Origin of the sequence: Halomonas sp. ND22Bw (assembly GCF_003011945.1) — a bacterium.
Classification (GTDB): Bacteria; Pseudomonadota; Gammaproteobacteria; order Pseudomonadales; family Halomonadaceae; genus Halomonas; species Halomonas halophila.
This window is the reverse complement of sequence record NZ_PXWD01000003.1, coordinates 337977-392432: the sequence shown is the minus strand read 5'-3', so window position 1 is coordinate 392432 and position 54456 is coordinate 337977. Positions and strand designations below refer to the sequence as shown.

56 protein-coding genes and 1 pseudogene (2 of these 57 running past the window's edge) are annotated in these 54456 nt (G+C 69.2%); 34 read left to right on the top strand and 23 right to left on the bottom strand.

The window, feature by feature from the left end:
• From CVH10_RS06905 to dtd, 3 genes are all read left to right on the top strand, one after another.
• On the top strand, positions 1 to 198 hold the final stretch of the coding sequence (locus CVH10_RS06905; RefSeq protein WP_046078798.1) for a universal stress protein. Its footprint begins 648 nt before the window's first position; the window shows 198 of its 846 coding nt (coding positions 649–846); the start codon falls outside the window, past its left edge; the stop codon is at positions 196 to 198.
• An 88-nt stretch (positions 199 to 286) separates the two neighbouring features.
• Entirely contained in the window at positions 287 to 865 is a 579-nt protein-coding gene (locus CVH10_RS06900) for a chalcone isomerase family protein (protein WP_106488187.1), read from the top strand.
• Between the two features lie 65 nt (positions 866 to 930).
• On the top strand, positions 931 to 1368 hold the full coding sequence (gene dtd / locus CVH10_RS06895; protein WP_106488186.1) for a D-aminoacyl-tRNA deacylase: 438 nt from the start codon (positions 931 to 933) through the stop codon (positions 1366 to 1368).
• A 9-nt stretch (positions 1369 to 1377) separates the two neighbouring features.
• Here dtd and CVH10_RS06890 read toward each other — a convergent pair whose 3' ends face one another.
• Positions 1378 to 3324, bottom strand: coding sequence for an ABC-F family ATP-binding cassette domain-containing protein (locus CVH10_RS06890; RefSeq protein WP_106488185.1), 1947 nt, complete (start codon positions 3322 to 3324; stop codon positions 1378 to 1380).
• A 50-nt stretch (positions 3325 to 3374) separates the two neighbouring features.
• Here CVH10_RS06890 and CVH10_RS06885 point away from each other — a divergent pair, with 50 nt between their 5' ends.
• The 7 genes from CVH10_RS06885 (at position 3375) to CVH10_RS06855 (ending at position 9438) form a co-directional block, all read left to right on the top strand.
• Positions 3375 to 3890, top strand: coding sequence for a TIGR02444 family protein (locus CVH10_RS06885; protein WP_052052428.1), 516 nt, complete (start codon positions 3375 to 3377; stop codon positions 3888 to 3890).
• Between the two features lie 113 nt (positions 3891 to 4003).
• Positions 4004 to 5026: a TRAP transporter substrate-binding protein DctP gene (gene dctP, locus CVH10_RS06880; protein ID WP_106488184.1), complete on the top strand. Its 1023-nt coding sequence runs from the start codon at positions 4004 to 4006 to the stop codon at positions 5024 to 5026.
• A gap of 182 nt (positions 5027 to 5208) precedes the next feature.
• The gene (locus tag CVH10_RS06875; RefSeq protein WP_035595042.1) at positions 5209 to 5787 is read left to right on the top strand and encodes a TRAP transporter small permease; all 579 of its coding nucleotides are present in this window, start codon (positions 5209 to 5211) and stop codon (positions 5785 to 5787) included.
• 28 nt (positions 5788 to 5815) lie between these two features.
• The gene (locus tag CVH10_RS06870; RefSeq protein ID WP_035595039.1) at positions 5816 to 7102 is read left to right on the top strand and encodes a TRAP transporter large permease; all 1287 of its coding nucleotides are present in this window, start codon (positions 5816 to 5818) and stop codon (positions 7100 to 7102) included.
• Between the two features lie 24 nt (positions 7103 to 7126).
• A complete protein-coding gene (locus CVH10_RS06865) occupies positions 7127 to 7570 on the top strand; it encodes a universal stress protein (RefSeq protein WP_035595181.1) in 444 nt (147 codons plus the stop codon).
• 132 nt (positions 7571 to 7702) lie between these two features.
• Complete coding sequence (locus CVH10_RS06860) at positions 7703 to 8401, top strand: FKBP-type peptidyl-prolyl cis-trans isomerase (protein ID WP_035595033.1); 699 nt, start codon at positions 7703 to 7705, stop codon at positions 8399 to 8401.
• 122 nt (positions 8402 to 8523) lie between these two features.
• Complete coding sequence (locus tag CVH10_RS06855; protein WP_106488183.1) at positions 8524 to 9438, top strand: AEC family transporter; 915 nt, start codon at positions 8524 to 8526, stop codon at positions 9436 to 9438.
• A gap of 258 nt (positions 9439 to 9696) precedes the next feature.
• On the opposite strand, the gene CVH10_RS06850 is transcribed toward CVH10_RS06855, so the two are convergent.
• The gene (locus CVH10_RS06850; protein ID WP_046078806.1) at positions 9697 to 10581 is read right to left on the bottom strand and encodes a LysR substrate-binding domain-containing protein; all 885 of its coding nucleotides are present in this window, start codon (positions 10579 to 10581) and stop codon (positions 9697 to 9699) included.
• 88 nt (positions 10582 to 10669) lie between these two features.
• Here CVH10_RS06850 and CVH10_RS06845 point away from each other — a divergent pair, with 88 nt between their 5' ends.
• On the top strand, positions 10670 to 11698 hold the full coding sequence (locus tag CVH10_RS06845) for a DMT family transporter (RefSeq protein WP_081945811.1): 1029 nt from the start codon (positions 10670 to 10672) through the stop codon (positions 11696 to 11698).
• Positions 11699 to 11713: 15 nt separating this feature from the next.
• Here CVH10_RS06845 and trmB read toward each other — a convergent pair whose 3' ends face one another.
• Genes trmB through thiS form a run of 3 tightly spaced genes read right to left on the bottom strand, consistent with a single transcriptional unit; the run spans position 11714 to position 13533 of the window.
• Positions 11714 to 12460, bottom strand: a complete 747-nt coding sequence (gene trmB / locus CVH10_RS06840; protein ID WP_035595020.1) for a tRNA (guanosine(46)-N7)-methyltransferase TrmB — start codon at positions 12458 to 12460, stop codon at positions 11714 to 11716.
• A 37-nt stretch (positions 12461 to 12497) separates the two neighbouring features.
• Positions 12498 to 13295: a thiazole synthase gene (locus tag CVH10_RS06835; RefSeq protein WP_035595017.1), complete on the bottom strand. Its 798-nt coding sequence runs from the start codon at positions 13293 to 13295 to the stop codon at positions 12498 to 12500.
• 37 nt (positions 13296 to 13332) lie between these two features.
• Complete coding sequence (gene thiS / locus CVH10_RS06830; protein WP_016855894.1) at positions 13333 to 13533, bottom strand: sulfur carrier protein ThiS; 201 nt, start codon at positions 13531 to 13533, stop codon at positions 13333 to 13335.
• 234 nt (positions 13534 to 13767) lie between these two features.
• Between thiS and CVH10_RS06825 the strand changes: the two genes are divergently transcribed.
• On the top strand, positions 13768 to 14163 hold the full coding sequence (locus tag CVH10_RS06825; protein ID WP_035595014.1) for a DUF423 domain-containing protein: 396 nt from the start codon (positions 13768 to 13770) through the stop codon (positions 14161 to 14163).
• 164 nt (positions 14164 to 14327) lie between these two features.
• Here the strand turns inward: CVH10_RS06825 and CVH10_RS06820 are convergent, their stop codons facing one another.
• Together CVH10_RS06820 and CVH10_RS06815 are read right to left on the bottom strand one after the other, a co-directional pair.
• Complete coding sequence (locus CVH10_RS06820; RefSeq protein WP_035595012.1) at positions 14328 to 14741, bottom strand: PaaI family thioesterase; 414 nt, start codon at positions 14739 to 14741, stop codon at positions 14328 to 14330.
• Between the two features lie 159 nt (positions 14742 to 14900).
• Positions 14901 to 17075, bottom strand: coding sequence for a malate synthase G (locus CVH10_RS06815; protein WP_106488182.1), 2175 nt, complete (start codon positions 17073 to 17075; stop codon positions 14901 to 14903).
• Positions 17076 to 17304: 229 nt separating this feature from the next.
• Here CVH10_RS06815 and CVH10_RS06810 point away from each other — a divergent pair, with 229 nt between their 5' ends.
• Both CVH10_RS06810 and CVH10_RS06805 read left to right on the top strand, forming a co-directional pair.
• Positions 17305 to 18288, top strand: coding sequence for an alpha/beta hydrolase (locus CVH10_RS06810; protein WP_035595179.1), 984 nt, complete (start codon positions 17305 to 17307; stop codon positions 18286 to 18288).
• On the top strand, positions 18285 to 18785 hold the full coding sequence (locus CVH10_RS06805) for a hypothetical protein (protein ID WP_035595006.1): 501 nt from the start codon (positions 18285 to 18287) through the stop codon (positions 18783 to 18785). The genes CVH10_RS06810 and CVH10_RS06805 overlap by 4 nt, the downstream gene beginning before the upstream one ends.
• A gap of 19 nt (positions 18786 to 18804) precedes the next feature.
• Here CVH10_RS06805 and CVH10_RS06800 read toward each other — a convergent pair whose 3' ends face one another.
• Positions 18805 to 20310, bottom strand: a complete 1506-nt coding sequence (locus tag CVH10_RS06800) for a YifB family Mg chelatase-like AAA ATPase (RefSeq protein WP_035595003.1) — start codon at positions 20308 to 20310, stop codon at positions 18805 to 18807.
• Positions 20311 to 20395: 85 nt separating this feature from the next.
• Positions 20396 to 20755 carry an accessory factor UbiK family protein gene (locus CVH10_RS06795; protein WP_106488181.1) on the bottom strand — a complete coding sequence of 120 codons (360 nt, stop codon included), beginning with the start codon at positions 20753 to 20755 and terminating at the stop codon, positions 20396 to 20398.
• A 316-nt stretch (positions 20756 to 21071) separates the two neighbouring features.
• Between CVH10_RS06795 and CVH10_RS06790 the strand changes: the two genes are divergently transcribed.
• The 4 genes and pseudogenes from CVH10_RS06790 to CVH10_RS27230 form a co-directional block, all read left to right on the top strand.
• Positions 21072 to 21410, top strand: coding sequence for a P-II family nitrogen regulator (locus CVH10_RS06790; protein WP_016855902.1), 339 nt, complete (start codon positions 21072 to 21074; stop codon positions 21408 to 21410).
• Between the two features lie 39 nt (positions 21411 to 21449).
• Complete coding sequence (locus tag CVH10_RS06785) at positions 21450 to 22772, top strand: ammonium transporter (protein ID WP_035594997.1); 1323 nt, start codon at positions 21450 to 21452, stop codon at positions 22770 to 22772.
• A 146-nt stretch (positions 22773 to 22918) separates the two neighbouring features.
• A complete protein-coding gene (glnK, locus tag CVH10_RS06780; RefSeq protein ID WP_035594994.1) occupies positions 22919 to 23257 on the top strand; it encodes a P-II family nitrogen regulator in 339 nt (112 codons plus the stop codon).
• Between the two features lie 28 nt (positions 23258 to 23285).
• Positions 23286 to 23387, top strand: a pseudogene (locus CVH10_RS27230) (P-II family nitrogen regulator); the annotation flags it as partial.
• Between the two features lie 138 nt (positions 23388 to 23525).
• On the opposite strand, the gene CVH10_RS06775 reads toward CVH10_RS27230, so the two are convergent.
• Positions 23526 to 24302, bottom strand: coding sequence for a ferredoxin--NADP reductase (locus CVH10_RS06775; protein WP_016855905.1), 777 nt, complete (start codon positions 24300 to 24302; stop codon positions 23526 to 23528).
• A gap of 160 nt (positions 24303 to 24462) precedes the next feature.
• On the opposite strand from CVH10_RS06775, the gene CVH10_RS06770 reads away from it, so the two are divergent.
• Positions 24463 to 25389: a LysR family transcriptional regulator gene (locus CVH10_RS06770; RefSeq protein WP_035594992.1), complete on the top strand. Its 927-nt coding sequence runs from the start codon at positions 24463 to 24465 to the stop codon at positions 25387 to 25389.
• 22 nt (positions 25390 to 25411) lie between these two features.
• On the opposite strand, the gene CVH10_RS06765 is transcribed toward CVH10_RS06770, so the two are convergent.
• Positions 25412 to 27265, bottom strand: coding sequence for a methyl-accepting chemotaxis protein (locus tag CVH10_RS06765; protein ID WP_106488180.1), 1854 nt, complete (start codon positions 27263 to 27265; stop codon positions 25412 to 25414).
• A 226-nt stretch (positions 27266 to 27491) separates the two neighbouring features.
• Between CVH10_RS06765 and ftsZ the strand changes: the two genes are divergently transcribed.
• A complete protein-coding gene (ftsZ, locus tag CVH10_RS06760; protein ID WP_106488179.1) occupies positions 27492 to 28610 on the top strand; it encodes a cell division protein FtsZ in 1119 nt (372 codons plus the stop codon).
• 37 nt (positions 28611 to 28647) lie between these two features.
• On the opposite strand, the gene CVH10_RS06755 is transcribed toward ftsZ, so the two are convergent.
• The 3 genes from CVH10_RS06755 to CVH10_RS06745 are packed head-to-tail and all read right to left on the bottom strand — an operon-like array spanning position 28648 to position 34647.
• The gene (locus CVH10_RS06755) at positions 28648 to 31170 is read right to left on the bottom strand and encodes an EAL domain-containing protein (protein WP_106488178.1); all 2523 of its coding nucleotides are present in this window, start codon (positions 31168 to 31170) and stop codon (positions 28648 to 28650) included.
• Positions 31171 to 31202: 32 nt separating this feature from the next.
• Positions 31203 to 33017 carry a bifunctional diguanylate cyclase/phosphodiesterase gene (locus CVH10_RS06750; RefSeq protein WP_106488177.1) on the bottom strand — a complete coding sequence of 605 codons (1815 nt, stop codon included), beginning with the start codon at positions 33015 to 33017 and terminating at the stop codon, positions 31203 to 31205.
• Between the two features lie 10 nt (positions 33018 to 33027).
• A complete protein-coding gene (locus CVH10_RS06745) occupies positions 33028 to 34647 on the bottom strand; it encodes a methyl-accepting chemotaxis protein (protein WP_181244363.1) in 1620 nt (539 codons plus the stop codon).
• 255 nt (positions 34648 to 34902) lie between these two features.
• Between CVH10_RS06745 and CVH10_RS06740 the strand changes: the two genes are divergently transcribed.
• Positions 34903 to 35256: a flagellar protein FlaG gene (locus CVH10_RS06740; RefSeq protein WP_035599640.1), complete on the top strand. Its 354-nt coding sequence runs from the start codon at positions 34903 to 34905 to the stop codon at positions 35254 to 35256.
• Positions 35257 to 35266: 10 nt separating this feature from the next.
• Here the strand turns inward: CVH10_RS06740 and fliE are convergent, their stop codons facing one another.
• Positions 35267 to 35596, bottom strand: a complete 330-nt coding sequence (gene fliE / locus CVH10_RS06735) for a flagellar hook-basal body complex protein FliE (RefSeq protein WP_035599638.1) — start codon at positions 35594 to 35596, stop codon at positions 35267 to 35269.
• Between the two features lie 247 nt (positions 35597 to 35843).
• Between fliE and fliF the strand changes: the two genes are divergently transcribed.
• The 13 genes from fliF to fliR all read left to right on the top strand — a co-directional run bounded on the left by fliF (position 35844) and on the right by fliR (position 46973).
• On the top strand, positions 35844 to 37586 hold the full coding sequence (gene fliF, locus CVH10_RS06730) for a flagellar basal-body MS-ring/collar protein FliF (RefSeq protein ID WP_106488175.1): 1743 nt from the start codon (positions 35844 to 35846) through the stop codon (positions 37584 to 37586).
• On the top strand, positions 37576 to 38577 hold the full coding sequence (gene fliG / locus CVH10_RS06725; RefSeq protein WP_035599633.1) for a flagellar motor switch protein FliG: 1002 nt from the start codon (positions 37576 to 37578) through the stop codon (positions 38575 to 38577). The genes fliF and fliG overlap by 11 nt, the downstream gene beginning before the upstream one ends.
• On the top strand, positions 38570 to 39304 hold the full coding sequence (gene fliH, locus CVH10_RS06720) for a flagellar assembly protein FliH (protein ID WP_035599631.1): 735 nt from the start codon (positions 38570 to 38572) through the stop codon (positions 39302 to 39304). Before fliG ends, fliH begins: the two co-directional genes overlap by 8 nt.
• Before the next feature lie 10 nt (positions 39305 to 39314).
• Positions 39315 to 40709, top strand: coding sequence for a flagellar protein export ATPase FliI (fliI, locus tag CVH10_RS06715; protein WP_106488174.1), 1395 nt, complete (start codon positions 39315 to 39317; stop codon positions 40707 to 40709).
• Positions 40706 to 41161 carry a flagellar export protein FliJ gene (gene fliJ / locus CVH10_RS06710; RefSeq protein ID WP_035599626.1) on the top strand — a complete coding sequence of 152 codons (456 nt, stop codon included), beginning with the start codon at positions 40706 to 40708 and terminating at the stop codon, positions 41159 to 41161. The genes fliI and fliJ overlap by 4 nt, the downstream gene beginning before the upstream one ends.
• A gap of 21 nt (positions 41162 to 41182) precedes the next feature.
• Positions 41183 to 42547: a flagellar hook-length control protein FliK gene (locus CVH10_RS06705; RefSeq protein WP_106488173.1), complete on the top strand. Its 1365-nt coding sequence runs from the start codon at positions 41183 to 41185 to the stop codon at positions 42545 to 42547.
• A 120-nt stretch (positions 42548 to 42667) separates the two neighbouring features.
• Positions 42668 to 43147, top strand: a complete 480-nt coding sequence (gene fliL / locus CVH10_RS06700; RefSeq protein WP_106488172.1) for a flagellar basal body-associated protein FliL — start codon at positions 42668 to 42670, stop codon at positions 43145 to 43147.
• Between the two features lie 19 nt (positions 43148 to 43166).
• Positions 43167 to 44210 (top strand): flagellar motor switch protein FliM, encoded by a 1044-nt coding sequence (gene fliM / locus CVH10_RS06695; protein ID WP_106488171.1) that lies wholly within the window; start codon positions 43167 to 43169, stop codon positions 44208 to 44210.
• Positions 44203 to 44712, top strand: a complete 510-nt coding sequence (fliN, locus tag CVH10_RS06690; RefSeq protein ID WP_106488170.1) for a flagellar motor switch protein FliN — start codon at positions 44203 to 44205, stop codon at positions 44710 to 44712. Before fliM ends, fliN begins: the two co-directional genes overlap by 8 nt.
• Positions 44709 to 45137 carry a flagellar biosynthetic protein FliO gene (gene fliO, locus CVH10_RS06685; protein ID WP_035594298.1) on the top strand — a complete coding sequence of 143 codons (429 nt, stop codon included), beginning with the start codon at positions 44709 to 44711 and terminating at the stop codon, positions 45135 to 45137. The genes fliN and fliO overlap by 4 nt, the downstream gene beginning before the upstream one ends.
• Complete coding sequence (gene fliP / locus CVH10_RS06680) at positions 45134 to 45886, top strand: flagellar type III secretion system pore protein FliP (protein ID WP_035594300.1); 753 nt, start codon at positions 45134 to 45136, stop codon at positions 45884 to 45886. Before fliO ends, fliP begins: the two co-directional genes overlap by 4 nt.
• A gap of 16 nt (positions 45887 to 45902) precedes the next feature.
• Positions 45903 to 46172 (top strand): flagellar biosynthesis protein FliQ, encoded by a 270-nt coding sequence (gene fliQ / locus CVH10_RS06675; protein WP_035594301.1) that lies wholly within the window; start codon positions 45903 to 45905, stop codon positions 46170 to 46172.
• A gap of 6 nt (positions 46173 to 46178) precedes the next feature.
• Positions 46179 to 46973: a flagellar biosynthetic protein FliR gene (fliR, locus tag CVH10_RS06670; RefSeq protein WP_106488169.1), complete on the top strand. Its 795-nt coding sequence runs from the start codon at positions 46179 to 46181 to the stop codon at positions 46971 to 46973.
• A gap of 80 nt (positions 46974 to 47053) precedes the next feature.
• On the opposite strand, the gene flgL is transcribed toward fliR, so the two are convergent.
• The 8 genes from flgL to flgE form a co-directional block, all read right to left on the bottom strand.
• A complete protein-coding gene (flgL, locus tag CVH10_RS06665) occupies positions 47054 to 47944 on the bottom strand; it encodes a flagellar hook-associated protein FlgL (RefSeq protein ID WP_106488168.1) in 891 nt (296 codons plus the stop codon).
• 18 nt (positions 47945 to 47962) lie between these two features.
• The gene (gene flgK, locus CVH10_RS06660; RefSeq protein WP_106488167.1) at positions 47963 to 49606 is read right to left on the bottom strand and encodes a flagellar hook-associated protein FlgK; all 1644 of its coding nucleotides are present in this window, start codon (positions 49604 to 49606) and stop codon (positions 47963 to 47965) included.
• Positions 49607 to 49712: 106 nt separating this feature from the next.
• Positions 49713 to 50729 carry a flagellar assembly peptidoglycan hydrolase FlgJ gene (gene flgJ / locus CVH10_RS06655; RefSeq protein WP_106488166.1) on the bottom strand — a complete coding sequence of 339 codons (1017 nt, stop codon included), beginning with the start codon at positions 50727 to 50729 and terminating at the stop codon, positions 49713 to 49715.
• Positions 50729 to 51796, bottom strand: a complete 1068-nt coding sequence (locus CVH10_RS06650; RefSeq protein WP_106488212.1) for a flagellar basal body P-ring protein FlgI — start codon at positions 51794 to 51796, stop codon at positions 50729 to 50731. Before CVH10_RS06650 ends, flgJ begins: the two co-directional genes overlap by 1 nt.
• Positions 51797 to 51874: 78 nt before the next feature.
• Positions 51875 to 52549 carry a flagellar basal body L-ring protein FlgH gene (locus CVH10_RS06645; protein WP_181244367.1) on the bottom strand — a complete coding sequence of 225 codons (675 nt, stop codon included), beginning with the start codon at positions 52547 to 52549 and terminating at the stop codon, positions 51875 to 51877.
• Positions 52550 to 52586: 37 nt separating this feature from the next.
• On the bottom strand, positions 52587 to 53369 hold the full coding sequence (gene flgG / locus CVH10_RS06640) for a flagellar basal-body rod protein FlgG (RefSeq protein WP_035594307.1): 783 nt from the start codon (positions 53367 to 53369) through the stop codon (positions 52587 to 52589).
• A gap of 25 nt (positions 53370 to 53394) precedes the next feature.
• Positions 53395 to 54147 carry a flagellar basal body rod protein FlgF gene (locus CVH10_RS06635; protein ID WP_035594310.1) on the bottom strand — a complete coding sequence of 251 codons (753 nt, stop codon included), beginning with the start codon at positions 54145 to 54147 and terminating at the stop codon, positions 53395 to 53397.
• Positions 54148 to 54164: 17 nt separating this feature from the next.
• On the bottom strand, positions 54165 to 54456 hold the 3' end of the coding sequence (gene flgE, locus CVH10_RS06630; RefSeq protein ID WP_106488164.1) for a flagellar hook protein FlgE. The gene runs 980 nt beyond the window's last position; only the last 292 of its 1272 coding nucleotides appear in the window; its start codon lies beyond the right edge, outside the window; the stop codon is at positions 54165 to 54167.

Below are 54456 nucleotides of genomic sequence, written 5' to 3'. Positions count from 1 at the left end.
GAGTTGGAGCGCGTGCCCGAGGTGGAGCTGGAGCTCGAACAGGGCGACCCGCTGGACGTGCTGCTGACTCGCCTGCGCCGCCAGCCGCCCCAGCTGCTGGCGCTGGGCAGCCGCGGCCAGCTCGGCCGCCAGAGCCAGATCACCGAGCGACTCCTGGCCGAGCCGCACTGTGACGTCATGCTGTGCCGCAGCTGGTAACGGCCTCACGCGAAGGGCCATAGTTATACAGAACCATTACAGAAAAGCGGTGTCGGTATGAGATATAGCCACTCTGGAGGATGTCTTCATGCCGATGCTGCGCCTGCCCTTCGCCGCCCTCATGTTTGCCCTGGCGCTGGCCACGGGCCTCGCCGCCATGCCCGCCGGCGCGGAGGTGGTGGTCAAGAACGCCCGCTTCGCCGCCGTCCAGCAGGTCGACGGGCGCCCCTTCCGGATGATCGGCCACGGGCTGTTCCGCTACATGATCTGGGACGCCTACGCCGGCGCCTACTACCAGGCCGAGGGCTTTCCACGGCCCGCGCCCCAGTCGGGCAACGTGCCGCGGCGCCTGGAACTCGAGTACTTCCACGCCATCGAGGCCGGTGACTTCGCCGAGGTCACCCGCGATACCCTCCGCGACCAGCTCGGCGCGGCCGACTTCCGCTCGCTCGAGCCGGCGCTGTCGGCCTTCAACGCCCGCTACCGCGACGTCTCGCCGGGCGACCGCTACGCCCTGACCTGGGACGGCGAGACCCTGAGCCTGGCCCTGAACGGCGAGTCGCTCTATGCGCGGCCCGAGCCGGCGCTGGCCGATGCCCTGTTCGGCATCTGGCTCGGCGGGGCACCGCTGGGCGACGGCTTCCGGGACGACCTGCTGGGGCGCTGACCGCGGGCGTGCTAGGCTGCCGGCTTTTGCCAGCCGCCGAGGGCGGGAAGAAGAAGGAAGGCACCATGAAAGCCCTGATCCAGCGCGTCCGCCACGCCAGCGTCAGCGTCGACGACCGCGAGACCGGCGCCATCGACCACGGCCTGCTGGCGCTGATCGGCGTCGAGAAGGAAGACGACGAGCAGAGCGTCGAGCGGCTGCTGCACAAGCTGCTGCACTACCGGGTGTTCGCCGACCAGGACGGCAAGATGAACCTCAACCTGCAGCAGGCCGAGGGCGGCCTGCTGCTGGTGTCGCAGTTCACCCTGGCCGCCGACACCCGCAAGGGGCTGCGCCCCAGCTTCTCCAGCGCCGCGCCGCCCGCCGAGGGCCAGCGGCTGTTCGATGCCCTGGTCGAGCGCGCCCGCGCCGCCTGGCCGCGGGTCGCCACCGGCGAATTCGGCGCCGACATGCAGGTGGCGCTGGTCAACGACGGCCCGGTGACCTTCCTGCTCGAGGGCTGAGCCGGCGCCTCAGGTCGCCTCGCGCAGTTCCGCTTCCATCGCCTCCAGCGATTCCTCCGCGGCCAGCCAGTCCTGCTCCAGCTCGCCGAGCCGCGACGCCAGCTCGACCTGCTCGGCCAGCCGCTGGGAGAGTTCGTCCTTGCGCGCCTCGTCGGTGTAGAGCTCGGCGTCGCCCAGGGCGTCCTCCACCTTGCCGAGCGAGGCCTGCACCTTCTCCATCTCGCGCTCGGCGCGATCGCGCTCGCGCTTGAGCGGGCGCAGCTTCTCGCGCAGCTCGGCGGCGGCGCGACGCGCGGCCTTGCGATCCTCCTTCGGCGCCTCGGCGGCCTCCTGACGCTCGACCTTCTGGGCCCGGGCCTCGCGGCGCTCGTTCTCGAGCCGCGTCTTGAGCCAGGCGCGATAGTCGTCGAGGTCGCCGTCGAAGGGCGTGACCCGGTGGTCGGCGACGCGCCAGAACTCGTCCACGGTGGCGCGCAGCAGGTGGCGATCGTGGGAGACCACGATCACCGTGCCCTCGAAGCTGGCCAGCGCCTCGGTGAGCGCCTCGCGCATCTCCAGGTCCAGGTGGTTGGTCGGCTCGTCGAGCAGCAGCAGGTTGGGCTTCTGCCAGGCCACCAGCGCCAGCGCCAGCCGCGCCTTCTCGCCGCCGGAGAAGCGCCCCACCTCGGCGAAGGCGTCGTCGCCCTTGAAGCCGAAGCCGCCCAGGAAGTTGCGGATGTCCAGATCCGCGGCCCGCGGCGATAGCCGCTGCACGTGGATGAAGGGCGTGGCCTTAAGGTCGAGCCCCTCGAGCTGATGCTGGGCGAAGTAGCCGATGGCCAGGTGCTCGCCGGGCACCCGACGCCCGCCGAGCAGCGGCAGCTCGCCGGTCAGCGACTTGATCAGCGTCGACTTGCCGGCGCCGTTGGGGCCGAGCAGGCCGATGCGCTGCCCCGGCTGCAGGGTCATGTCGACGCCCTCGAGCTGGACGGTCTCGCCGTCCTCGCCGCGATAGCCGAGCCGCGCCTCGTCCAGCACCAGCAGCGGGTGCGAGGTGCGGTCGGCGGACGGCAGCGTGAAGTGGAAGGGCGAATCGACGTGGGCCACGGCGATCTCGCCCATGCGCTCGAGCATCTTCAGCCGGCTCTGGGCCTGGCGGGCCTTGGTGGCCTTGTAGCGGAAGCGCGCCACGAAGCGCTCGATCTCTTCCTTGCGCGCCTGCTGCTTGGCCGCCTCGGCCTGCTGCAGGGCCAGTTTCTCGGCCCGGGTGCGCTCGAAGGTGGAGTAGTTGCCGCGGTACAGCACCAGCGAACGGCGATCGAAGTGCACGATGTGATCGCACACGGCGTCCAGGAAGTCGCGGTCGTGGGAGATCAGCAGCAGGGTGCCCGGATAGCGGGTCAGCCACTGCTCGAGCCACAGCAGGGCATCGAGATCCAGGTGGTTGGTGGGCTCGTCGAGCAGCAGCAGGTCGGAGGGCATGAACAGGGTGCGCGCCAGATTGACGCGCATCCGCCAGCCGCCGGAGAAGTCCGACAGCGGGCGCGCGAGGTCGCCCTGGTCGAAGCCGAGCCCGACCAGCAGCTGGGCGGCCCGGGCCGGGGCGCTGTAGCCGTCCAGCGCCTCGATGGTGCCGTGCAGCTCCGCTTCGCGGTGGGCGTCGCCCTTGTGCTGGGCCCTGGCCAGCGCGGCCTCCGCCTCGCGCAGGGCCCGATCACCGTCGAGCACGTAGTCCTGGATGCTGCGCTCCAGCGCCTCGACCTCCTGGGCCATGTGGGCGATGCGCTGGCCGCCGCTCATCTCGAGCTCGCCGCGATCGGGGGCGAACTCGCCGCGCAGCAGGCCGAACAGGCTCGACTTGCCGGCGCCGTTGGGCCCGACGATGCCCGCCTTGTGGCCGGCGTGCAGGGTCAGGTCGGCGTCCTCGAGCAGCGCTTGGGTGCCGCGTTGCAGGGAAACTTGGCGCAGTGCAATCATGAAGGCTCCACAGGAAGGCATAGGGCCGCCGCCGTGACGACAGCCGAATCATGACGCCCGATTCTACCGAATTGCCGCCCGCTCTGCGGGCCCGGCTCGCCGCCGATCCGCTATGGGACTTCGCCCTGGCACTCTACGCCCGCCCCGGCGCGGAAGCCGCCTGCCTGCACCTGCAGGACGACGCCGGCGTCGAGGTGATCGAGCTGCTGTGGCGGCTGTGGCTGTTCCATCACGGCCTGGCCGCCGGTCCGGTGCCCGAGTCGGTGGCCCGCTGGCAGGCCGAGGTGACCGCCCCGCTGCGCCGCCTGCGGCGCTCGCTCAAGGCCGAGGCCGCCGAGCGCGAGAGCGTCGCTGCGCTGCGCCAGCGGCTCAAGACCGCCGAACTCGACGCCGAGCGCGAGGCCCTGAGTCGTCTCGAGGCCCACAGCCGCCATGGCGATGCCACGCATCGTTCTCTCTCGAGCGCCGATGAGATAAAGGATGTACTACCCTTCCATTCCAGGCTGACAAAACCGTCTCATCTCGCGGCTCTGCAAAGGTTGAATGACCAACTTGACCCTCAATGATCGCCCCACTAGCCTGAATAAACACTGAAAAAACAAAATGTTCTTTTCGTTAGCGAATTCATCGCGATGCTGCCGATGATATCGCTGACAGAATCTGCAGAGGAAGCGCATCCATGAAGTCACAAAAGCTGCTGGCCACCGCAGGTATCGGCGCCCTGATGCTCGGCATGGCGACGGCCGCCTACTCAGACAACTGGCGCTACGCCCACGAGGAATACGAAGGCGACGTACAGGACGTCTTCGCCCAGGAATTCAAGCGCTACGTGGAGGAGAATTCCGACCACAACGTGCAGGTCTATCGCTTCGGTGAGCTCGGCGAGTCCGACGACATCATGGAGCAGACCCAGAACGGTATCCTGCAGTTCGTCGACCAGTCCCCCGGCTTCACCGGCGCCCTGATTCCGGCGGCCCAGATCTTCTTCATTCCGTATCTGATGCCGACCGACATGGACACCGTGCTCGAGTTCTTCGACGAGAGCAAGGCCATCAACGAGATGTTCCCCGAGCTCTACGCCGAGCACGGCCTGAAGCTGCTGCAGATGTTCCCCGAGGGGGAAATGGTGGTCACCGCCGACGAGCCGATCACCGAACCGGCGGACTTCGACAACAAGAAGATCCGGGTGATGACCAACCCGCTGCTCGCCGAGACCTACAGCGCCTTCGGCGCCACCCCGACCCCGCTGCCCTGGGGCGAGGTCTACGGCGGCCTGCAGACCGGCATCATCGACGGCCAGGAGAACCCGATCTTCTGGATCGAGTCCGGCGGCCTCTACGAGGTGTCCCCGAACCTGACCTTCACCGGCCACGGCTGGTTCACCACCGCGGTGATGGCCAACCAGGACTTCTACGAAGGCCTGCCCGACGAGGACAAGCAGCTGGTGCAGAACGCCACCGACGCGGCCTATGACCACACCATCGAGCACATCAAGGGCCTCGCCGAAGAGTCGCTCGACAAGATCATGGAAGCCTGCGACGAGTGCACCGTGACGCGCCTGAACGACGAGCAGATCGCCACCTTCAAGGAGCGCGCGCCCCAGGTCGAGGAAGCCTTCCTCGAAATGACCGGTGACGACGGCGCCGCCCTGCTCGAGCAGTTCAAGGCCGACCTCGAGGCCGTGCAGCAAGCCGAGGAGTGATCGCGATCACCCGACCGGCACGATGGGGGCAGCCTGGCTGCCCCCGTTTTGTTTCCGCCCGGGCAACGTTCAACCAACGTTGATCCGCGGGGCCTACGGCATGGCCTCCAGCCGTTACGCTGCTCGACAGGGGTGTCGCATTCGCGTCATGCCGTTCGCCACGATTCCAGGGAATTACCCCCATGACCGACGAAGATTCCGAAAAGCACTATCGTTCCGGACTGCCGGGCTTTCTCGGCGTCATCGACACCTTCATCAGCAAGGTCGAGGCGGTGATCCTCGCCCTCGGCGTGCTGCTGATGGCCACCAACACCATCGCCAACGTCATCGGCCGCTTCGTCTTCGGCGAGAGCATCTTCTTCTCCGGCGAGATCAACCGCATCCTGATCATCATGATCACCTTCGCCGGCATCGGCTATGCGGCGCGCCACGGCCGGCACATCCGCATGTCGGCGATCTACGATGCCCTGCCGGTGGGCGGGCGCCGCGCGCTGATGATCGCGATCTCGCTGTTCACCTCCCTGGTGATGTTCTTCCTGCTCTATTTCTCGGTGCTCTACATCCTCGACCTGCACGACAAGGGCCGCATCCTGCCGGCGCTCGGCTTCCCTATCTGGATCATCTACGTCTGGGTGCCGCTGGGCTTTCTGATCACCGGCATTCAGTACCTGCTCACCGCCATCAAGAACATGACGTCCCGCGACGTCTACCTGTCGACCTCGGTACTCGACGGGTACAAGGATACGGAAACGGAAGTCTGATGATGGGCACGACCCGGGGGAACGCACGATGACGACAATAATGGTGGTGACCATGATCGCCCTGCTGCTGCTGGGCTTTCCGATGATGATCCCGCTGATCACCGCGGCGGTGATCGGCTTCTTCATGATGTTCAACGGCCTGGGCCAGATGGAGACGCTGATCCAGCAGATGATGGCCGGCATCCGGCCGGCCTCGCTGATCGCGGTGCCGATGTTCATCCTCGCCGCCGACATCATGACCCGCGGCCAGTCGGCGGAACGCCTGATCAACATGGTGATGTCCTTCATCGGCCACGTGAAGGGCGGCCTGGCGGTCAGCACCGCCGCTTCCTGCACCCTGTTCGGCGCCGTCTCCGGCTCCACCCAGGCCACCGTGGTGGCGGTGGGCTCGCCCCTGCGCCCGCGGATGCTCAAGGCCGGCTACTCGGACTCCTTCACCCTGGCGCTGATCATCAACGCCAGCGACATCGCCTTCCTGATTCCGCCCAGCATCGGCATGATCATCTACGGGGTGATCTCCGGCACCTCCATCGGCGAACTGTTCATCGCCGGCATCGGGCCCGGCCTGCTGATTCTCGCCATGTTCTCCGCCTACTGCGTGGCCTACGCCGTGATCCGCAAGGTGCCCACCGAGCCCAAGGCCGGCTGGGGCGAACGCCTGGGCGCGGTACGCATGGCGCTGTGGCCGCTGGGCTTCCCGGTGATCATCGTCGGCGGCATCTACGGCGGCATCTTCAGCCCCACCGAGGCCGCCGCGGCCTGCGTGCTGTATGCCATCCTGCTCGAGTTCGTGGTGTTCCGCTCGCTCAAGGTCAACGACATCTACGCCATCGCCAAGTCCACCGGCCTGATCACCGCCGTGGTGTTCATCCTGGTCGCCGTGGGCAACGGCTTCTCCTGGATCATCTCCTTCGCCCAGATTCCCCAGGCGATCCTCGAGGCGGTGGGCATCAACGAGGCCGGCCCCACCGGGGTATTGATCGCGATCTGCATCGCCTTCTTCGTGGCCTGCATGTTCGTCGACCCCATCGTGGTAATCCTGGTGCTGACGCCGATCTTCGCCCCCGCCATCGAGGCCACCGGCCTGGACCCGGTGCTGGTCGGCATCCTGATCACCCTGCAGGTGGCCATCGGCTCGGCGACGCCGCCCTTCGGCTGCGACATCTTCACCGCCATCGCGATCTTCAAGCGGCCCTACCTGGACGTCATCAAGGGCACGCCACCGTTCGTGTTCCTGCTGATCCTCGCCGCCGCCCTGCTGATCATGTTCCCTCAGATCGCCCTGTTCCTGCGCGACCTGGCCTTCAGCGGCTGACCGGGACCCATAGGAGAGCTCATGATGTTCAAGCGGATCATGGTACCGGTGGATGGCTCCAAGGGCGCCATCAAGGCGCTGGACAAGGCGGTCGCGCTGCAGCGGCTCACCGGCGCCGAACTCTATCTTCTGTGCGTGTTCAAGCATCACAGCCTGCTCGAGGCCTCGCTGTCCATGATCAGGCCCGAGAAGCTCGACATCCCCGACGATGCGCTCAAGGAGTACGCCACCGAGATCGCCGTGCAGGCCAAGGCGCATGCCGCCGAGCTCGGCGTGCCCGCCGACAGGGTGCGTGCCTTCGTCAAGGGGGGCCGCCCCTCGCGCACCATCGTGCGCTTCGCCCGCAAGCGCGACTGCGACCTGATCGTGATCGGCGCCCAGGGCACCAACGGCGACAAGGGCCTGCTGCTGGGCAGCGTGTCGCAGCGGGTGGCGGGCTCGGCCCACTGCCCGACCCTCGTGGTCTAGGGCCGCCGGCGCGCCTCCTGCCGGGCCGGTTTCCGCGCCGTCGAGACGGGTGCGGAACCGATCCGGCCCTGTTAGAGTCCCAAGAACCTCATTCACCGATGGCGCCAAGGCGCCGGAGTACAAGGCATTTTCATGAAGCGACTGCTGACCACCGCATCCCTGACGGCGCTGCTGACCGCTGCCCCGCTGGCACTGGCCGCCCCCGAGACCGACGGCGAGAAGCTCGGCTACAGCCTCGGCGTGACCCTGGGCAAGAGCATCCAGCAGGACGTCTCCGATCTCGATGTCGACGCCTTCACCCAGGCCGTCCGCGATGTCTTCGACGACAACGAGCTGGAGATGACCGAGGACGAGATGAACGCCACCATGCAGGCCTTCCAGCAGCAGGCCATGCAGCAGCGCGCCGCCGAGGCCCAGCAGCTGGCCGAGGAGAACCAGGCCGCCGGCGAGGCCTATCAGGCCGAAAACGCCGAGAAGGACGACGTGACCGTCACCGCCTCCGGCCTGCAGTATCGCGAGATCGAATCCGGCGACGGCGCCTCGCCCAGCGACGGCGACACGGTCAAGGTCAACTACGAAGGCCAGCTGATCGACGGCACCGTCTTCGACAGCTCCTACGAGCGCGGCGAGCCGGTCAGCTTCCAGGTCGGCCAGGTCATCGAAGGCTGGCAGGAAGCCCTGAAGCTGATGAGCGTCGGCGACACCTGGGAAGTCGTGATCCCGGCCGAACTCGGCTATGGCACCCGCGGCCAGGGCCCGATCGGCCCCAACGAGACCCTGGTGTTCAAGGTCGAGCTGCTCGATGTGAACCCGGACAACGCCGAAGGCTGATCGCCCCACGGCGAGCGCGCCTCGATGGCGCGACCGGCGGCCGGCCTCCCTCGGGGCCGGCCGCCTTGCGTTGGGCGGCCTGACACGCCGCGCTCACCTCTCGACCAGGGAATGGCATCGTCATGGAAAGCATCATCGGCGCCCTCGGGCCCCTGTTCCTGCTGATCCTGCTCGGCGCCCTGCTGGGCCGTGGTCCCTGGCCCGGCGGCGACTTCTGGTCGCGCCTCGAGGGCCTGATCTACTACCTGCTGTTCCCGGCGATGCTGGTGGCCACCCTGGCCGAGGCCGACATCCGCGCGGTGCCGGTCGCCCGCCTCGCCCTGGTGCTGCTCGGTGGCCTGCTGCTGCTGGCCGTCGGCCTGTGGACGCTGCGGCCGCGGCTGGGGCTCGGCATGCCGGCCTTCACCTCGGTCTTCCAGGGCGCGCTGCGCTTCAACACCTACGTGGGCGTGGCCGGCGCCGCAGCCCTGCACGGCCCGGCCGGCGCCACCGTGGCGGCGGTCGCCGTGGCGCTGATGGTGCCGCTGGTCAACGTACTGTGCGTGCTGACCTTCCTGGCTGCCGGCACCCTCGGCAGGGGCGGCGTGGGGGCCAGCCTCCGGGCCCTGGCCCGCAACCCGCTGATCCTGGCCTGTCTGGCCGGGGCGGGGCTCAACCTCTCGGGGATCGGCCTGCCCGGCTGGAGCCACGACGCGGTGACCCTGCTCGGCCGGGCGGCGCTGCCGCTGGGCCTGGTGGCGGTGGGCGTGGCGCTCCGCCCCCAGGCGGTGCTGCGCCGGGACGGCGGCCTCTGGACCGCCACCCTGATCAAGCTGGCGCTGCTGCCGGCCCTGGTGCTGGGGCTGGCCACCCTGCTCGGCCTGGACGCGGTGAGCCGCGACGTGGCGCTGCTCTTCGCCGCCCTGCCCACCGCCACCTCGGCCTATATCCTGTCGCGACAGCTGGGCGGCGACGCCGAATTGATGGCCGCGTTGATCACCGTCCAGACCCTGCTGGCCATGCTGAGCCTGCCGCTGTGGCTGCGCCTGGTCGCCTAGCCGGCGACATCAAATAAAAAATATTCTCGTTACGCTTGACGCATCAAATGAGAATGATTTACCTTTCATTCATGGCATCGCCGAGGTGCGTGTCAGACCCGCGGGGCCCTGCCAGTCCTCCGCGGGGGGATTCTCCTCCTCATTGCTAGTCACGGTCTTTCGCCGCCCCGCCCAGGGCGGCTTTCTTTTGCGCGCGACCTTTCCGCACTGGCTCCGAGCGTCCGCGGCACCATGACGCGCCCTCGTCGCACGCGTGCGTCAGCTCCGCTGGCCCAGGCGCGCCTTGATCATCTCTCCCAGCGCCTCCACCGCCGGCCAGGAAGCCGCATTGACGCCTCGCCCGTAATGCAGCTCGGCCTGGCAGTCCGCCAGCCGCGGCAAGCCCTCGGCCTCACCCAGCTCGCGCATGGCCGGCGTCAGGCGATCGCGCTCCAGGATGCTCACCGCCAGCCCCGCCTCCACGGCGGTCTCCAGCGCATGGATGCTGGTACTGGTGAAGACCGCATGCCAGGGGCGCCCGCCGGCCTCCAGGGCCTCGATGCCGAGCTGGCGGTAGGGACAGTCCACCGGGTGCAGCGCCAGCGGCAGCGGGGCCTCCGGCGCCAGCGCCAGGTCCCGGGCGCCGGCCCATACCGGCGAGGTACGCCACAGCGGCTCACCGCCGCTGAGTCGATGAGGACGGTCCAGCGCCACGACCAGCGACAGCTGGCCCCGCTCCAGGCGGCGGGCCAGCTCGCCGCTGGTCGCGGTCACGGCCTCCAGCACCACGTCGGGATGCCGGGCCAGGAAATCCGGCAGCAGGCGCCCGACCAGGCGGCTGGCGTAGTCCTCGGGCATACCGAAGCTGACCCGGCCGGACAGGCCGCGGCCGCTGATCCGGGCCACCAGGCCGTCGTGATGGCGCAGCAGCTCCCGGGCCTCGCCGAGCAGCGCCTCGCCGCTGGCGGTGAGCGTCATGCCCCGGGCACCGCGCACCAGCAGCCGGGCCTCCAGGCGCGTCTCGAGGCGCTTGATCTGCATGCTCAGGGCACTGACGGTGCGGTGGCGCTGCTCGGCCGCCGCGGCCAGCGAGCCCAGCCGCGCCACCGCCACGAAGCTGCGCAGCGCCTCCAGGTCCAGGGTCTGGGAAGAGACTTCAACCATACTGAACACTCACTGAAAAAAGTTGCGATTCACTGAAGACATTAGCCGGCGCAGACTCGCCCCTGCAAGTTCGCGGGAGGAGACCGACATGCTGGCGAGACAATGGATTCAGTGGGCACCGCCCCAGCCGCAGCAGCTGGGGAGCCTGGCGATCGCTGTGGGCTTCGTGATCTGCTGGAGCAGCGGCTTCGTGGGCAGCCGTCTGGCCGTGGCCGCCGAGTCGCCGGCGCTCTCGCTCTACGCCTGGCGCTTCGCCCTGGCCACCCTGCTGGCCGGCCTGTGGACGCTGATCGCGACCCGCGCGCAACGCACTCGAGCACCGGGCGCCCTGGCCCATGAGGCCCTGGTCGGCAGCCTCACGGTGGGCGGCTATCTGCTGGCCATGCTGCTGGCGGTGGAAAGCGGCGTCAGTGCCGGCGTGGCGGCCCTGATCGGCGCCCTGCAGCCCCTGGCCGCGACGCTGATGGCCGGCCGCCTGCTGGGCGAGCGTCCGCGGATGGCCCAATGGCTGGGACTGGGCGTGGCGACCCTGGGGGCGGGGCTGAGCGTGATGGACGATCTCGGCGGCGTCGGCGGGGCACCGCTCTGGGCCTACGGACTGCCGCTGCTGGCGGTGATCGCGGTGAGCCTCGGCAGCGTGCTGAGCGCCGGGCGGCCGGCGACCCTGCCCATGGCGACGCGCCTGACCGCCCAGCTGGCGGCGGCCACCCTGGTGTTCGCCCTCGCCGCCTGGCTGAGCGGCGAAGGACTGCCCGCCCCGGCGCTGGAGGCGGAAACCCTGGCGGCCCTGGCCTGGCTGATCCTGCTGGCGACCTTCGGCGGCTACGGTTTCTTCAACGCCAGCCTGCAGCGCTTCGGGGTCAGCCAGAGCGCCGCGCTGGTGGCCCTGACACCGGCCGCCACCCTGGCCGCCACGGCGCTGATGTTCGGCGAATGGCCGGGCATGCTGGGCGCCGCCGGCATGGCCCTCGGGCTGCTCGGCGCCGTGAGCGCCCTGGCGAGCGGTCGGCGCCGCGGGCGAGGCGCCGGCGGCCATGTCGCCACGGCCCGCCCGGTCACGGAGCGGGAAGCGCGTCGACGGGTCCGACCGAACGCCCCGACCACGCGGCGAGGCTGAGCGCGCGGGAAGGAATCAGTCGGCGCGACGGAAGATCAGGTCCCAGACGCCGTGGCCGAGCTTCTCGCCGCGCTGCTCGAACTTGGTCAGCGGGCGGAACTCGGGGCGCGGCACGTAGGGCGCCGTCTCCTCGGTGGCGGTGTTCTGGTAGCCCGGCGCCTCGGCCATCACCTCGGCCATCCACTCGGCGTAGGCCTCCCAGTCGGTGGCCATGTGCAGGGTGCCGCCGGGCTTGAGGCGCGTGCGCACCAGCTCGACGAAGGCCGGCTGGACGATGCGCCGCTTGTGATGCTTCTTCTTGGTCCAGGGGTCGGGGAAGAACAGCTGCAGGGTGTCGAGGCTGCCCTCGGGCAGGCACTGCTCGAGCACCAGCAGCGCGTCCTCGCGATAGACCCGGAGGTTGGTCAGGCCGCGCTTGTCGGCCTCGTCGAGCAGCTTGCCGACGCCGGGCGCATGCACCTCGATGCCGATGAAGTCGGTGTCGGGATGGGTCTCGGCCTGCTCGATCAGCGAGCCGCCCATGCCGAAGCCGATCTCCAGCACCACCGGAGCGCGACGCCCGAACAGCGTCTCGAGGTCCTGGCGGCCGTCCTCGAGGGTCAGCCCCAGACGCGGCCACACCTCCTCGAGGCCGCGGGTCTGGGCGGCGGTCATGCGCCCGGCGCGCAGCACGTAGCTCTTGATCCCGCGGCGATGCAGCGGGGCGTCGGGGCTCTCGGGACCGTCGGTCGAGGGCGTGTCGGGGCGTTGTTCGTCGTTCATGCGCGGCGTCGAAACTCGTGAAGGTCGAAAGACAGGATCAGGCGTTGATGCGCCCGGCCAGCGGCGAGGACGGCTCGGCGCCCTGGCGGCGCGGCATGCGTCCGGCGAGGAAGGCCTCGCGGCCGGCCAGCACGGCCCGCTTCATGGCGCCGGCCATCAGCACCGGCTGGCGGGCGTGGGCGATGGCGGAGTTCATCAGCACCCCGTCGCAGCCCAGTTCCATGGCCTGAGCGGCCTCGGAGGCGGTGCCGATGCCGGCATCCACCAGCACCGGCACGCTGGCCTGCTCGATGATCAGGCGGATGTTGTGCGGATTCTGGATGCCATGGCCGGAGCCGATCAGCGAGCCCAGCGGCATCACGGCGCAACAGCCGAGGCGCTCCAGCTCGCGGGCGACGATGGGATCGTCGCTGGTGTAGACCATGACGTCGAAGCCGTCGTTGACCAGGGTCTCGGCGGCGGCCAGGGTCTCCACCACGTTGGGATACAGGGTGGTGTCGTCGCCCAGCACCTCGAGCTTGACCAGATTGTGGCCGTCGAGCAGCTCGCGGGCCAGCCGGCAGGTGCGCACCGCATCCTGGGCGGTGTAGCAGCCGGCGGTGTTGGGCAGCAGGGTATAGCGCTCCGGGGATACCACGTCGAGCAGATTGGGCGCCGAGGCATCCTGCCCCAGATTGGTGCGACGCACGGCGAAGGTCACCACCTCGGCCCCGCTGGCGGCGATGGCCTCGCCGGTCTCGTCGACATCGCGGTACTTGCCGGTGCCCACCAGCAGGCGCGAGGCGAATTCACGGCCGGCGACGCGCAGCGGCGCGTCCTGGAAGAAGTCGGTCATCTTGTCATGGCTCCTGTGCAGGGATCTCGGGGCGGGCTCAGCCGCCACCGATGGCATGGACAATCTCCACCCGGTCGCCGTCGGCCAGGCGCGTCTCGCCGTGGGCGCTTCGGGGGACGATCTCCTCGTTGACCTCCACGGCGATGCGCCGTCCGGCCAGGCCGAGGGTCTCGACCAGCTGGGCCACGGAGGCCTCGGCCTCCAGGGTGCGCGCCTCGCCGTTGAGCTGGATCTGCATGGCATCCTCCGGGGCTGCGATTTCGCGGGCCCATATTGTAGCGCCTCGGGGCGCCCCCGGGTACGGTAGGGCGCAGACTTGGCGGGGCCGATCTGGCAACAGGCCGCCGCGGGGCGCTGTGACCCCATCCCTGGGCGCTACCTTTTGCCGTCCCTGGCAAAAACCCCGCTCTGGCCTGTCCACAGCCCCCAGCTCAGACATCACGGGAACACCCCTCAACGGGAGAAAGACAGCATGCGGGATCGCGGCTGGTGGATGGCAGTGGCGCTGTGCGGCGCCCTGACGGTGATGGCCGGGGCCTTCGGCGCCCATGCCCTGAACGGCACGCTGGCGCCGAGGCTGATGACGGTGTTCGAGACCGGGGTGCGCTACCAGGCCTGGCACACCCTGGCGATGCTCGGCGTCCTGGCCTGGCGCGCCGCGCGACCGCTGGCCGGCCAGCGCTGGGTCCTCGGCCTGTGGCTGGCCGGCATGGCGCTGTTCTCGGGCTCGCTCTACGCCCTGGCGATCAGCGGCGTGAAGGGGCTCGGCGCCATCACGCCGATCGGCGGCGGGCTGTTGATCCTCGGCTGGCTGGCGCTGGCAATCTGTGCGCTTCGGGCTCCTCATGCTGAAGTCGGGAAGCGCTGATTTACGTCGCGAGCGAAGAGAGGTGGGGGCGCCTAGCCTGGCCGCCGCCGGAGCACAGCTCCCGGAGTGTAGCCTGCTACATGAGGAGAGCGACCGGGCCGGCGACCCGGCACCGCCGGCGGCCAGGATATCTAGCGCAGCAGTAAATCCGTGCTTTCCTGGGGTCAGTCGGCATCGGGCAAGGCATAGGTCGCGGTGACCAGCGCCACGGGCGCCTCCTCGCCGTCGGAGAACAGCTGCACCTCGCCCACCGCCAGCCGCCGCCCCAGCTTGAGCAGCCGGGCGTTGGCGATCAGGTCGCGATCGCCCCGCGGGCGGCGCAGGAAGCGGCAGTGCAGGTCGCTGGTGACCGCCATCGGCTCGGGGCCGATCTGGGCCAGGATCGCCACGTAGAGGCAGACGTCGGCCAGCCCCATCAGGGTCGGGCCGGAGACGCTGGCGCCGGGGCGCAGATGCTCGTCCTCGATGGCCAGGCTCATGGTGGCGCGGCCCTCGCCGACGCCCTCGATGGTGCCGGCACGCTGGGGAAACACCTCGTCGAGGAATTCCTCGATGGCGGCGGCGGTCATCACGGTCATGGGCGCGCTCCCTGCGGCTGAACGATGGCCACAAGATAGCCCAGCCCGCGCGCGGCGCACACCCGGGGCATCTCCCTTTTCCCTTCTCTTATTTTTCTCGCCCCGAACGCAAGCCGCCCCCATGAAGGGGGCGGCAGGCGGCACGTTGGCGAGCGACGATCAGCCGGCCTTGTGGACGGCGCGCCAGTGGTGCAGCAGCGGCTCGGTGTAGCCGGAAGGCTGCTCGATGCCCTTGAAGATCAGGTCCGAGGCGGCCTGGAAGGCGTGGGAGCCGGCGAAGTCGGCGCTCATCGGCGAGTAGGCCGGATCGCCGGCGTTCTGCTCGTCGACCACCTTGGCCATGCGCTCCAGGGTAGCGCGCACGCGGGCCTCGTCGACCACGCCGTGATGCAGCCAGTTGGCCACATGCTGGCTGGAGATACGCAGGGTGGCGCGGTCTTCCATCAGGCCCACGTCATGGATGTCCGGCACCTTGGAGCAGCCGACGCCCTGCTCGACCCAGCGCACCACGTAGCCGAGGATGCCCTGGCAGTTGTTGTCCAGCTCCTGCTGCAGCTCGTCCTCGGACCAGTCGGTGTTCTCGGCCACCGGCACGGTCAGCAGCTCGTCCAGCAGGTCCGGCTCGCCCTGGGCCTCCAGCTCGCGCTGCACCTCGGCCACGCTGACCTGGTGGTAGTGCAGGGCGTGCAGGGTGGCGGCGGTCGGCGACGGCACCCAGGCGGTGTTGGCACCGGCCTTGGGATGACCGATCTTCTGCTCGAGCATGGCCGCCATCAGGTCCGGCATGGCCCACATGCCCTTGCCGATCTGGGCGTGGCCGCGCAGGCCGCAGGCCAGGCCGACCTGCACGTTGTTGCGCTCGTAGGCACCGATCCAGGCGGCGCCCTTCATGTCGCCCTTGCGGACCATGGGGCCGGCCTGCATGGCGGTGTGCATCTCGTCGCCGGTGCGGTCGAGGAAGCCGGTGTTGATGAACACCACCCGCGAGGTCGCCTCATTGATGCAGGCCTTGAGGTTGACCGAGGTGCGGCGCTCCTCGTCCATGATGCCCATCTTGAGGGTGTCACGCTCAAGGCCCAGCAGGTCCTCGACGCGGCCGAACAGCTCGTTGGTGAAGGCCACTTCCTTCGGGCCGTGCATCTTCGGCTTGACGATGTAGACCGAGCCCTCGCGGGAGTTGCGGGCCTCGTCCTCGCCCTTCTGCAGGTCGCGGATGGACAGCAGACTGGTCATGACCGCGTCGAGGATGCCTTCCGGCAGCTCGTTGCCGTCGGCGTCCAGCACCGCCGGAGTGGTCATCAGGTGGCCGACGTTGCGCACGAACAGCAGCGAGCGACCGGGCAGGGTCACCTCGCCGCCGTCCGGCGCGGTCCAGGTGCGATCCGCCGCCAGCTTGCGGGTGAAGCGCTTGCCGCCCTTCTCGATCGGCTCCTCGAGGTCGCCGGCCATCAGGCCCAGCCAGTTGGCGTAGACGCCGACCTTGTCCTCGGCGTCCACCGCCGCGACCGAGTCCTCGCAGTCCATGATCGAGGTCAGCGCGGCCTCGACGACCACGTCCTTGACGCCTGCCGCATCGGTCTTGCCGATCGGATGGGTGGCGTCGATCTGGACCTCCAGGTGCAGGTCGTTGTTGGCCAGCAGCACCGAGGTCGGCGCCTCGGTCTCGCCCAGGTAGCCGACCAGCTTGCCCGGCTCCTTGAGGCCGGTCTCGCGGCCGCCTTCCAGGCTCACCACCAGGTGGCCGTCGCGCAGCGCGTACTTCACGGCCTCGGCGTGGGAGCCGGTGGCCAGCGGCGCGGCACGGTCGAGCACGCCGCGGGCGTAGGCGATGACCTTCTCGGCGCGCTTCGGGTTGAAGCTGTCGCCGCGCTCGGCGCCGTCTTCGTCGGCGATGGCATCGGTGCCGTAGAGCGCGTCGTAGAGGCTGCCCCAGCGGGCGTTGGCGGCGTTGAGCGCGTAGCGGGCGTTGTTCACCGGCACCACCAGCTGCGGGCCGGCCTGCACGGCGATCTCGCGGTCGACGTTGGTGGTGGTGACCTTGACCTCGGCGGGGGCCGGCTGCAGATAGCCGATGCGCTCGAGGAAGCCGCGATAGGCGGCCATGTCACGCACCGGGCCTGAATTCTCGCGGTGCCAGGCGTCGAGCTCGGCCTGCAGGGCATCGCGCTCGGCGAGCAGTTCGCGGTTCTTCGGTGTCAGATCATGAAAGAGGGCGTCGACGCCGGCCCAGAAGGCCTCGGGATCGACGCCGGAGCCCGGCAGGGCCTGCTCGTTGATGAAGCGGTCCAGCTCGGCGGCCACCTGCAGACGGTGGCGAGTGATACGTTGGGTCATGGGTCGTTCTCCTATGCGAGGCGTTTCGGCGCTCCCCAAGCGCCAATCGGCCGGACAGGCAATGGTGACTGCGTGGCCTCAGTATTGTGGAAAATACTTCCACATGTAAACCCGAAGCCTGCGAACCACCCCCGGAACTCGACCAATAGACGAGGCCGGAGACGTTGGAAGGCGACGCTGGTGACCGTCCCGACGGGACGCTAGCATGGGCATCCACACGGAGGACTCGATGACCGACTTCACCCCCCTGCAGGCGCTCGGCCCCATCGCCCCGGCCGACCCCGCCGGCCACCCGCTCCAGGGCTACCTGGGCCACTACGGCCTGGCGCCGCTGCTCGCCGAGCGGGTGGGCCTGCAGGTGGGGTACGTGGACGCCCACGGCTTCCGGCTGTGGACCCAGATCTGGCGCCCGCCATCGCCGCGCGGCACCGTGTTCGTGGTGCACGGCTACTACGATCATCTGGGCCTCTATCGTCACCTGCTCGAGTGCCTGCTCGAGCGCGGCTGGCAGGTGGTGCTGTGGGATCTGCCCGGGCACGGGCTGTCCAGCGGCCCCCGCGCCACCATCGCCGACTTCGATGACTATGGCAGCTGCCTGGACAACCTGCAGACCCAGTTGACCGCCCGCGACCTGGCGCCCCGGCCCTGGGTCGGCATCGGCCAGAGCACCGGCGCGGCGATCCTGGCCACCGACGCCCTGCGCCGGGGCGACGACGGCCACTGGAGCGGCCTGGCCCTGCTGGCGCCGCTGGTGCGCCCCTGGGGCTGGAACCAGTCGAGCTGGCTGCACCGCCTGCTGGGCCCCTTCGTGCGTTCGGTGCCGCGCCGCTTCCGCGAGAACTCCACCGACAGCGACTTCGCCACCTTCCTGCGCGAGAGCGACCCGCTGCAGCCGGACCGCCTGGCCATGGAGTGGGTGGACGCCATGCGTCGCTGGATGCCGCGGCTGCTGGCCATGCCGGCCAGCCCGCTGCCGACGCTGATCCTGCAGGGCGAGCAGGACCTGACGGTGGACTGGGAATGGAACCTGGAGGTGCTGACGCGCAAGTTCCCGCGGGCCGAGATCCATCGCCACCCCGAGGCCCGCCATCACCTGGTCAACGAGGCCGAACCGATCCGCCGGGTGCTGTTCGAGGAGCTCACGCGGTTCCTCGCCGGCCTCGAGGAGGCCGACATTCCCTCTTCCACCACCCGCAGGGTCTCCCGCCGATGAGCCGTCGCCGCTTGCCGCTGCTGCCTCTCCTCCTGCTGACGGTGCTGCCGCTCGCCGGCTGCGCCGTCGGCACGCCGGACGCTCCCCAGACAGTTCGCCAGGCCCTGTTCGGCCTCGGCGAACGCGCCGCGCAGCGGGTGGCCGAGGCGCCACCGCTGCCACGACCGTCCTCCGACGAGGTGCTGCTGCTGGCCGCCCCCGAGGTCGATGACGCGCTCGGCGTCGGCGAGGACCGCCTGCTGGAAAGCCTGACCCGCTCCCTGCTGGGCCTCGGCCAGGGGCCCCAGGTGCTCGACTGGCAGCCCGCGCTGGCCCCGGGCGCCGCGGCCAACCAGTGGCGGCTGGACAGCCGGCTGGTCAGCGCCGGCCCCCGGCTGGCACTGTCCGACCGGACCCTGCTGCCGTATCGCCTGGAGCTGACCCTGCGCCGCCCGGGCGACGCCACCCCGTTGTGGCAGACGCGGCTGGATGGCGCCCTGGACGCCACCGCGCTCTGACACCGGGGGCCGTACTTCGTCAACGCCCCTGCAGCAGCCGATCGAGCTGACGATAGCCGATCGCCTCGACCAGTTGCTCACGCCCGGGGTGCGGCTCGCCGGCCAGGTCGGCCAGGGTCAGCGCCACCCGCAGCACCCGATGATAGGCCCGCGCCGAGAGATTGAGCCGCTCCAGCACCCCGGCCAGCCAGGCCCGATCCGCCCCGCTCAGTGCGCAGGCGGCCTCCAGCTCGCGACTGCCCAGCCGGGCATTGAGCGCCCCGCGCGCCCACTGCCGCTCCCGGGCCGCCAGTACCCGCTCGCGTACCGCCGCCGAGGGCTCTCCGCTCTCCCGGGCGGTCAGCTGCTCCGGCGCCAGCGCCGGCACCTCCACCTGCAGGTCGATACGGTCGAGCAGCGGTCCGGAAAGCCGCGCCTGATAGCGCTGGATCTGGGCGGCGGTGCAGTGGCAGGCCCGGCGAGGGTCACCGAGATGGCCGCAGGGGCAGGGATTCATCGCCGCCACCAGCTGGAAGCTCGCCGGATAGCGCCGCTCGTGGCTGGCGCGGGCGATGTGGATGCGCCCGGATTCCATGGGCTCGCGCATCACCTCGAGCACCTGGCGGGGAAACTCGGGCAACTCGTCGAGGAACAGCACGCCCCGATGGGCCAGCGAGATCTCGCCGGGCCTGGGCCGCGAGCCACCGCCGACCAGCGCCACCGCGCTGGCGGTGTGGTGGGGCGAGCGGAAGGGCCGCCGCCCCCAGTCCTCGTCGAGCGGCAGGCCACACACCGAGCGCACCGCCGCCACCTCCAGGGCCTCGTTCTCGGTCAGCGGCGGCAGGATCCCGGGCAGGCGGCTGGCCAGCATGGTCTTGCCGGTGCCTGGAGGACCGGCCAGCAGGAGATTGTGGCCACCGCTGGCGGCGACCTCCAGGGCGCGACGCGCCTGGTGCTGGCCACGGACTTCGGCGAGATCGGCGCCCGTCGTCAGCGCCTCGGCGGGGCGCGACGCCCGATGGGGCTCGATCGGCGTCTGGCCCAGCAGGTGTGCGACCACCTCGAGCAGGTGATCGGCGGGCAGCACCTCGAGATCGCCCGCGAGCGCCGCCTCATCGGCGTTGGCCCGGGGCACGATCAGACGCCGCCCGGCCCCGCGGGTGGCCAGCGCCAGCGGCAGCATCCCGGGCACCGGGCGCAGCGCGCCGTCCAGGGCGAGCTCGCCCGCGCATTCGATCTCGGCCAGCGCCTCGGCGGCGATCTGGCCCGAGGCCACCAGCAACCCCAGGGCGATGGGCAGATCGAAGCGCCCGCCTTCCTTGGGCAGGTCGGCGGGCGCCAGGTTGAGGGTGATGCGACGCATCGGGAAGTCGAAGCCGGCGTTGACCAGCGCGCTGCGGACCCGCTCGCGGCTCTCCCGAACGGCGGTCTCCGGCAGCCCGACCAGGGTGATGCCGGGCAGGCCGTTGGCCAGATGCACTTCCACCAGCACCTCGGGAGCCTCGAGGCCGAGGCCGGCCCGGGTGCGAACGATCGACAGGGTCATCGGCGGTCCCTCGCGCGGTTCCTTTCCTCAGGTAAGTCCTAAGGCTAGTTCAGCGCGACGAGCCCCGCCCGGTGACGGTTCGGAATCAGCGCCCGGTCTCGCCGGCGCCGGCATCTTCCTCGGGGGCGGACGACTGCGCCTCGGCGGCCGCATCGACCGAGGCCTCTTCCGCCACGGCCGGCACCTCGCCGCCCGCGCGGTTGGCGTCCAGGGCCTCTTCCAGCGCGGCGACCTGCTTCTCCAGCGCCTCGACCCGGCCGCGGGTGCGCTGCAGCACGTCCATCAGGATGTCGAAGTCTTCCCGCGACACCAGCTCGAGCCGGTCGAAGGCGCCGCGCACCACCTGCTGAATGCCTTTCTGCACGTCTTCCGGCGCCTGGGAGGCGCCCTGCAGGCGCTCGCCGATCTGCTGGGCCAGGCGGCCGATGCGGTCTTGGCTGACCATGATGTCTCTCCTGAGTGGAATGGGCCTTAGGGGAATAGGGCTGACTCCAAGGATACGCAAGCCGCCCGGCGGGCGCATTCCCGGGTGGCGCGGGGCTCGCCCTCGGATGGTGCGAAGCGCTCGCTCACCGGCATCAATTCAGTGCACGGCGTCCATTCACGCCTGCACCAGGCTCTCTCTGTCGGGGCACTATTGGCAATCAACGCCCTGAAAAACATGGCAAATCCAGTTCGATGGCACGGTTTAAGCAGATGCAGGGAAACCTGCACACACACCGCGCGGAGCAGCCCGCGCTCATCCAATGGGGAGATCCGGGATGAAGCTGATTACCGCCATCATCAAGCCGTTCAAGCTCGACGACGTGCGCGAAGCGCTCGCCGACAACGGGGTCCAGGGCATCACCGTCACCGAAGTCAAGGGCTTCGGCCGCCAGAAGGGCCACACCGAGCTCTATCGCGGCGCCGAGTACGTCGTCGACTTCCTGCCCAAGGTCAAGGTCGAGATCGCCGTGGACGACGGTCGCCTCGATACCGTGCTGGACGCCATCTGCAGCGCCGCCAACAGCGGCAAGATCGGCGACGGCAAAGTCTTCGTGACCCCCCTCGAGGACGTCATCCGCATCCGTACCGGCGAGCGCGGTGCCGACGCCGTCTAAGCCGACCGTCTCTCTCCCTTTCCTTCTGGAGTGACAGCCATGAACGAGTTGACCGAGCTGAGCTACGCGCTCGATACCTTCTACTTCCTGATCTGCGGCGTCCTGGTGATGTGGATGGCCGCGGGCTTCTCGATGCTCGAGGCCGGCCTGGTGCGGTCCAAGAACACCGCCGAGATCCTGACCAAGAACATCGCCCTGTTCGCCATCGCCTGCACCATGTACCTGCTGCTGGGCTACTACCTGATGTACTCCGGCGACGCCGGCGGCATCCTGCCCAACCTGGGCTTCCTGCTGGGCGACGACAACACCGTGGCCGCGGTGACCGCGGGCAGCGACGACGCGCCCTACTACTCCATGCGCGCCGATTTCTTCTTCCAGGTGGTGTTCGTGGCCACCGCCATGTCCATCGTCTCCGGTGCCGTGGCCGAGCGCATGAAGCTGTGGGCCTTCCTGGCCTTCGCCGTGGTGATGACCGGCGTCATCTACCCGGTCTCCGGCTACTGGACCTGGGGCGGCGGCTGGCTGGCCGAGGTCGGCTTCTCCGACTATGCCGGTTCCGGCATCGTGCACATGGCCGGTGCGGCCGCGGCCCTGGCCGGCGTGCTGGTGCTCGGTCCGCGCAAGGGCAAGTACGGCAAGGACGGCAGCATCTTCGCCATCCCCGGCGCCAACATGCCGCTGGCCACCCTGGGTACCTTCATCCTGTGGATGGGCTGGTTCGGCTTCAACGGCGGCTCCGAGCTGAAGGTCTCCGACGTGAGCTCCGCCAACAACATGGCCCAGGTGCTGGTGAACACCAACGCCGCGGCCGCCGGCGGCGTGATCGCCGCACTGATCCTGGCCAAGGCCTGGTTCCGCAAGGCCGACCTGACCATGGCCCTGAACGGCGCCATCGCCGGCCTGGTGTCCATCACCGCCGACCCGCTGTCGCCCAGCGCCCTGGGCGCCACCCTGATCGGCGCCTTCGGCGGCCTGCTGGTGGTGGTCTCCATCGTCGGCCTCGACAAGCTGAAGCTCGATGACCCGGTCGGTGCCATCTCCGCCCACGGCGTGGTCGGCATCTGGGGCGTGCTCGCGGTGCCGCTGTCCAACGACGGTGCCTCCTTCGGCCCGCAGATCATCGGCATCATCGGCATCTTCGCCTGGGTCTTCATCGCCAGCCTGGTGGTGTGGCTGATCATCAAGGCGATCATGGGCGTGCGTGTCAGCGAGGAAGAGGAATACGAGGGCGTGGACCTGGCCGAGTGCGGCCTCGAGGCCTACCCCGAGTTCACCGTCTCCAAGGTGCACGGTGGTGGTGGCGCCTCCGGCCGTACCCGCAGCGAGGGCGCGAGCCAGGCCCAGGCAGCCGCCCGCTCCTGATCGCCCCGCCCTGCCGGCAACACGAAATGGCCCCCTCGCGGGGCCATTTTTTCGTTCTTCTCTCCGTGGGTGTATGCTCTGGCACAATGACTCCGTCAGGGATGGCGAGTGGCGCCATCGGACACGAACAACGCGAGGAGAGACCCATGAAGCTGGTGACCGCCATCATCAAGCCATTCAAGCTCGACGACGTCCGCGAGGCGCTCTCGGACATCGGCGTCCAGGGCATCACCGTCACCGAGGTCAAGGGCTTCGGCCGCCAGAAGGGCCACACCGAGCTCTATCGCGGCGCCGAGTACGTGGTCGACTTCCTGCCCAAGGTGAAGCTCGAGGTCGCCGTGGACGAGACCATGGCCGAGCAGGTGATCGACGCCATCACCCAGGTCGCCAACACCGGCAAGATCGGCGACGGCAAGATCTTCGTCACCGCCCTGGAGCAGGTCATCCGCATTCGCACCGGCGAGACGGATAAAGACGCCGTCTAATCACCCAGGTCGCGCTTGACCCTGCAGCAAGATCGGCGACGGCAAGATCTTCGTCACCGCCCTGGAGCAGGTCAGCGGAACGCCGCACCGCCGCATTCGCACCGGCGAGACGGATAAAGACGCCGTCTAAGCTGCAAGCTGCAAGCTGCAAGCTGCAAGCTGCAAGCTGCAAAACAGCAGCTTGAACGCCCGACACAAAGAAACCCCCGAAGGCATCAGCCTTCGGGGGTTTCTTGTAGCTCAGCGCTTGTAGCTCGGCGCTTGCCGCTTACTTCTCGACGAAGGCGCGCTCGATGACGTAGTCGCCCGGCTCGCCGAGGCGCGGCGAGATGTTGAAGCCCAGCTCGTCCAGCAGCGCGCTGGTCTCGTCGAGCATCGCCGGGCTGCCGCAGATCATGGCGCGGTCCTGCTTCGGGTCCAGCGGCGGCAGGCCGGTGTCCTCGGCCAGCTTGCCGCTGCGGATGTGGTCCGTCAGGCGGCCCATGGTGTGGAACTCCTCACGGGTCACGGTCGGATAGTAGACCAGCTTCTCGCTGATTTCCTCGCCCAGGTACTCGTGGGCCGGCAGCTCCTTGGTGATGAAGTCGGCATAGGCCAGCTCGCTGACGGTACGCACGCCGTGGATCAGCACGATCTTCTCGAAGCGCTCGTAGGCTTCCGGATCCTGGATCAGGCTCATGAACGGCGCCAGGCCGGTGCCGGTGGACAGCAGGTAGAGGTTGCGGCCCGGCAGCAGGTCGTCGGTGACCAGGGTGCCGGTGGGCTTGCGGCTGACCATGATCTGGTCGCCGACCTTGAGGTGCTGCAGGCGCGAGGTCAGCGGGCCGTCCGGCACCTTGATGGAGAAGAACTCCAGGTGATCCTCGTAGTTGGGGCTGGCCACGGAGTAGGCGCGCATCAGCGGCTTGCCGTCGACCTCCAGGCCGATCATCACGAACTGACCGTTCTTGAAGCGCAGGCTGCGCTCGCGGGTGGTCTTGAAGCTGAACAGGGTGTCGTTCCAGTGATGAACGCTGAGGACTTCTTCCAGGGCGAACTTGCTCATGCCGGCTCCTATGTATCGCGAGGGCGCATATACCGAAAGCTCATAATTGCGCCGATTGATCTTTGCAGAGAATTCTAAGAGACGGCAGGATATCTGTTAAATGGGTTGTATGGATAAAGCTTATCTATACTCCAGATATACTAGCTCGGAGCCCCCTCCCATGCGCTATACCCTGCGCCAGCTCGAGGTGTTCGTGGCCGTGGCCCAGCACGAGAGCGTCTCCCACGCCGCCCGCGCCCTGGCGCTGTCCCAGTCGGCGGCCAGCACCGCCCTGGCCGAGCTGGAACGCCAGTTCGACTGCCGCCTGCTCGACCGCATCGGCAAGCGCCTCAAGCTCAACGCCCTGGGCTTCCAGCTGCTGCCCAAGGCGGTGGCGCTGCTCGACCGCGCCGAGGAGGTCGAGGAACTGCTGCGCGGCCAGCAGGGCATCGGCACTCTCGACGTGGGCGCCACCCTGACCATCGGCAACTACCTGGCCACGCTACTGATCAGCGACTTCATGCAGCAGCATCCGGGCAGCCGCATCCGCCTGCAGGTGCGCAACACCCGTACCATCATCGACGGCGTGCGCCACCACGAGCTGGACCTGGGACTGATCGAGGGCCAGTGCGAGGACGAGGAGGTGATCACCCAGCCCTGGGTGGAGGACGAGCTGGCGGTGTTCTGCGCCCCGGGCCATCCGCTGGCCGGCCAGGGGCCGGTGGAGCTCGACCGGCTGCTGCGCGAGGACTGGATCATGCGCGAGGAGGGCTCCGGCACCCGGCTGACCCTGGAACAGGCCGCCCGGCACCGGCGCGGGCGCTTCAACACCCTGCTCGAGCTGGAGCACACCGAGGGCATCAAGCGCGCCGTGGAGTCGGGGCTGGGGATCGGCTGCGTCTCGCGCCTGGCGCTGCGCGACGCCTTCCGCCGCGGCAGCCTGGTGCCGATCCCCACCCCCGACCTGGACCTGAGCCGTCAGTTCGCCTTCATCTGGCATCGCCACAAGTATCTGGCGCCGGGCATGCGCGAGTTTCTCAAGCTGTGCCGGCAGATGACGGAAGGCATCCGCTGCAGCGACCAGATCGACCTGCCCCACCCGTCCTGAGGGCGAGGCACCGGGCGAACCCCTAGGCCGGCTCGCCTCGGCGGGCGCGGGCGTCCGGCAGCGCCGCGGTGGCGCCGTGCTGGCTCAGGGTGAAACCGCCCACGGCCTCGGCGAGGCGGTCGGCCTGGGCCTTGAGATGCTCGGCGGCGGTGGTCGATTCCTCCACCAGGGCGGCGTTCTGCTGGGTCATGTTGTCCAGCTCCGAGACCGCCACGTTGACCTGGCCGATGCCGTCGCTCTGCTCGCCGGTGGCGCTGGTGATCTCGCCCAGCACGTCGGCCACGCGGGTCACGCTCTCGACCAGCTCCTCCATGGTCTCGCCGGCGGCCTGCACCTGGCGCTCGCCCTCCTGGGTGCGGGTCGCCGAGGTGTCGATCAGCTCGCGGATCTGCTTGGCGGACTCGGCGCTGCGGCTGGCCAGCTGGCGCACCTCGCCGGCCACCACCGCGAAGCCGCGGCCCTGCTCGCCGGCACGGGCCGCCTCCACCGAGGCGTTGAGCGCCAGCAGGTTGGTCTGGAAGGCGATGCTGTCCATCATCTTGACGATCTCGGCGATCTGGCGCGACGACTCGGTGATGCCCTGCATGGTCTCGTGCACCTGGCCCATGGCCTCGCCGCCGCGGCGCGCCACCTCGCTGGCCGAGCTCGCCAGGCCACTGGCCTGCTTGGAGGCATCCGCGGTGTGCTCCACGGTGCCGGTGATCTCCTCCATCGAGGCCGAGGTCTGCTGCAGGCTGGAGGCCGCGTTCTCGGTGCGCCGCGACAGGTCCTGTCCGCCCTGGGCGATCTCGGTGGCCGCCACCTTGACCGACTCGCTGCTGTCGCGAATGGTCAGCATCACCGACTCCATGCGCGCCACGAAGCGGTTGAAGGCGTTGGCGAGCTGGGTGACCTCATCGTTGCCCTCCTCGGGCAAACGCCGGGTCAGGTCGGCGTGGCCGCTGGCCACGTGCTCCATGGCGTCGCGGGTGGCCAGCAGGCGGCGGAAGGCGACCTTGAGCAGCGCCCCGAGGATCGCGGCGGCGCCCAGCGCCACCAGCACCAGGGTGATGGTCGAGGCGCTCATGACGCCCCGCAGCCCGGCGGTGGCCTCGTGGTCGTCGAGGGCCACCACCAGCTGCCAGTCGGTGCCGCCGATGGGGCTGGCGAGCAGCCGCTTGTCGGCGCCGTCGAGATCGACGTGCTCGGGGATGTCGCGCTCGGCCAGCGCGGCGAGGCCGGCGGCATCGAGCTCGGGTGAGAGACGCTCGACCGGCGCGAGGCTCAACGCCGGGTCGGGATGCGCCACCAGGGTGCCGTCGGCGCTGGCCAGGAAGGCCAGGCTCGAGGGCGTGGGCGCGATCCGGCCGACGATGTCGGCGATGGCATCGATCGCCACGTCGCCGCCGGCCACCGCCACCAGCTCGCCGCCGCGATGGAAGGGCGCGGCGAAGGTCACCACCAGCTTGTCGGAGGTGGCGTCCTCGTAGGGCGCGGTGACCACGACGTGACCGGCCTCCACGGCCTGCTTGTACCAGGGGCGCTGGCGCGGGTCATAGCCCTCCGGCGTCTCGCTGGCCGAGAACACCACGCCGCCCTCGGTGTCGGCGAGGTAGGTGTTCATGAAGTCGCCGGACACGCGCAGCTGCTCCAGGGCCGGCAGCGGGTCGTCGGCCACGGCGGCGGCCTCCAGCGCCTCGAGCATGCCGCTGCGGGCATCGACCCACTCCTCGATGGCCTGGGCATTGCCCTCGGCCACCGCCTGCAGATTCTGGGCGATCTGGTCATTGTTGTGGGAGCGGACGGTGAAGTAGCTGATCGCTCCGTTGAGGATCAGGGCCGCGACGATCACCGCCAGGGCGGCGAGCAGGATACGCGCGCGCAATGAAGTCAGCATGGTCACTCTCATGGGTAAGGGGGAGTTGGTCTTGTGCCGGTCCACGGGTGCCAGGAACCGGGAGCTACCCTGCTATCGGCCACGGCTCGCGCCGACTTTAGCCGTCGGCGCGAGCCGCCGATTTTCCCGCACCCTGCGGGGGCGCGCCCCAGACCTTTCAAGAAGGCGGCACTTTGGCCGATGATGGGGAGACGCCCATTTCCTCACCGATCCCGCGACAGGACGCATGAGCGACCCACAGCTTCCCCAGGAATATCCCGCTTCCCTCAAGGTGGTCGGCATCGGCGGCGGCGGCGGCAATGCCGTTCGCCACCTGATCGACACCACCGCCCTCGAGGGCATCGACGCCATCGCCGTGAACACCGACCGCCAGGCCCTCGAGCGGCTGCCACAGGGCGTGGCGATGCCCATCGGCAGCGCCACCACCCGCGGCCTCGGTGCCGGAGCCGATCCCGAGGCCGGCCGGCGAGCGGCCGAGGAGAGCCACGAGGGCCTGCGCGCGCGGCTGGCCGGCGCCGACCTGGTGTTCCTGATGGCCGGCATGGGCGGTGGCACCGGCAGCGGCGCGACCCCGGCCATCGCCGACCTGGCCCGCGAGATGGGCCTGCTGACCGTGGCCGTGGTGACGCGCCCGTTCGGCTTCGAGGGCCAGCGGCGCCGGCAGGCCGCCGACGAGGCCATCGCGGCACTGGACGGCCGGGTCGACTGCCTGGCGGTGGTGCCCAACGACCGCCTGCTGCCGACCCTCGGCCACGGCGCCTCGATGATGCGCGCCTTCGCCGCCGTCAACGACGTGCTGCGCGAGGCCGTGACCGGCATCGCCGAGGTCATCACCCGGCCGGGACTGATCAACATCGACTTCGCCGACGTGGCGGCGGTGATGCGTCGGCCCGGGCGGGCGCGCATCGGCACCGGCGAGGGCACGGGCGAGGATCGCGCCGGCGCGGCGGTGCGCGCGGCCCTGGAGCATCCGCTGCTGGAGACCACCGACCTGGCCGAAGCCGCCGGCGTGCTGGTCAGCATCACCGCCGGCGCGGACCTGAGCCTGGCCGACTTCGACGAGGTGGGGCAGCAGGTCGCCGAGCTGGCCGGCGAGGACGCCATGCGGGTGGTCGGCACCGCCTTCGATCCCGACATGGCAGGGCGCCTGCGGGTCTCGCTGATCGCCACCGGGCTGGAGGTCGCCCAGACGCAGGCGAAGCAGCCCCCGTCGCGCCGATCAAGCCCGGCCGGCGAGCCGCGCCCGGCGCCGTCGTCGACCGACGCCCCGGAGCGAGAGGGAAGCGCGGAGCCGGAGGAACTGCTGGATCTCGACGACTTCCTGAACCGCCTCAAGCGCCGCTGACGCTCAGAGACGCCCTGAAGCGGCCGGGCGACGACGCCTAGGCGGTCGTCCGGTCCAGGTAGCGCTCGCGGAAGGTCGCTCCCGGCACCGGCCGGCCGGTGAGGAAACCCTGGATCAGGGTGACGTGATAGGCGGCGAGCGCCTCGAGCTGAGCCTCGGTCTCCACGCCCTCGGCCACCACCCGCAGGCCGAGCTCCCGGGCCAGCCCGGTCACCGCGGCGAGGATGGCGCCGCTGCCCCGGGACTCCCCTAGGCCGCGAATGAAGCTGCGATCGATCTTCAGCGTCGTCACCGGCAGCTCCTGCAGATAGCTCAGCGAGGAGTAGCCGGTACCGAAGTCGTCGATGGCGATGTGGCAGCCCAGGTCACGCAGGGCCGCCAGGGTGGCCACGGCCTGCTGGTGCTGGTCGATCAGGGTGCTCTCGGTCAGCTCGAAGCCGATCTGGCCCGGCGGCAGGCCATGCGCCTCGTAGAGCCGGCGCACCTCATCGACCAGGTCGGCCTGCCAGAACTGGCGCGCCGACAGGTTGATCGCCACCCGCGGCGGCGTCAGGCCGTCCTCGCGCCAGGCCTGCAGCTGGCCGGCCACCAGCTGCATCAGCCGTCGCCCCAGCGGCAGGATCAGCCCGGAGCGCTCGGCCAGCGGTATGAAGTCCCCCGGCGACACCTCCCCCAGCCCCGGCGCACGCCAGCGCAGCAGCGCCTCGGCGCCCTTGACCTCGCCGCTGTCGCGGTCGATCAGCGGCTGATAATGGACATCGAGCCCCTCGCCGGTCTCGGCGGTGTTGCGCAGCGCCGTCTCCAGCGCCAGGTGCTGGTGATCCTCGACATGCATCTCGGCGCGATAGAGCCGGTAGGTGTTGCGCCCTTCCTCCTTGGCGCGGTACATGGCCGCATCGGCTCGCTTCACCAGCCGCTCGGGCGTGTCGCCGTCGTCGGGGTAGAGGCTGATGCCCAGGCTGCAGCCGACCCGGAAGCGCTGCATGCCCAGCTCGAAGGGCGCGCTGGTCGCCTCGATCAACCGCCGCGCCACCCGGGTCACCTCGTCGACTTCCTTCACGTCGGGCAGCAACACGATGAACTCGTCGCCGCCCAGCCGCGCCAGGGTGTCGTCCTCGCGCAGGTGGTGCTGCAGGCGCTCGGTGAGCCGCACCAGCAGCTCGTCGCCCACGGCATGCCCCAGCGAATCGTTGACCTGCTTGAAGTGGTCCAGGTCGAGGAACAGCACCGCCAGGCGCCGCCCCTGTCGATGGGCGTGGCGGATCGCCAGCGCCAGACGATCGTCGAGCAGGCGCCGATTGGGCAGGCCGGTGAGCGGATCGTAGTAGGCCAGGTGGCGCACCCGCTCCTCGTTCTCGCGGATATGGGTGATGTCGGTGAACAGCGCCGCGTAGTGGGTGACCTCGCCCCGCTCATCGCGGATCGCCGAGATCGTCAGCAGCTCCAGGTAGAGCTCGCCGCTCTTGCGCCGATTCCAGATCTCGCCGCGCCAGAAGCCGCCCTGCTGCAGCGTGTTCCACATGTCCCGGTAGAAGACCGCGTCGTGGCGCCCGGAGGACAGCACCGCCGGCGTGCGGCCGACCACTTCCTCCAGGGAGTAGCCGGTCATGTGGGTGAAGGCCGGATTGACGAAGCGGATGCGCGTCTGCGGGTCGGTGATGATGATGCCCTCCAGCGAGGCATCGATGACCCGCTCGGCCAGCTGCAGGCTCTCACGCGACTCGGCCAGCGCCCGGTCACGCGCCTCGAGCGCCTCGCGCAGATCCTGAAGGTAGCCGTGCTCGACCCCGGAGAGCAGGTCCTGGAAGCCCAGCAGGCCGCTCACGCCGCCCGCCTCATCGACCACCGCCAGGTGACGCACGCCCTCGCCGACCAGCGCATCGCGGGCGCGGATCAGCGGCTCATCGGCGCCGATGGTCAGCAGCGGACGGCTGGCCAGCTCGCCGACGCTCATCGAGCCCGGATGACGGGCGACGAAGCGCACCAGGTCGCGCTCGGTGAGGATGCCCAGCGAGCGCGCGTCGTCCTCCACCACGGCGGCCTCGGCGCCGGCGTCGCGCATCCAGCGCGCCGCCTCGGCCAGGCCGAGGGCGCTCGGCAGCACCACCGGCGAGCGGCGCATCGCGCCCTTGACCTCGCGCAACCGCAGATAGGGCTCGAGCCCCTGGTTCAGCGCCACGTCGCTCTGGGACACCATGCCCAACGGGCGCTCGTCGTCATCCACCACCAGCAGGTGGCGATAGCCCAGCTGAGCGAAACGCGCGGCGACCTCGCCCACCGACACCCCACGGCCGATGGTGACCACCGGTCGGCTCATCACCTCGCCGACCGGGCGACGCAACGACTCGGGGTCGGCGAAGTCGAGGGCCAGGCTGTCGCGCTCGGTCCAGATGCCGAGGGTTCGGCCTTCCTCGACCACCAGGATCGCGCTGCAGCGACGCTGACTCATGCGCGAGGCGGCCTCGCACAGCGGCGTGTCCGGCCCGCAGCTGAGCAGGCCGGTATACATGATCCGTTCGACGGAGAGGGCGTGGGTGTTGAGCAGCTGATACGAGTCCATTCGCTTACCGCATCGAGAGAGAACCTCTCAACCTAGCGCAGCGTTTCGTCTGGACGACAGTCAAGCCCGGCGCGTCCTTGACGACGATCAACAAACAGGCTGTTGCCCGGCTGGCGCTTGGCCTCGGCCTTCAGTTCGGCCAGCACGTTGCCGATGTCCATGGCGGTTCTCTCTGCCCCGGGCGCGACGGCGTGATAGGCCAGCGACAGTGACATCAGCGGCACGAACCGTGCCCGCCCCTCACGGTCGTGGCCGTCGAAACCGCCGGCCTCGCGGTGCTCGAGCGAATAGAACTGCGGCACGAAGTGGGCGAAACGCGCCAGTATCGCCTCACAGCGCGACTTCGCCGTCGCCTCGCCCAGCACCAGCATGAAGTCGTCGCCGCCCACATGGCCGACGAAGCCATCGTCGCCAGATTCCTCCTGCAGCATGCGAGCCAGGGCCAGGATGACCTGGTCGCCGCGGGCATAGCCGTAGACGTCGTTGTAGGCCTTGAAGGCGTCGAGATCCGCATAGACGGCGACGAAGGCCTCTCCGTGGGCCAGGCGCGCAGCCAGCGTATCGTGGATCGCCTCGTTGCCGGGCAGCCCGGTGAGAGGGTTGGCCTGGCGCGCCACGCGCACCTGGAGGGCGGTGATCTCGCGCAGCAGGTCGACGATCTGCCCCAGGCCGCGATAGCGGCCGTCATCGTCGACCACCACGAAGTCGTCGCGACTGCCCTTGGCCGATTCGGTGACGCGCCGGCTCAGGGCCTCCAGCGGCATCGAGGCCTCGGCCACCAGCATGCGGCGATCCATCAGCTCGTCGATGGCCCGCCGGGCATGCAGCGAGTGGCTGAAGGGGTTGGCGAACACGCCCAGGAACTCGTGCTGGCGCACCACGCCCACCGGCCGGTCACCATCGTCGAGCACCGCCAGGCAGCGCAGCTCCGGGTCATGACGGAAGCGTTCCACCACCTCGGGCACCCGGGTGCCCTGACGCACCGGCGCCAGATGCCGGCACAGCATGGCGGCGGTGGTGCCGAAGGAACCGGAGACCTCACGTCGCGCCGGCAGTGAAGGCTCGAGCCGGGTCGGCGGCTTCGCCGACGGACGGGCGAAGTGATAGCCCTGCATCAGCGTGCAGTTCATCTCCCACAGGCAGCGCTGCTCGCCCTCGGTCTCGATGCCCTCGGCGATGACCTGGCAACCGAGGCTCCGCGACACCTCGAGCAGCGAGGTCAGGAACTGGCGCTTGCCCGGATCGTGATCGATGCCCTGGGCGAAGTGGCGATCGATCTTGACGAAGTCGGGGCGCAGCTCCGCCCAGTGACGCAGACTCGAATAGCCGGCGCCCAGGTCGTCCAGCGCCACCTGGAAGCCCATGCGACGGTAATGGTCGACGGCCTGACGCATCAGCGCATAGTCGTGGATCGGCAGGTGCTCGGTCAGCTCGATCACCACCCGCTCCGGCGACAGCCCCACGCCGTCCAGGTAGGCACGGGTCAGGCCCTCGCGGAAGTCGCGCTCGAGCAGCGAAGCCGGCATGACGTTGAGAAACAGCCGTCCGGGCAGCCCGCATCGCGCTAAGGCCTCGATGGCCCGGCGGCGGCAAAGCAGATCCAGCTCCAGCAGGCGTCCTGTCTCCCGAGCGCAGTCGAACAGCGCCACCGGCGAGTGCAGCGGCGATCCCGCGGGGCCGCGTGCCAGCGCCTCGTAGCCGAAGATCCCCTGGCAGCCGGCATCGACGATGGGCTGGAACAGCGGCGTGATCGCGCCCTCGTCGAGTATCCGCGCCAGCTCGTCGACCTGTTCGGCCGTCACCCGGTGTTCTGACACCGCCGCTGAAACGTCGTGGTCATCCTGCATGCAATGCCCCTCAGGCCGGCATGGCCTCCAGTGCGCGAGGGTCGGACGAGGCCGGCTCCATCGCGTCGTCCTCGGGCGTCGGCGCCTCCGCCGTCGCCAGGGTGAAGCCTGCCGTGAAGCCCCGCATGCGTTCGGCCTCTTCCTCCAGGGTCGCGGCGGTCCGCTCGGCGCGCTCGACCATGTCGCGGTTGCGCTGGGTCACGCTGCCCATCTGGTGCATGGCCTGATTGACCTGCTCGAGGCCGTGGCGCTGTTCGTCTGAGGCGTGGGCGATCTGGTCGACCCGTTCACTGACCCCCTGGATGGCGGCGACGATGCCGGTCATGTCCTCGCCGGCCCGGCGCGACAGGCCGTTGCCGCGCTCCACGCTGCTGCGCGAGGCTTCGATCAGATCGCGAATCTCGCGGGCGGCGCCCGCCGAGCGCGAGGCCAGCGAGCGCACCTCGCCGGCCACCACGGCGAAGCCGCGGCCATGTTCGCCGGCTCGCGCCGCCTCCACCGAGGCGTTGAGCGCCAGCAGATTGGTCTGGAAGGCGATGTCGTCGATCATGCCGACGATCTCGCCGATCCGCTGCGAGCGGGCATGGATGTCATCCATGGTGGCGACGAAATCGGCCACCACCTCGCCGCCCTGGCGGGCCTTGCCGCTGGCCTGCTCGGCCAGCCGGTTGGCCTCGCCCACATGGGTGGCGTTGTCGGCTACCGAGGCGGTCATCTCGTCCAGGCTGACGGTGGTCTGCTCCAGGGCAGCGGCCTGCTGCCGCGTCCGCGAGGCCAGCTCCTGGTTGCCTTCGCTCATGTCGCCGGCACCGTCCAGCACCCGGTCGCTGCCGTGGCGCACCCGTGCCACGGTGGTGGCGAGCGCCCGGCGCATGCCGTCGAGCTCGCGATACAGCTGGCCGATCTCGTTGTCGCTGCGCGCCTCCAACGGGGTGGCCAGGTCGCCGTCGGCGATGCGCCGGAAATGCGCGATCATCCGCGACAGCGGCCGCAGCACGTTGGCCCGCACGCCCCAGATCACCACCAGCACGATGGCCAGGGCGCCGCCCAACGCCGCCAGCAGCGCCAGGTTCAGCCAGCCGGCCACCGCCGAGAAGCGCTCGGCCAGGCCGTCCCCACGCTCGACGGCACCGGCGAAGAAGGCATCGGCGCCGTCCATGAAGGCCTGGCTCATGTCGCTGACCCGGGACTGGCCGGAATCGTAGCCGCCCGCGTCCCCCTCCTGCAGCAGCATGAGCTGCAGCGAGAACCCGGTACTGAACAGCGACTGGAAGCGTGAGGCCAGCGCCTCGCGAGCTTCCTGCTGCGACTCGGCCACTGGCAGCGCCTGGAAGCGCTCGAAGGCCGCCTTGGCCTGATCCATGTGGCGCTCGGCCTGTTCGAGGATGGGCCCCGGGCGGTCGAAGGAAGGCACCCGCAACAGGTGAGCGGCGCGATCCATCGCCACCTGGGCGCGCAGGGTGGCGATGTAGGCACGGTTCAGTGCCCGGGACTGGGCGACCTGGACGTCGCGCAGCGTGTCGAAGGCACTGCGGCCGTGGTGGTTGGCGTAGAGGCCGAGGGCTCCGGTACCGAGGATGATCGCGGTGAAGGCGATCAGCACCAGGAACCAGCTGAACCGGATGGTCATTCGATCGAGGAGGCGCATCGGAAAACCTGTCGCTGATGAAGGGGCGGGCACCGGGCCCGCAGGAAGGCATGCCCGGCGTTATATCAGCGATTTATTACATTAAGATTTCGTCGACTTCTTCCATGAATGGCAGCGAAACAAAAGGCATCTCACGCCATCGCTGCCATTCAAGATATTTCGCCCGCAGCCGATAACTCGCTCCGTGTCCAACCCTCATGCTCAACGAGAGACCCTTATCGAGAAGGAGCGTCTTCCATGTCAGATGCCGTTAACGAGATCAGCGCGAGTCGCACGACCCAGACCACCGACGGCAGCACGCCGCGCCGCCGAGTGGAGCAGGTCCTGGCCGGCTGGCTGCCGCCCGAGGAAACCGCCGCCACAGGATCGGCGAACCAGGGCGAGCTGGTCGCACCGGTGCAGCGGATCAATGAGGTGATGCGCCCCTACGGGGTGGAATTCGAACTCAGCGAGACCACCTCGCGAGTGGTCACCCGCCTGGTGGACCGGGACACTCGCGAACTGATTCGCCAGATCCCCGCCGAGGAGGTGATGCGCGTCGCCGAGCATCTGGAGGAACTTCAGGGCAGGCTGATCGATCTGGAGGCCTGATCGAGCGCGATCAGACCTGCATGTTCATGATGTCCTTGTAGGCCGTCACCAGGCGGTTGCGGACCTGGAGCCCCATTTCCGAGGCGACGCTGGCCTTCTGCATGTCGACCATGACGTCGTTGAGCTCGACGCCCGGCTCGCCGGCCTGGAAGGCCTTGGCCGAGTCGGCCGCCTGGAGCTTGAGCTCGTTGATGCGCTGAATCGAGGACTGAAGCTCGCCGGCGAAGCCGCCGTTGCCCACGGCGGTGTCGAGCTGCTGCCCCTTGGCGGCCTCACCGCCGGCCTGGGTGGCCAGCGACTGCATCTGGGCGAGCGCCGAGGCGAGAGCGGGTGAACTCATCGGGAACCCCTGTGATGGACATGGTGATCGATGGAAGCCAAGGCTAGCAGCGCGCCCTTGGCCACCATGCCGGCAATTGACGCGCAAAACTCGGGTTTTTCATACCTTTGGCGTGACACCCCCTGCGGATAATGGCCGTCATCACAGTTCCGCCCCGGACGGGCGGCGAATCGCGACGGACGGGAACGCAGTCGATGCCTTCATCTAGAGCCCAGGGTCCAGGCGTCATCTCCGACGGGAGGCCCGCATGAGCAGTGGCGCCTCCGCCACCGGCGGCCAACAGGCCCAGACCTCTCCCTTCGCGCAGCTGTCCCGGCAGCTGCGCGGCAGCCCCCTGATCGCCCTGCTGATCGTCGGCGCGGCCGTGGTCGCCATCGCGGTGGCGCTGCTGCTGTGGGCGCGTAGCCCCGACTATCGGGTGCTGTTCAGCAACCTCAGCGAAGCCGACGGCGGCAGCATCATCAGCGAGCTCGACAGCCGCGGCATCCCCTACGAGTTCAGCGCCGGCGGCCAGGCGCTGATGGTGCCGGGCGACCAGGTCCACAGCCTGCGCCTGCAGCTGGCCGAACAGGGCCTGCCGCGCGGCGGCAACGTCGGCCTCGAGCTGATGGAGAACCAGGCCTTCGGCATCAGCCAGTTCGCCGAGCAGGTCAACTACCAGCGCGGCCTCGAGGGCGAGCTCGCCCGCTCCATGGAATCGCTCGGCCCGGTGGCCGGCGCGCGGGTACACCTGGCGCTGGCCAAGGACTCGGTCTTCGTGCGCCAGCGCGAGCCGGCCAAGGCCTCGGTGGTGCTCAACCTGCAGCCCGGCCGTACCCTCGGCGAGGGCCAGGTGGCTTCCATCGTGCATCTGGTCGCCAGCAGCGTGCCCGACCTGGCCGCCGATGCGGTCACGGTGGTCGACCAGAGCGGCCGGCTGCTCTCCACGCCCGATGGCGGCGGCTCGGGGCTCGACGGCACCCAGCTCGACTACGTCGCCGAAGTGGAACGCGCCTACCAGCGCCGCATCGAGACCATCCTGGCGCCGATCCTCGGCCGCGGTAACGTCAAGGCCCAGGTCACCGCCCAGGTCGACTTCTCCCGACGCGAGGAGACCTCCGAACGCTACGGCCCCAACCAGCCGCCCAACGAGGCCGCGGTGCGCAGCCGCCAGACCAGCCTCAACGTCAACGGCAACGGCGATCTGGCCCAGGGCATTCCCGGTGCGCTCAGCAACACGCCCCCCGGCGCGGCCCCCTCCCCGATCGATGCCCAGGGCGAGGACGCCGAGCAGGACCAGGCAAACGACGAAGAGGACGGCACGACGACCGAGCAGCGCCTGAGTCGTGATGACGTCATCAACTATGAGGTCGATCGCCAGGTCTCCCACGTCCAGCATCGCCGCGGCGGGGTCGAACGCCTCTCCGCCGCCGTGGTGGTCAACTATCGCGAACGCCTCGACGAGGACACCGGCGAACTCGTTCCCGCGCCGCTCGACGAGCAGGAGATGGCGCAGATCGAGCGCCTGGTACGCCAGGCCATGGGCTACTCCGACGCCCGCGGCGACCAGGTCGCGGTGGTCAACAGCGCCTTCGCCGCCGGGGACGACGCGGCCAGCGAGCCGGCCTGGTGGCAGCGCAGCGACGTCCAGCAGCTGGCCTTCGCCCTGGGCCGCTACCTGCTGGTGGGCATCGCCCTACTGCTGCTCTATCTGCTGATCCTGCGGCCCTTCATCCGCCGTTACACCGAACAGCCCGCCCCGGCCAGCCTGCCGCCATCGCCCGGCTTCCAGGCCCGCGTGGGCGGCGACGAGGACGACGAGCACGACCGCGCGGCCGACGAGGATCACGACGATGAAGCGGCGAACGAAGAGAGCCCGGCCTCGCGGCGTCGCAAGCGTCGCGCCACGACCTACGAAGCCAACCTCAATGATCTGCGCGAGATGGCCCAGGAGGACCCGAGCATGGTGGCCATGATCGTTCGCGGCTGGATGAACAAACATGACGAGTAATGCGATGACCGGCCTGCGCCGCAGCGCCATCCTGCTGCTGGCCCTCGACGAGGACAGCGCCGCCGAGGTCTTCAAGCACATGTCCAACAAGGAGGTGCAGGCGCTGAGCATGGAGATGGCCACCATGAGCCAGGTCTCCCACGAGGAAATGCGTCAGGTGCTGCAGGACTTCAGCAACGAGACCGAGGAATTCATCGCGCTGAACCTCAACTCCAGCGACCACATCCGCTCGGTGCTGACCAAGGCGCTGGGCAGCGAACGCGCCTCGAGCCTGATCGAGGACGTCATGGAGAGCGCCGGCAACAACTCCGGCATCGACGCGCTCAACCTGATGGAAGCCTCGATGGTGGCCGAGCTGATCCGCGACGAGCACCCGCAGATCATCGCCACGATCCTGATCCACCTGGAGCGGCACCAGGCCTCGGACGTGCTGGAAGCGTTCGACGACAAGCTGCGCAACGACGTGGTGCTGCGCATCGCCACCTTCAGCGGCGTGCAGCCGGCGGCGCTGCAGGAGCTCACCGAGGTACTCACCGGCATGCTCGACGGCCAGAACCTCAAGCGCAGCAAGATGGGCGGTGCCCGCACCGCGGCCGAGATCCTCAACCTGATGAACAGCAACCAGGAAGAGGCCGCCATCGAGACCGTTCGCTCGCACAGCGAGGACCTGGCGCAGAAGATCATCGACGAGATGTTCCTGTTCGAGAACATGGTCGACCTCGACGACCGCAGCATCCAGATGGTGCTCAAGGAGATCGATACCAACTCGCTGGTGGTCGCGCTCAAGGGCTCGCCCGAGACGCTCATGGACAAGTTCCTGCGCAACATGTCCCAGCGCGCCGCCGACCTGCTGCGCGAGGACATGGAGGGCCGCGGGCCGATCCGCGTTTCCCAGGTGGAGGCCGAGCAGAAGGCCATCCTCCAGGTGGTGCGCCGCCTGGCCGACTCCGGCGAGATCGTGCTGAGCGGCGGAGACGACACCTATGTCTGAGGCCGGCTGGAACGACGAGACGCCCTGGCGCCGCTGGCGCATGGGCGAGCTGCGTCAGCCCGAGCCGAAGGCGGCCTCGACGCCGGACCCCAGGGCCGCCGCCCGACAGGCCCGCGAGGCGGAGGCCCGTCGCCAGCAGCAGGCCCTCGAGCAGCTGCGCGAACAGGCCCGGCAGGAAGCCCGCGAGGAAGGCCTGCGCGAGGGACGCGAGGCCGGCCACGCCGAAGGACTGGCCCAGGGCCTCGAGGAAGGCCGCCGGCAGGCCCGCGAGGAGCTGGAGCAGCGCCTCGAGGAGTCGCTCGCGCCGCTGCTGCCGCTGGCCCGCCACTTCGAGGAAGCCCTGGCCGATCTGGACGAGGCCCTGTCCGAAGACCTGGTCGACCTGGCCCTGACCACCGGCCGCCAGCTCGCCGGCGACGCCCTCGAGGCGCGCCCCGAGCAGGTGCTGACGCTGATCCGCGAACTGCTCCACAGCGAGCCGCCGCTGATCGGCCAGCAACGCCTGTGGCTGCATCCCCGCGACCTCGAGCTGGTCACGCAACACCTGGGCGAGGAGCTGGAGGCCGCCGGCTGGCGACTCCAGCCCGACGACCAGCTCAGCCGCGGCGGCTGCCGGGTGACCAGCCAGCGCGGCGAGCTGGACGCCACCTGGGAGACCCGCTGGCAGGCGATCCAGGATCAGCTGCGCCGGCGCCTCCCACCGAACGACAACGACGACGAGGAATGACCCGACCGCGATGACCGACGCCGCATCCACCAACCGCCACCAGGCCAGCTGGCAGCGCGCCCTTCAGGGCGTGCGCCGGCGCATCGAGCCGCTGCCGACCAGCCGCGCCAGCGGTCGGGTGGTGCGGGCCACCGGCCTGGTGATCGAGGTGGTGGGCCTGCAGGTGGCGCTGGGCAACGCCTGTCGCATCGAGCTGCCCGACGCCCGGGGGCGGCTCGGCCGTCACTACGCCGAGGCCGAGGTGGTGGGATTCGACGGCGAGCGGCTGTACCTGATGCCGCTGGCCGAGATCAGCGGCCTGCGCCCCGGCGCCCGCGTCTTCCCGCTGGGCGACGGCAGCGACGGCGCCGCCCGCCGCTTTCCGCTCGGCGAATCGCTGCTGGGCCGGGTCGTGGACGGCAACGGCGCGCCGCTGGACGACCAGGCCCCGCTGGACGAGGCGCCCCGGGCGCCGCTGGCTACCCCGCCGCTCAACCCGCTGTCGCGGGCGCCCATCGACACCCAGATCGACGTCGGCATCCGCGCCATCAACGCCCTGCTCAGCGTCGGCCGCGGCCAGCGCATGGGCCTGTTCGCCGGCTCCGGCGTCGGCAAGTCGGTGCTGCTCGGCATGATGGCCCGCTACACCCGGGCCGACGTGATCGTGGTGGGGCTGATCGGCGAGCGCGGCCGCGAGGTCCAGGACTTCATCGACAACATCCTCGGCCCGGAAGGCCGCCGGCGCGCCGTGGTGGTGGCGGCCCCGGCCGACACCTCACCGCTGCAGCGCCTGCAGGGCGCGGCCTACGCCACCCGCCTGGCCGAGGGCTTCCGCGATCAGGGCAAGAACGTGCTGCTGATCATGGACTCGCTGACCCGCTACGCCATGGCCCAGCGCGAGATCGCCCTGGCCATCGGCGAGCCGCCCGCCACCAAGGGCTATCCGCCCTCGGTGTTCGCCAAGCTGCCGAGCCTGGTGGAACGCGCCGGCAACGCCGAGCGCGGCGGCGGCTCGATCACCGCCTTCTACACGGTGCTGACCGAGGGCGACGACCAGCAGGATCCGATCGCCGACTCGGCCCGCGCCATCCTCGACGGCCACGTGGTGCTGTCGCGCACCCTGGCCGAGGCCGGCCACTATCCGGCCATCGATATCGAGGCCTCGATCAGCCGCGCGATGACCGCCATCGTCGACGCGCCGCAGCTCGAGCAGGCACGCCGCTTCAAGAGCCTGTTCGCGCGCTATCAGCGCAATCGCGACCTGATCAGCGTCGGCGCCTACCATCCGGGCCACGACCCGCAGCTGGACGAGGCGGTGAATCGCTATCCTGCCCTGGAGGGCTTCCTGCAACAGGGCATCGGGGAGTGCGCCGACCTCGATGCCTCGCGTCAGGCACTGCTCGGCGCCCTGGGAGGCAGGCCATGAGCCGCACCGCACTCGACAACCTCACCGAGCTGGCCCGAGAGGCCCGCGACCAGGCCGGCCAGAAGCTCGCCGGCGACCGTCGCAGCGCCGACCAGATCATCGCCCAGCTGGAATCTCTGCAGCGCTACCGAGCGGAGTACGCCGCTCGCCTCCAGACGGCCCTGCGTGACGGCATCGATCCGGCCAGCATGCACAACTATCAGCGCTTCCTGGCCTCGCTGGACGACGCCCTCGCCCGCGCCCGCCAGGCCCTGGTCGAACAGCAGCGCCGCGTCGAGCGCAGCCAGCGCCACTGGCAGCAGGAACAGCGCCGCCTGAGCGCCTACGACACCCTCGCCGAGCGGCGAGCCGATGCCGTGCGCAAGGCCGAACAGCGGCGCGAACAGCGCGCCACCGACGAACTGGTGACCCAGCGCTGGCTGCGCCGGGACAGCGTACCGAGCGGCTACTAGGCGGCCGTCAAGGAGAACCTCATGGACATTCAGCAGTTGCTCACCGCCACCTCGGGCCAGACCGCGAAGGGCAGCGCCTCGGGCCATGCCGCCGGCCTGACCGGCGGCGACTTCGCCAAGGCGCTGGCCTCGCTGTCACCCCAGGCCGGCACCCAACCCGCTCCGGCCAGCGGCGCGGAGTCGTCACCGCTGGCCGCTCGACTGCCGCGGGAGACGGCCTCTGCCGACGGCGTGATCCTGCCCGAACGCCTCCAGCATCTGCTGGCTTCCGCCGCCGAGGGTGACGACGTCAAAAAGGAACTGGAAACGCTGCTGGTCTCGGCAGGAGATGGCGTAGAGACCTCGGCGCCGCTGCGTCAGGCCCTGGCCTCGCTCGCCAATGACGACGGTCTTCCCGAGAAACTGCAGACCCTGCTGGCCTCCGTGGCCGACGGCCAGGACCCCGCCATCGCGCTGCAGGAATGGAAGGCCGCCGCGGACGCATCCGAGGAGACCGTGCCCCCCGAGCTCGCCGCCGCCCTGCAGACGCTGATGACCCAGCTCACCCCGGGACAGAGCGCGGGCCAGGCCCGGGCGACGCCCGCCACGACTCCCCAGGCCCCGGCCAACGGTGCCCCGTCGCCTCTGCCCGGCCTCGCGGCGCCATCGACCAACCCCCTGCTCGAGGCCACCCAGCCCCGTGCCGACGCCGCCCCCAACGCGGCGACCTCGGCCGCACTGGCCGCCGCCGAGGCGGTACGCCAGGCCGCCGGTGGCGCGCCGGCCACCCCCGCCACCACCTCGTCGCAGGCCATGATCGAGGCCCTGGCCGCCCGCCAGCAGAGCCCGGGTGGTAACGCTCAGGAGGCACCGCTGCTGGCGGGCGGTTCCGCTCCCGGTGGCCAAGGCACCCTGCCGCTGACGCCCTCGACGAGTCCCGGCAGTCTCGCCGCCACGGCCCAGCAGGCCAGCCTGAGCGCGCCGGTCGGCAGCCAGTCCTGGCCCCGCCAGCTCGGTCAGCAGCTGCTCCAGTTCGCCCGTCAGGGCGGCGAGCAGCGCATCGAGATGAGGCTGCACCCGGCCGAGCTGGGCCCGCTGTCGGTGACGCTCAAGGTCGGCGATCAGGGCGCCCAGGCGCACTTCCTGTCGGCCCACGGCCAGGTGCGCCATGCCCTCGAGCAGGCGATTCCGCAGCTGCGTGAGGCGCTGGCCGAACAGGGCATCTCCCTGGGCGAGACCTCGGTGGGCGAGCAGCGCCAGGGCGGCACCGAAGGAGAAGGTCGCCGATTCGCCGACGCGGCCGCCGGCACGAGCGGAGGCGAGGGCGACTCATCCGCAGAGACCGTCACCCCCGCGGCGGTGCCCGGCAGCATGATCCTGGACGGCCGCGTCGATCTCTACGCCTGATCGGGCAGGTCGCAAAATCCGGAGATGGCCCCGTTCATCGGGCCTGTTCGATTCATCGTGCCGCCCTCGCGGGCGGCATAATTCCCCGCTATCGGCAGAATATTCAGCATAGGAACGGTAATGGCGACATCCAGCGGAGGTTCCCGGAAACTGCTGTGGCTACTGGTGGTGCTGGTGGTGATCGCCTCCTCGGCGGCGGCCACGGCCCTGTTCATGGTCATGAGCGGCGACGGGGACGACGGCAAGGCCATGGCTCAGGAGCCCGAGACCATCGAGCACAAGGCCCCGATCTTCGTGGAGATCGAACCCTTCACCGTCAACCTGGCCGACGACGACTACGGGTCACGGCTGCTCTACGCCGGCATCTCGCTCAAGGTTGCCGACGAGCAGAGCCAGGCGCTGCTGACCGAACACATGCCCGAGGTGCGCAGCCGCCTGCTGATGCTGCTCTCCGGCAAGCAGGCCGCCGACCTCGCCTCGCAGGAAGACAAGCGGCGCCTCGCCGAGCAGGTGAAGGCCGCCCTCGAGGCACCGATGGTGGAGCCGCAGCCGGAACTGGCCATCGAGAACGTGCTGTTCACCGAATTCATCGTGCAATGACGCCGGGCCCGTAGCGACCATGTCTCAAGAAGATCTGCTCTCCCAGGACGAAATCGACGCCCTGCTCAAGGGCGTCAGCGGGGACGACGAGCCCGCGGAGGGCCAGGACGGCCAGCCGCAGGTCCGCCCCTTCGATCCGGCCAACCAGCACCGCATCATCCGCGAACGCCTGCATGCTCTGGACATGATCAACGAGCGCTTCGCCCGCTACTTCCGCATGGGCCTGTTCAACCTGATCCGGCGCAGCGCCGACATCACCGTGGATTCGGTGAAGTACCAGAGCTACAGCGACTTCTCGCGCAACGTGCCGGTGCCCACCAACATCAACATGATCGCCATGAAGCCGCTCAAGGGCTCGGCGCTGATCGTGTTTCCGCCGAACCTGGTGTTCATGGTGGTGGACAACCTGTTCGGCGGCGATGGCCGTTTCCTCACCAAGTCCGAGGGGCGCGAGTTCACCAACACCGAACAGCGCATCATCCAGCGCATGCTGCAGCTGGCCATCGAGGCCTACGGCGACTCCTGGAAGTCGGTCTATCCGCTGGACATCAGCTTCCTGCGCAGCGAGATGCAGTCGAAGTTCGCCAACATCACCAATTCGCCCAACGAGATCGTGGTCAACACCAGCTTCAATCTCGAGGTGGGCAACCTGGCCAGCAGCTTCCAGATCTGCATGCCCTACTCGATGATCGAACCGCTGCGCGACCTGCTGACCAACCCGGTCAACGAGGGCCATCAGGATCAGGACGGCAGCTGGTCGAAGCGCATGGCCGGCGAGCTGCGCCAGTCCGAGATCGAGCTGGTGGCCAACTTCGCCGACATCCCCTCCCGCATCTCCCAGGTGCTGGCCCTCAAGGCCGGCGACGTGCTGCCGCTGGAACTGCCCGAGACCGTGACCGCCAGCGTGGACGGCGTGCCGGTGATGGAATGCGAATACGGCAGCCAGCACGAGCAACGTGCCCTGCGGGTGCGTCGACTGTTCGATCACGCGGCGGGCCACGCGCCGTCCAGCGCCTTCGTCAAGGGGGCTCAGCCGACATCCAAGGAAGCCAAGCATGACTGATCCCAACAAGCCCGACGATCAGAACCTCGACGACGAATGGGCGGCCGCCATGTCCGAACAGGAGGGCGATGCCACGCCGAGCGAGGAGGAGGATCCCTGGGCCGCCGCCATGGCCGAGCAGGCCGCCGCCGAGGAAGCCGAGGGTGACGATGCCCCCGCCGCGGACAGCGGCGCCGCAGCGCAGCCGGCCAGCGACAGCGTCTTCCAGCCGCTGGAGGGAGGCCAGGACAAGGCGGTGCCCCGCGATCTCGAGATGATCATGGACATCCCGGTCAAGCTGACCGTGGAGCTGGGTCGCACCAAGCTGACCATCAAGCAGCTGCTGGAGCTCGCCCAGGGTTCCGTGATCGAGCTCGAGGGGCTGGCCGGCGAACCGATGGACATCCTGATCAACGGCTACCTGATCGCCCAGGGCGAGGTGGTGGTGGTGGATGACAAGTACGGCATCCGCATCACCGAGATCATCACGCCCTCCGAGCGCGTCCAGAAGCTGAATCGATGAGCGAGAGCGCATCAGGTGCCGTCGCCGATGGCCTGGGCGGCGGCGAGGCGCTGATCGGCATGGCCACCCTGGGCAAGACGGCCGCCGCGCTGGCGCTGGTGCTGGCGATCATCGTCGCCTGCAGCCTGCTGCTCAGACGGCTCAACGGTGGCGGGCGCGGCCAGGGCCAGCGTCCGCGCCTGGTGGGCAGCACCAGCATCGGCCAGCGCGAGCGGGTGGTGATCGTCGAGGTCGAGGGCACCTGGCTGGTGCTGGGCGTCGGCGGAGGCCAGGTGAACAAGCTCCACGAGCTGCCGGCCCCCGAGTCGCCGGCGACAGCCCCCGCCTCTCCCGCCTTCTCCGAGGACGACGGCTTTGCCGCCCGCTTCGCCAAGGCCCTGCGTCACAACGCCGGGCTGGGCCGACACGACCGGGATCGCCCATGAACCGCTTCGCCACGCGTCACGCCCGCTGGTGGCTGCTGGCCCTGCTGCTGGTGCCGGGTCTGGCCCTGGCCCAGCAGATCCCCGGGCTGATCAGCCAGCCGATGGAGGACGGCGGCCAGCGCTGGTCGCTGTCGCTGCAGACGCTGCTGTTGCTCAGCTCGCTGGCCTTCCTGCCGGCGGCGGTGCTGATGATGACCAGCTTCACCCGCATCATCATCGTGCTGGGCCTGCTGCGCACCGCCATGGGGACCCAGGCCACGCCGCCCAATCAGATCCTGCTGGGCCTGGCGCTGTTCCTGACCTTCTTCATCATGGCCCCGGTGTTCGGCGAGGTGTACGACCAGGCCTGGGTGCCACTGTCCAACGGCAGCATCGCCTTTCCCGAATTCCTGACCCAGGCCCAGGGCCCGTTCCGCGAGTTCATGATGGCCCAGACCCGCGAGCCGGACCTGGCGCTGTTCGCGCGCCTGGCAGACGTCGGGCAGATGCAGGGCCCGGAGGACGTGCCGCTGCGCGTACTGGTGCCGTCCTTCGTGACCAGCGAGCTGAAGACGGCCTTCCAGATCGGCTTCACCATCTTCATCCCCTTCCTGATCATCGACCTGGTGGTGGCCAGCACGCTGATGGGCCTCGGGATGATGATGGTACCGCCGGTCACCATCTCGCTGCCCTTCAAGCTGATGCTGTTCGTGCTGGTCGACGGCTGGCAGCTGATCATCGGCTCGCTGGCGGAAAGCTTCTACGTGTGAGCCCGAGGAGACTGCCATGACCCCCGAGACGGTAATGACCATCGCCTACCAGGGCATGCGCGTGACCCTGCTGCTGGCGGGCCCGCTGCTGCTCACCGCGCTGTTCACCGGCCTGCTGGTCAGCCTGTTCCAGGCCGCCACCCAGATCAACGAGATGACCCTGTCGTTCATCCCCAAGATCCTGGCGGTGTTCGCCGTGCTGGTCCTCGCCGGCCCCTGGCTGCTGGGCCTGATCACCACCTTCACCCGCGAGCTGTTCGGCAACATCCCCAGCATGGTGATGTAGGCCGTCATGGTCGAGATCACGTTCGACCAGCTGCACGGCTGGCTGGTCGCCTTCCTGTGGCCCTTCTGCCGCATCAGCGGGCTGATGCTGACCTCACCGATCTGGGGGCATTCCAGCATGCCGCGCCAGGCCAAGATCGCCCTGGCCGCCTCGCTGACCGTGGTGATGGCGCCGGTGCTGCCGGCGATGCCGAGCGTGCCGCTGTTCTCCTGGGCGGGGCTCGGCATCGTCATCGAGCAGCTGCTGGTCGGCGCCGCCATGGGCCTGGTGATGCGCGTCACCCTGGTGGTGGTGCAGGCCACCGGCGAATTCATCGGCCTGAAGATGGGGCTGGCCTTCGCCACCTTCTTCGACCCGGCCAGCGGCACCAACATGATGGTGCTGTCGCGCTTTCTCTACATGATCACGCTGCTGATGTTCCTGGCCTTCAACGGCCACCTGATGGTGCTCGAGCTGCTGGCCTCGAGCTTCGAGACACTGCCTATCGGCCTGGGGCGCTACGACCCTGCCGCCTTCGAGATGCTGGTCCGCTATGGCGGCACCATCTTCTCCTCCGGCATGCTGCTGGCCATGCCCCTGATCGCATCGCTGATGATCGTCAGCCTGGGGCTTGGCATCCTCAACCGCTCGGCGCCCCAGCTCACCGTGTTCAGCATCGGCTTCCCGGCCTCGCTGACCATGGGCGTGGTGCTGCTGATGGTGCTGATGACCGACCTGGACCGCTTCCTCGAACGCCTTTTCCGTCAGGGCCTCACCTTCCTCGGGGAATTCCTCGACGTCCTGTCACCGCTGGCTAACTGAGCGCGGCATCAAGCACAAGAACCGCCCTGTCGGGAGACAACAGGGCGGGACAAGGGGCCTTGGCCGGCAGGCAAAACGGATCAGAGATACTGGAAGAGCGACATACCCTTCATGTTGGCGAAGGTCTGCTGGGACGCCTGCAGGCCGACCTGACGCAGGCTGTATTCGGAGATCGCCTCGACGTAGTCGAGATCGACCAGATCGGACCGGGTCTGCTCGTAGTTCAGGCTGCGGTTGCTGCTGACGCCATCCACCACGTCCAGCTCGTTGAGACGCGCCCCCATGGAGGCCCGCACCGTCAAAACGGTATCCAGATGGTCGTCCAGGCTGTCCATCTCGGCGCCCAGATCGCCGCTTCCGGACTCCAGCTTGCCAATGGCCGACTCCAACGTGGTGAAGAGTGCGGCATCGTCGCCGTCGGCGCCGAAGATGTCGCCACCGCTGGTACCCACCGGCATCAGGCGAGAAGCATCGATGCGCTGCTCGCGCACCTTGTCGTCTCCTTCATAAGTGACCGTGCCACCGCCCTGAACGAAGGGCGCCTCGTCGTCCTTGTAGCCACCGAACAGATAGTTGCCGTTGCCGTCGGCGGCGTTGGCCTGGCCGAGCAGGGTGTTGTAGACCCCTCTCAACTCATAGGCCACGGACTGCCGGTCCGCCTCGCTGAGGGTGTCGTTGGCGCCCTGGATCAGCAGCGTCTTGGCGCTGGTGATCGAATCGCTGACGCTGTTGAGCACGCTCTCCGACTGTTCGAGGGCCGTTCGTGCACTGACTCGCGAATCGGTGTACTGCTCGGTAATGGCCAGCGACTGACTGACGCCCACGGCCCGAGCGGCCGCCTGGGGATCGTCGGACGGGCTCGTCACCCGGCGACCGCTGGCGATCTGCTGGCTGACGTCGTTGAACTTGGCCTGCTGCTGATTGAGCGAGCCGACGCTCTGATTGAAGATGGTGAGGGTACTGATGCGCATCTCGTGAGACTCTCCCTATCAACCGCGCAGACCGAGCACGGTGTCGAGCACCGAGGTGGCGGTATCGATGACCTTGGCGTTGGCCTGGTAGTACTGCTGGTAACGGATCAGGTTGGCCGCCTCTTCATCCAGGTTGACTCCGGACTCGGACTGCTGGACGGCCTCCAGCTGCTGGCTGAGCCCCTGCTGGGCCTCCAGATTGACCTGGACGATATTGGTTCGGTTGCCGACGTCGCTGACCAGGGAGGCATAGGCCTCGCTCAGCGAGGCCGAACCGCCCACCACGCTCTTCTGCTGAAGATCCTGCAGGGCCAGGGCGTTCTCGTTGTTCCCAGAGCCGCCCCCCGGACCGGCCGCGGCGATCCTGTCGGTATCGCCGATGGCGCTCTCCAGGCCACCCGCGGCACGACGAACCGGCTGGACCACGAAGCGATCGTTGTCGGCCAGGCCGGCAGGATCGTCGAAGCTCAGGGTCAGGCCGCCAAAGCTCAGCTCGCCGCCGGCATAGTCGACGTCGGCGGCCTCCAGTACGGCCCCGGTGTCCTCGCGCACCACCTCGAAGGCCGGCGCCGCGGCGTCGGTGACCCGCACCGTATAGTCGGTGGCCTTGAGCTGATCGATGCTGTCGGCATCGAAGGCCGCCCCGGCGATCTCGGCGATGCCCGTGTTGCGCTCGGCCGAGAAGGCCCGCGGCTCACCGATACTGAAGAACTCGCCGCCCGCGTCGCCGTTCAGGTCGATGCCTTCGGCATGCTGTCGGTTGACCGCCACCGCCAGCGAGACCGCCATCTGGCCGATCTGGTTCTGGGTCTTGTCCAGGGTCTCGGCGCGGAAGTCCATCAGCCCGCCCAGAGTCCCGCCGCTGATGGCGTCCTCGTCCAGGGCTCGGACGTTGCCGCTGGAGTCCGGATAGCCGACCACGGTGCGCTGAGGATCTTCCGGCGAGGCCATGGCTTCCAGCTTGAAGCTGCGATCGCCCATCACCAACGGCTGGCCATTGGGCAGGCTGACGTTGTAGGACTTGCCGTCCTGGATGTTGAGCCGCAGGTCCATGCGCTCGCTGAGCTCGTGGACCAACTGGTCGCGCTGGTTGAGCAGCGCATTGGGCGCCTCGCCCTGCTTGGCACGTGCCAGAGCGATCTCGCGGTTGATCGAGCCCAGCTGCTCGGTGGTGTTGTTGATCTGGGTGACCTCGTCCTCGATCTGGCCGTTGATGCCGTTCTGCATGTCCTGGAGGTAGCCGTCGAAGGAACGGAACTGGGCGCTCAGGGTATCCGCCGAGCCGAGCACGCCCTGGCGGGCGGCCGGGTCGGAAGGCGCGCTGGCCAGGTCCTCCATCGAGGAGAAGAAGTCCTGCATCAGCGGCGAGAGCCCGGCGGCCTCGTCGGCCAGCAGGTTGTCGATCTGCTCCACCTGGGTGCCGTAGGTCTCCAGCGCGCTGGTCTTGCTGGTGGCGTCGTTCAGCTGGTCGGCGACATAGCGGTTGAACTGGCGCTGGATATCGTTGACCTGCACCCCGCCCGTGCCCGTACTGCTTTCCCCCAGCACGGTCACTTCGCGGTTGTAGCCGGGCGTGTAGACGTTGCTGATGTTGTTGCTGGTGGACGCCAGGGCGTTCTGGGCGGCGTTGAGGCCGCTGAGGCCGGTGGAGAAGATGCTCATGACAGATGTTCCCTTGTGCCGATTCTCTGGCTATCGGCCGCAGCGGGCCGGACTTGAGGCCGAATGTCCTTGAGCCGGGGACTGAAACCCCCCGGAAAAATGCCGATCAGCGTGACGCCAGTCGCTGGCCCTCGGGCAGCGGCCCCAGGGTGTCCATGACCGCGATCAGCTTGTCGGCATAGGCCGGGTCGGTGGCATAACCGCCGCGCTGCAGGGCCCGGGCCGCCTGGTCGGGCGTCGCGGCCGAACTGACGCCGGCATAGCGAGGATTGTCGCCGATCAGACGGGCGTAGTCGGTGAACGCTGCCTGGAAGGAGTCATAGACGCGGAAGCGATCGCGCACCGCCTGGCGACGGCCGTCGATCACCTCATGGGTCAGGATCTCGGTGGTCTCGCCCTGCCAGCGGCTGCCGGCCTTGATGCCGAACAGGTTATGGCTGTTGCCGCCGTCGGCGGTAGGAATCTCGCGCCGCCCCCAGCCGGTCTCCAGCGCCGCCTGGGCGAGGATCAGCTCGGCCGGCACGCCGCTCTCGCGGCTGGCCTCACGGGCCGGGCCGGCGAGCCTGGCCAGGAAGGCCTGAACGTGCTCGGGCCGGTCCGCCATCGCGGCCGGATCCGCCACGGCGGACGCCGGCTCATCCATGCCGGTCTGGAGCGCCTCGAGGAAGGAGGTCGGCGCCGATGACGCGTCACCCTCGGCCCGCGTGCCAGCGTCCGGCTCGGCCATCAGCGCATCGGTCAGCGGGCGCGGCGTGCCGCGGGGAATCCCGGCGATCAGCGCCTCGATGTCGCGGTGACCCGAGGCCGAGGCATCGCCCCCACCGACCGAGCCCTCGAGCTGGGCCACCAGCTGGTCGGCCAGCCCCAGGCCACGCTCGGCCACGGTCTGGGACCACTGCTTGTCGAGCATCTCCTGATACATGTCGCCGGCCTGGCTCTGGAGCAGCCCCGAGGTCGGCACCGCCTCGCGCATGCTCTTGACCATCATCTGCACGAACAGGGCCTCAAACTGCTGGGCGGCGCCCTTCAGGCCCTCGCCGGAATCATTGTGCTTGAGGCGCTCCAGGCCCTGGATGTCCAGGGCGAACTGGCCGCGGGCGGTGTCGGGAGCATCCAGGCTCATCAGATGATCTCCAGTTCGGCGCGCAGCGAGCCCGCTTCCTTGAGGGCCTCGAGGATCGACATCAGGTCGTTGGGCGTGGCACCCAGGGAGTTGAGCGCGTCGACCACCTCCATCAGGTCCGCGCCCTCGACGACCTTGAGGGTGCCGGGCTGCTGCTGGATGCTGATCTCGGCATCCTGGGTCACCACGGTCTGGCCGTTGCCGAACGGGTTCGGCTGGCTGACGTCCACGTCGCTGTCGATGACGATCGACAGGTTGCCCTGGGCCACCGCTGCCCGGCGCAGGGTCACCTGGCCGTTGAGCACCACCGACCCGGTCCGCGAGTTGAGTACCACCCGGGCCGGTTCCTCGGTGGGCGTGACCTGGACGTTCTCGACCCGGGCCATGAAATTGACCCGCGCGTTGGGATCGAGCGGGCCGTCCAGGGCGATCACCCGGGCGTTGCGGGCCGAGGCCACGACACGACCGAACTCCTGGTTGATGGCGCTGACCGCCCGCTGGGCGGTGCCGAAGTCGTCGGTCTGGAGCTGCAGCTCGAGCAGTCCGCCGTTGGCGCCTAGGTCGAGGGGCACCTCGCGCTCCACGGTGGCGCCGTTGGCGATGCGCCCCCCGCCCTGCTGGTTGACCTGCACGCTGGAACCGCCGGCCGCCGCCCCCGCACCACCGACCAGCAGGTTGCCCTGGGCCAGGGCGTAGACGCTGCCGTCGGCGCCCTTCAGCGGGGTCATCAGCAGGGTGCCGCCGCGCAGGCTGTCGGCGTTGCCCACCGAGGACACCACCACGTCGAGGTTCTGCCCGGGGCGGGCGAAGGCCGGCATCTCGGCCGTGACCATCACCGCCGCCACGTTGCGCAGCTGCATGTTGGTGCCCGCCGGCACGGTGATGCCGAGCTGGGAGAGCATGTTGGTCAGGCTCTGGCCGGTGAAGGGCGCCTGGGTGGTGCGGTCGCCGGTGCCGTCGAGGCCGACCACCAGGCCATAGCCGACCAGGGCGTTGTCGCGTACGCCGGCGAAGCTGGCCAGCTCCCGCAGTCGCTCGGCCTGGGCCGGCAGCGCCAACAGGATCATCGCCACGAAGGCCAGCCCGGAGGCCAGCCGCGGAAGTGCGCCCAGCGCGCGTCGAGTGCCGGTCATCATGCCACTCTCCTAGAAGGGCGAGACGTTGAGGAAGAAGCGCTGCAGCCAGCCCATGTGCTGCGCCTCGTTGATGTAGCCGTCGCCGACGTACTCGATGCGGGCGTCGGCCACCGAGGTCGAGGGCACGGTGTTCTCGCCGGTGATGTCGCGGGGATTGACCACGCCGCCGAAGCGGATGAACTCGGTGCCCTGGTTGATGGCGATCTGCTTCTCGCCGCGCACCCGCAGGTTGCCGTTGCCCAGCACGTCGATCACGGTCACGGTGATGGTGCCGGTGAAGGAGTTGTTGGCCTGGGAGCCACCGCCGCCCTGGAAGTCGCTCTCCCCGGAGACATCGAAGCCGTACTCCGCCAGGGTATCGAGGGCATCCGGCAGCTGGGCCAGCTCGAGGCTGGACGAGCCGTTGCGGTCGGCGTTCGAGCGGGCGTTCTTGCTGGCGCTGACCTGTTCGTCCAGCACGATGGTCAGGATGTCGCCGATCATCCGCGGACGACGATCCTCGAACAGCGGCTGATAACCGCTGCGCGGCTGGTAGATGGCCCCGTTGGCGCGCGCCATCGGCCGCTCCGGAATCTCGATCCGCTCCTGCTCGCCGACCACCGAGGCGTGGGGAATCTGCGCACAGCCCCCCAGCACCGCCAGTGCCACGACCAGCAGCCAGCGCCATGCACCACCCGCAATCATCCCGCTCATGCCCTCGCCCTCCGGTCCATCACTCGCCTCACAGCTGGGCCAGGCGCGAGAGCATCTCGTCGCTGGTCTGCACGGCCTTGCTGTTGATCTCGTAGGCACGCTGGGTCTGGATCATGCTGACCATTTCCTTGACCACGCTGACGTTGGAGGTCTCGACGTAGTTCTGCATGATGCTGCCGGTGCCGTTCATGCCGGGAATATCCTCGGTGCGCGGCCCGGAGGCGGTGGTCTCGGCATACAGATTGCCGCCGAGGCTCTCCAGCCCGGTGGGATTGACGAAGGTGGAGAGGGTGACCTGGCCGACTTCCTGGAGCTCGCTGTCGCCCGGCACCTTGACCGACACGATGCCATCCTCGCCGATGTTCACCGACAGGGCGTTCGGCGGGATGACGATGCCCGGCTCCAGCGGGTAGCCGTTGGCGGTCACCATCTGGCCGTTCTGGTCCAGCTGGAAGCTGCCGTCACGGGTGTAGGCGGTGGTGCCGTCCGGCATCATCACCTGGAAGAAGCCCCGGCCCTCGATGGCCAGGTCACGGCTGTTGCCGGTCTGCTCGAGCCCGCCCTGGGTGTGCAGGCGCTCGGTGGCCACCGGACGCACGCCGGTACCGACCTGCATGCCCGACGGCAGCCGATCCTGGGCGTTGGTCTGGGCACCGGGCTGGCGCAGGTTCTGATACAGCAGATCCTCGAACACCGCCCGGGACTGCTTGAAGCCGTTGGTGTTGACGTTGGCCAGGTTGTTGGAGATGACGTCCAGCTTGGTCTGCTGGGCCTCCAGGCCGGTCTTGGCCGTCCATAGTGACTTGATCATTCTGATTCCCTCATGTTCGTTCGGCTCAGCTCAGCGAGAGCAGGCTGTTGGCCCGCTGATCGTTCTCGTCGGCGGTGCTCATGACCTTGGTCTGCATCTCGTAACGGCGCGCCACGTCGATCATCGACACCATGGTCTCCACCGGATTGACGTTGCTGCCCTCGAGCGCACCGCTGATCAGCTTGGCATCGTCATCGGCCGGCAGCAGGCCGGGCTGGCCGTCCTGGCCGGGGGCGCGGAAGAGGCCATCGACGCCGCGCTCCAACCCATCGGGCCCCGGCGTGGCCAGCTTGAGGCGACCCACCGGCACCAGGGCGTCGGGCCCCTGGCCGGGGGCGATGGCACTGATCGTGCCGTCGGCGCCCAGCGAGACCTGCGCGCCCAGGGGCACCTGGACGGGGCCGCCCTCGCCGATCACCGGGTGGCCGGCGCTGCGCAGCAGACCGTCGCCATCGACCTGGAGGTCGCCGCGGCGGGTGTAGGCCTCGCTGCCGTCGGGGGCCTGGACGGCGAGCCAGGCATCGCCCTTCATCGCCACGTCCAGGGTGCGGCCGGTGCGGGTCATCGGGCCGGGCGAGGTATCGGCGCCCGGCGTGGATGCCGCCACCGAGGCGCGGGTGTCCAGGCGCCCGTCGCCCTCCACCGGCACCGCGCGCATCGCATGCAGCTGGGCGCGAAAGCCGGTGGTCGAGGCATTGGCCAGGTTGTGGCTGACCACCGCCTGCTGCTCCATGCTCTGGCGCGCGCCGCTCATGGCGGTATAGAGGATGCGATCCATGACTCAGCCTCCCGGGCTTAGCGGCTCAGGTTGATGGCGGCCTGCAGGACCTCGTCCTGGGTGGAGATGGTCTGGGAATTGGCCTGGTAGGCCCGCTGGGTGACGATCATGTCGACCAGCTCGCTGGCCAGGTCCACGTTGGAGGTCTCGATCGCTCCCGAGGTGATGGTGCCTAGCACGCCGGTACCGGCCTCGCCCACCAGCTCCTGGCCCGACGCCGCGGTGGAGCGCCAGGCGTTGTCGCCGACCGCCTCGAGCCCTTCCGGGTTGCGGAAGTTGGCCAGGGCGATCTGGCCGGCCGGTATCGAC

Bases quoted from the DNA above. Each gene is read 5' to 3' on its own strand.
- CVH10_RS06650 (WP_106488212.1), bottom strand. From the start codon at position 51,796: ATGATCCTGTTGGCGCTGCCGGCCCAGGCCGAGCGACTGCGGGAGCTG.
- flgL (WP_106488168.1), bottom strand. From the start codon at position 47,944: ATGCGCATCAGTACCCTCACCATCTTCAATCAGAGCGTCGGCTCGCTC.
- fliH (WP_035599631.1), top strand. From the start codon at position 38,570: ATGTCTGAGGCCGGCTGGAACGACGAGACGCCCTGGCGCCGCTGGCGC.
- CVH10_RS06745 (WP_181244363.1), bottom strand. From the start codon at position 34,647: ATGACCATCCGGTTCAGCTGGTTCCTGGTGCTGATCGCCTTCACCGCG.
- CVH10_RS06790 (WP_016855902.1), top strand. From the start codon at position 21,072: ATGAAGCTGATTACCGCCATCATCAAGCCGTTCAAGCTCGACGACGTG.
- CVH10_RS06770 (WP_035594992.1), top strand. From the start codon at position 24,463: ATGCGCTATACCCTGCGCCAGCTCGAGGTGTTCGTGGCCGTGGCCCAG.
- fliJ (WP_035599626.1), top strand. From the start codon at position 40,706: ATGAGCCGCACCGCACTCGACAACCTCACCGAGCTGGCCCGAGAGGCC.
- CVH10_RS06815 (WP_106488182.1), bottom strand. From the start codon at position 17,075: ATGACCCAACGTATCACTCGCCACCGTCTGCAGGTGGCCGCCGAGCTG.
- fliL (WP_106488172.1), top strand. From the start codon at position 42,668: ATGGCGACATCCAGCGGAGGTTCCCGGAAACTGCTGTGGCTACTGGTG.
- fliM (WP_106488171.1), top strand. From the start codon at position 43,167: ATGTCTCAAGAAGATCTGCTCTCCCAGGACGAAATCGACGCCCTGCTC.
- fliQ (WP_035594301.1), top strand. From the start codon at position 45,903: ATGACCCCCGAGACGGTAATGACCATCGCCTACCAGGGCATGCGCGTG.
- fliE (WP_035599638.1), bottom strand. From the start codon at position 35,596: ATGAGTTCACCCGCTCTCGCCTCGGCGCTCGCCCAGATGCAGTCGCTG.
- CVH10_RS06845 (WP_081945811.1), top strand. From the start codon at position 10,670: ATGCTGGCGAGACAATGGATTCAGTGGGCACCGCCCCAGCCGCAGCAG.
- CVH10_RS06810 (WP_035595179.1), top strand. From the start codon at position 17,305: ATGACCGACTTCACCCCCCTGCAGGCGCTCGGCCCCATCGCCCCGGCC.
- CVH10_RS06835 (WP_035595017.1), bottom strand. From the start codon at position 13,295: ATGACCGACTTCTTCCAGGACGCGCCGCTGCGCGTCGCCGGCCGTGAA.
- fliO (WP_035594298.1), top strand. From the start codon at position 44,709: ATGAGCGAGAGCGCATCAGGTGCCGTCGCCGATGGCCTGGGCGGCGGC.
- CVH10_RS06755 (WP_106488178.1), bottom strand. From the start codon at position 31,170: ATGGACTCGTATCAGCTGCTCAACACCCACGCCCTCTCCGTCGAACGG.
- thiS (WP_016855894.1), bottom strand. From the start codon at position 13,533: ATGCAGATCCAGCTCAACGGCGAGGCGCGCACCCTGGAGGCCGAGGCC.
- CVH10_RS06805 (WP_035595006.1), top strand. From the start codon at position 18,285: ATGAGCCGTCGCCGCTTGCCGCTGCTGCCTCTCCTCCTGCTGACGGTG.
- CVH10_RS06865 (WP_035595181.1), top strand. From the start codon at position 7,127: ATGTTCAAGCGGATCATGGTACCGGTGGATGGCTCCAAGGGCGCCATC.
- fliP (WP_035594300.1), top strand. From the start codon at position 45,134: ATGAACCGCTTCGCCACGCGTCACGCCCGCTGGTGGCTGCTGGCCCTG.
- dctP (WP_106488184.1), top strand. From the start codon at position 4,004: ATGAAGTCACAAAAGCTGCTGGCCACCGCAGGTATCGGCGCCCTGATG.
- CVH10_RS06890 (WP_106488185.1), bottom strand. From the start codon at position 3,324: ATGATTGCACTGCGCCAAGTTTCCCTGCAACGCGGCACCCAAGCGCTG.
- fliG (WP_035599633.1), top strand. From the start codon at position 37,576: ATGACGAGTAATGCGATGACCGGCCTGCGCCGCAGCGCCATCCTGCTG.
- CVH10_RS06820 (WP_035595012.1), bottom strand. From the start codon at position 14,741: ATGACCGTGATGACCGCCGCCGCCATCGAGGAATTCCTCGACGAGGTG.
- CVH10_RS06860 (WP_035595033.1), top strand. From the start codon at position 7,703: ATGAAGCGACTGCTGACCACCGCATCCCTGACGGCGCTGCTGACCGCT.
- CVH10_RS06885 (WP_052052428.1), top strand. From the start codon at position 3,375: ATGACGCCCGATTCTACCGAATTGCCGCCCGCTCTGCGGGCCCGGCTC.
- fliI (WP_106488174.1), top strand. From the start codon at position 39,315: ATGACCGACGCCGCATCCACCAACCGCCACCAGGCCAGCTGGCAGCGC.
- CVH10_RS06740 (WP_035599640.1), top strand. From the start codon at position 34,903: ATGTCAGATGCCGTTAACGAGATCAGCGCGAGTCGCACGACCCAGACC.
- CVH10_RS06765 (WP_106488180.1), bottom strand. From the start codon at position 27,265: ATGCTGACTTCATTGCGCGCGCGTATCCTGCTCGCCGCCCTGGCGGTG.
- CVH10_RS06705 (WP_106488173.1), top strand. From the start codon at position 41,183: ATGGACATTCAGCAGTTGCTCACCGCCACCTCGGGCCAGACCGCGAAG.
- CVH10_RS06875 (WP_035595042.1), top strand. From the start codon at position 5,209: ATGACCGACGAAGATTCCGAAAAGCACTATCGTTCCGGACTGCCGGGC.
- fliR (WP_106488169.1), top strand. From the start codon at position 46,179: ATGGTCGAGATCACGTTCGACCAGCTGCACGGCTGGCTGGTCGCCTTC.
- CVH10_RS06850 (WP_046078806.1), bottom strand. From the start codon at position 10,581: ATGGTTGAAGTCTCTTCCCAGACCCTGGACCTGGAGGCGCTGCGCAGC.
- CVH10_RS06855 (WP_106488183.1), top strand. From the start codon at position 8,524: ATGGAAAGCATCATCGGCGCCCTCGGGCCCCTGTTCCTGCTGATCCTG.
- CVH10_RS06785 (WP_035594997.1), top strand. From the start codon at position 21,450: ATGAACGAGTTGACCGAGCTGAGCTACGCGCTCGATACCTTCTACTTC.
- CVH10_RS06900 (WP_106488187.1), top strand. From the start codon at position 287: ATGCCGATGCTGCGCCTGCCCTTCGCCGCCCTCATGTTTGCCCTGGCG.
- flgJ (WP_106488166.1), bottom strand. From the start codon at position 50,729: ATGAGCCTGGATGCTCCCGACACCGCCCGCGGCCAGTTCGCCCTGGAC.
- ftsZ (WP_106488179.1), top strand. From the start codon at position 27,492: ATGAGCGACCCACAGCTTCCCCAGGAATATCCCGCTTCCCTCAAGGTG.
- CVH10_RS06635 (WP_035594310.1), bottom strand. From the start codon at position 54,147: ATGGATCGCATCCTCTATACCGCCATGAGCGGCGCGCGCCAGAGCATG.
- dtd (WP_106488186.1), top strand. From the start codon at position 931: ATGAAAGCCCTGATCCAGCGCGTCCGCCACGCCAGCGTCAGCGTCGAC.
- fliF (WP_106488175.1), top strand. From the start codon at position 35,844: ATGAGCAGTGGCGCCTCCGCCACCGGCGGCCAACAGGCCCAGACCTCT.
- CVH10_RS06775 (WP_016855905.1), bottom strand. From the start codon at position 24,302: ATGAGCAAGTTCGCCCTGGAAGAAGTCCTCAGCGTTCATCACTGGAAC.
- CVH10_RS06800 (WP_035595003.1), bottom strand. From the start codon at position 20,310: ATGACCCTGTCGATCGTTCGCACCCGGGCCGGCCTCGGCCTCGAGGCT.
- CVH10_RS06645 (WP_181244367.1), bottom strand. From the start codon at position 52,549: ATGATTGCGGGTGGTGCATGGCGCTGGCTGCTGGTCGTGGCACTGGCG.
- CVH10_RS06870 (WP_035595039.1), top strand. From the start codon at position 5,816: ATGACGACAATAATGGTGGTGACCATGATCGCCCTGCTGCTGCTGGGC.
- glnK (WP_035594994.1), top strand. From the start codon at position 22,919: ATGAAGCTGGTGACCGCCATCATCAAGCCATTCAAGCTCGACGACGTC.
- CVH10_RS06825 (WP_035595014.1), top strand. From the start codon at position 13,768: ATGCGGGATCGCGGCTGGTGGATGGCAGTGGCGCTGTGCGGCGCCCTG.
- CVH10_RS06750 (WP_106488177.1), bottom strand. From the start codon at position 33,017: ATGCAGGATGACCACGACGTTTCAGCGGCGGTGTCAGAACACCGGGTG.
- CVH10_RS06795 (WP_106488181.1), bottom strand. From the start codon at position 20,755: ATGGTCAGCCAAGACCGCATCGGCCGCCTGGCCCAGCAGATCGGCGAG.
- flgK (WP_106488167.1), bottom strand. From the start codon at position 49,606: ATGAGCATCTTCTCCACCGGCCTCAGCGGCCTCAACGCCGCCCAGAAC.
- fliN (WP_106488170.1), top strand. From the start codon at position 44,203: ATGACTGATCCCAACAAGCCCGACGATCAGAACCTCGACGACGAATGG.
- flgG (WP_035594307.1), bottom strand. From the start codon at position 53,369: ATGATCAAGTCACTATGGACGGCCAAGACCGGCCTGGAGGCCCAGCAG.
- trmB (WP_035595020.1), bottom strand. From the start codon at position 12,460: ATGAACGACGAACAACGCCCCGACACGCCCTCGACCGACGGTCCCGAG.